Here is a 54,220-nt window from a genome sequence, read left to right as displayed (position 1 = left end):
GACGGCGCCGTGTGGAACGAGGACATGGTGCTGCAGCGCTACGAGCTGATGTTCGAGGCCGGGCTGGTGCCCGAGGCCGATCGCCATGGCCATGGCGGCGCACGCGCGGCGCGTGTGCCGGGCCAGGCCATGCGGCACGACCATCGCCGCATTCTTGCCACCGGCATCGCGCGCCTGCGCGCCAAGATCAAGTACCGTCCCGTGGTCTTCGAGCTGATGCCGCCCGAGTTCACCTTGTTGCAACTTCAGCTGGCCGTCGAGGCGCTGGCCGGCCGCGGCCTGCACAAGCAGAATTTCCGCAGGCTGATCGAGCAGCAGGAACTGGTGGAAGAGACCGGGGCCATGGCCGCGGGCGCGGCCGGCCGTCCGGCCAAGCTGTTCCGCTTTCGCCGCGACGTGCTGCTGGAGCGCGCGATATCGGGCAGCAAGCTGCCGCTGGCGCGGCAGGCCTGAGATCGACTGCATCCGTCAGGGCCGCAGGCCAGATTTTGCTCGTTTTCCCTATCTGCGCGCGTCCCTTGTTCGATGGCGTCTACACGCCGCCCGCCACTGCGCAATGACGTGCTGCCTAGCTCCGCATGCTGCGGTGCAGCTTGACAACGCTTTATGCTCAGAAATAGCATAACTCAACGTCGCCGACGCGGGCCAGGGGCCTGGCCATCTTCATCTACGCGTGCAGCGCTTTTTATTTGACCCTTAAATACTCGAAATGAGCATAACTAACCCTGCCGCATCCTTCTCCCATGGCCCCGTCGCGCCGCTGCCTGCCATCATGCTCGAACCTTTGGTGCGGGCCGCGCTGCTCGAAGACCTGGGCCGCGCCGGCGACATCACCACCGCCGCCATCGTGCCGGCCGATGCGGTTGCCGAAGTGAGGCTGCGCGCCAGGCAGGAGGGCGTGCTGGCGGGGTTGGACCTGGCCCGGCTGGCCTTCCAGGCCATGGACCCGGAGGTGCGGTTCGAGACCCGGCTGGCCGATGGCGCACGGCTGGAGGCGGGCAGCGAGATCGCCATCATCCGCGGCGCCGCGCGAGGCCTGCTGACCGCGGAACGTACGGCATTGAACTTCCTGTGCCACCTCAGCGGCGTGGCCTCCGCCACCGCCTCCATTGTGCAGGCGATCCAGGGCACGCGGTGCCGGATCACCTGCACCCGCAAGACCATGCCCGGCCTGCGCGCCGTGCAGAAGTACGCGGTGCGCGTGGGCGGCGGCAGCAATCACCGCCACGGCCTGGATGACGCGGTGCTCATCAAGGACAACCACATCGCCATCGCCGGCGGCATCGTGCCCGCCGTGGAACGGGCGCGTGCCGCCATCGGCCACCTGGTCAAGATCGAACTCGAGGTGGACACACTGCGGCAATTGGAAGAGGCCCTGGCGCTGGGCGTGGACGTGGTCCTCCTGGACAACATGGATCACGACACGCTGCGCGCGGCCGTGCGCATGGTGGACGGACGCGCCATCACCGAGGCGTCGGGGCGCATCACGCCAGAGACGGCGCCGCGGGTGGCCGCCACCGGTGTGGACCTGATGGCCATCGGCTGGCTGACCCACAGCGCGCGTGTGCTCGACATCGGGCTGGACGCGTAAGCGGCGCCGCGCTCGACGGTATCGCGACATGGCGAGCGGACGCCTGGAAGGATCTCATCCATGATCAATGCGAATGCACGCGCCTGGCGACTGGGCGGCGTGGCGGCAGTACTGACGGCGCTGGCCTGCGCCTACGCGGCGCCCCAGCCGCACAACGCGCCGCGGCCCTATCCCGATCGGCCCATCACCATCATCGTGACCTTTCCGCCCGGCGGCGGCACGGATCTGCTGGCGCGCAAGCTCGGGCAGCGCCTGCATCGCGAACTGGGCCAGCCTGTCGTGGTGGAGAACCGGCCCGGCGCCAGCGGCAACATCGGCGCGCGCGCCGTGGCCCGGGCCGCCCCGGACGGCTACACCCTGCTGATGGTGAATAGTTCTTTCGCCATCAACCCGGCCGTGTATGGCGACCTCGATTTCTCGCCCCGCCACGATTTCACGGCGGTGGCCAACGTGGCATACGTGCCTTCTGTGCTGGCCGTGCCCGCCGCCTCGCCCCTCGGCGCGCTGGCCGATGTGCTGCGGCAGGCCACCGTCGAGGCCGGCCCCTTGCCGTATGCCTCATGCGGCAACGGCACGCCTCAGCACCTGGCGGGCGAGATGCTGAGCGACGCGACCGGTGCGCGCCTGCAGCACGTGCCGTATCGCGGATGCGGACCAGCACTGACCGATATGTTGTCGGCGCAGGTGCCCATGGGCATCGTCACGGCGTCCAGCGCCCTGCCGCACATCCGCGCGGGAACGCTGCGCGCCCTGGCGGTCACCTCGCCCGACCGCTCGCCGTTGCTGCCGGAGGTGCCCACAGTGGCCGAGCAGGGCGTGCCGGGCTATCGACTCGACCAGTGGCATGGCCTGCTGGCGCCCGCCGGCACGCCGCCCGCGGTGACGCGACGCCTGCATGCCGCCGTGGCGGCCATCGTGGCGCAGCCCGGCATGCGCGACGAGCTGCTGGAACTGGGCTACAGCCCCGCGCAGGAAACGGCCGCGGAATTCCAGGCCTTGATCGAGGCAGACCTCGAGCGCTTTGGCGCGTTGGCGCAACGAATGGGCCTGCGTGTGGATTGACGGCGGATGCAGGCCTGCGGCAGGGGGGGCGGGGGATCGAACCGCCGGACCGCCGCCCGCCTGGCGATGGGCGAGGTCCGTGGTTGCGAGGCGTGTGGACGTCAGGGCACGGCCTGCTGCGCCTGCGCGGCCTGCGACTCCAGCTGTTCCTTCAGGCCGGCCGGCAGCTTCAGCTGCCGCGCCAGTTCGTCCAGATAGGCGCGCTCCATGTAGCTTTCCTCGTCCACCACCATCAGGCTGGCCAGGTACATCTCGGCGGCCATCTCCGGCGTGCGAGCCGCGCGCGCCACCATGGCGGGGTCCAGCGGACGGGCCAGTTCGGCTTCCAGCCACGCGCGGTCGGAAGCGTCGCCGGACAGCTTGACCAGGCCGTCTTCCAGCAGGCGGCGCTCTTCGTCGCCGATGTGGCCGTCGGCCTTGGCCGCGCCGATCATGGCCACCATCACGGCGTTGCTGTGCTGCTCGACCTGCTCGGGCAGCAGGCGGTCGAGCGTCTGCGGCTCGGACAGGGCCGGCGGCTGGCCGGTGATGGCGCCGGGAGCCTGCTGGCGCTGCCAATCGCCGTAGGCGCGATAGGCCAGGGCGCCCAGCGCCGCCAGCCCGCCGTACATGGCAATCTTGCCGCCCATCTTGCGGGCTTTCTTGTTGCTCAGCAGCAGCCCCAGCGCGCCGCCGCCCAGGGCGCCGCCACCCAGGCCGCCCAGGGCGCCGCCACCCAGGCCGCCCAGGGCGCCGCCACCCAGGCCGCCCAGGGCGCCGCCACCCAGGCCGCCCAGGGCGCCGCCACCCAGGCCGCCCAGGAAGCTGCCTGCTCCGCCGCCGCCTTGCGAGGCGCCCTGCAGACGCGATGAGGCATCCTTGACCAGACCCTGGCCGGACTGCAGCAGGTGATCGAGTAATTGACGGGCACTCAAGACAGACCTCCGGAAAAATAGGGGGAATCTGTTGGGACCGGCCCGTGCCGGGTTAGTTCAGCAATTCGTCAGTTTCAATCGGCAAGAAGTGATAAAACCGGCATTGAGCTGGGCTCACGTTACGTCACCTTCAATGGAGCACCCGATGACGATACACATCCATCCCGCCGGCGCCGTCGGCGGCATGCGCTATACCGCCACGGCCGAAGGGCACACCCTGCCGCTGGGACTGCCGGCGCCCAACGGCGAAGGCCCCGATCCGCACGATTACTTCGACACCGCCTTGGGCGGCTGCAAGGCCCTGACGCTGATGGTGTATGCGCAGCGCAAGCAATTGCCGCTGCATTCGGTGGATGTGGACGTGGTGCGGGATGACAGCGACGAACGCAAGGGCGTCTATCGCCTGACCGTGAAGCTGACGCTCAACGGTGACTTGAACGACGCGCAGCGCGACGAACTGCTGTCGGTGGCGGACCGTTGCCCGGTCCACAAGCTGATGACCGCGGTCGACGTGCAGGTGTCGACCGTGCTGACGGCCTGAGTGCCGTCCGCCCCTCCGCGCATCGCGCGGGTGGGGCGGGGCGCCGGGCATTTACTCCATGCCAGGCACGATGGTGGAGAAGCCGCTGTCGACGTGGGTGATCTCGCCGGTGATGCCGTTGGCCAGGTCGGACAGCAGGAAGGCGGCGGTGTTGCCGACGTCTTCGATGGTGACGTTGCGGCGCAGCGGCGCGTGGGACTCGACGAACTTCAGGATCGAGGAGAAATCCTTGATGCCGCTGGCGGCCAGCGTCTTGATGGGGCCGGCGGAGATGCCGTTGGCGCGGATGCCGCGCGGGCCCAGCGTCGACGCCAGGTAGCGGACCGAGGCCTCGAGCGAGGCCTTGGCCAGGCCCATGGTGTTGTAGTTGGGCACCACGCGTTCGGCGCCCAGGTACGTCAGCGTCAGCAGCGCGCCGTTGCGGCCTTCCATTAGCGGCAGCGCCGCCTTGGCCAGCGCCGGGAAGCTGTAGGCCGAGATGTCGTGAGCGATGCGGAATCCTTCGCGCGACAGGCCGTCGAGGAAGTCGCCGGCGATGGCTTCGCGCGGCGCGAAGCCGATGGAGTGCACCAGGCCGTCCAGGCCGTCCCAGCGCTTGCCCAGTTCGGTGAAGGTGTCGGCGATCTGCGCGTCTTCGGCGACGTCGCAGGGCAGCACGATGTCGCTGCCGAACTCGGCGGCGAATTCGCCGACGCGGTCCTTGAAGCGGTCACCGACGTAGGTGAAGGCCAGTTCGGCGCCCTGCTGATGGCAGGCGCGCGCGATGCCGTAGGCGATGGAACGGTTGGAAAGCACCCCGGTGACCAGGATGCGCTTGCCGGCGAGAAAGCCCATGGGTTCGTCCTTGAATGGCCGCGGCGCGCGATCAGGCTGCGCGCGGCTGTCGTTTCGTATGGCGTTGCGTACAGCCCGCCATTTTAAGGAGTTTGGCGCGTCCGCGTGGCGGACGCGCGATGGCGGGGCTTCAGCCGCGGGCGGCGGTGCCCGGGATGCGCAGTTGCGAACCCACCTTGAGGTTGTTGCCCTTCAGGTTGTTGAGGGCGCGCAGGGTGTTGACGCTGGTGCCGTACGCGCGTGCGATGGAGTACAGCGTGTCGCCCGAACGCACCTTGTGCGTGCGCACGTTGGGCTGGGGGCCGCGCCCGGGACGGGCCCGCGGCGCGGCGGTGGCGCCGCCGGCGGCGGGCGCGTCATCGAGTGCGTCATCCAGCGCGCCGGGCGAAGGCGACAGCGAGGCCAGCTGGATGCCGCCTTCGGAGCCCGCCGTCGGCACCAGCAGGTGCTGCCCGGCCACCAGCTTGCCGCGGCGCGACAGGTCGTTGATGTCGCGCAGGCGCGCCTCGGGCACGCCGAAGCGCTTGGCCACGGTGGCCAGCGTGTCGCCGCGGCGGGCCTCGTAGACCGACCAGGTGCTGAGCTTGCCCTTGTACTTGGCGAGGTTGGCGTTGAACACCGCGACGCGGTTGGCCGGCAGCAGCAGCGTGGCTGCGTGCTCGCCGCGGATCACGGGCCGGTTGAACGACGGGTTTAGCGCCTTGAATTCGTCCAGCGGCATTTCTGCCAGCTTGGCCGCGACTTCGAGGTCGATGTCGCGCTGCTTGCCCACCATGGCGAAGTACGGCGTGTTCTCGACGGGCGGCAGCGCCACGGCGTACTTCTGCGGATTCGCGATGATGTTCTTGATGGCCTGCAGCTTGGGCACGTAGTTGCGCGTCTCCTCGGGCATGTCCAGTGACAGGTAGTCGGTGGCCCGGCCGGCGCTCTCGTTCCTGGCCATGGCGCGCTGCACCGAGCCCTCGCCCCAGTTGTACGAGGCCAGCGCCAGGTACCAGTCGCCCTGCATCTCGAACAGGTATTCCAGGTAGTCCAGCGCCGCGTACGTCGAGGCGATGGGGTCGCGACGCTCGTCGCGCCACCAGTCCTGCTTCAGGTTGAAGTGCTGTCCGGTGGCGGGCACGAACTGCCACAGGCCCGAGGCCTGGGCGCGCGACAGCGCGGTGGGGTTGTAGGCGCTTTCGACGAAGGGCAGCAGCGCCAGCTCGGTGGGCAGGCCGCGGCGGTTGATCTCGTCGACGATGAAATACAGGTACTTGCCGGCACGCTGCGCCATGCGCTGGACCGCCTCGGGATGCGAGGCGTAGTACTCGGTCCATTGGCGCGCCAGGTCGGTGTCGAGATTGGGAACCGCGAAGCCGCGGCGGATGCGGTCCCAGGCGTCGCGCGGGGGATGGGTGAGGTCGACCGTGCGCGAGGTGTCGCGGGCGATGTAGCGGTCGGTGCGCGTTGCGGGAGTAGGGTCGGAAGCCTCGGCCGACGCGGCCTGTTGCGGCGTGGGCGTGGTGGCGGCGCAACCGGCCAGCGCCGCGAGAATCAGGGGGAGGAGGAGTCGGTAAAGGCTCATCGGCTTATTTGAATTCGTTCTTCCATCGTCGCAAGGCAGCGAAGACTTCGACCGGCCCGGAAAGGGGCTGGCCTGCCCTGGCTGCTGCGGCCTGGGCGATTTCAGGTTGGCGGGTACGCAGAAACGGATTGATCCGCAATTCCTGGCCGATGCTGGACGGCAGGGTGGGCAGATCGTTTTCGCGCAGTTGCCTGGCCCGCTGCGCGACCTGATGCAGATCGCTGTTGCCGGGTTCGACTTCCAAGGCCCATTTCAGGTTGGCAAGAGTGTACTCGTGAGCACAGCAAACCTGCGTGTTGGGCGACAAAGCCGCCAATTTTGCCAGAGATTCACTCATTTGCGCAGCCGTGCCCTCGAACAGCCTACCGCACCCGGCCATGAACAAAGTATCTCCGCAGAAAAGCACCGGGGCATCCGCCATATGGCCGAAGTAGGCAATATGGCCGGCCGTGTGGCCGGGCACGTCGAGCACGCGAAGGTCCAGCGCGAGTTCGGGCAGCGCTACGCCATCGCCTTCGACCAGCCGCACGTCGCAGTGGGGAAGCTCTTCATGCGCGGGGCCGTACACGGTGGCGCCGGTGGCCTGGCGCAGTTCCATCACACCCCCCACGTGGTCGCCGTGATAATGGGTGAGTAGAATGGCGCGCAGCGCGACATCGCGCTCTTGCAGCAGCCGCAGCACGGGCCCGGCCTCGCCGGGGTCCACCACGGCGGCCTGGCCATCGCGCAGCACGGCCCAGATATAGTTATCGGTGAAGGCGGGTATGGGCAGCAGCGCGGCATCTGGCGCGCGGCTGTCCGCGGGGGCGGAGGGGGCGGGCATCATAGACGAGGACCATGCGAAAGTGGCTGAAGAGACCCCGCCGATTGTAGAACTGGCCGAGTGGTTCCAGACTCCGCCAGGGCAATACGCCCTGGCCTGGGAGCGTGCGCAGGTCGACGCGCTGGTCGCTGACGTGTTCGGCTTCCAGGCCTGGCAGGTCGGCCTGGCCGAGCACGACCTGCTGCGCGCCAACCGCATGCCGTTCAAGGGCTATGTGGGCACCGAAATGCCCACGCCCGACGAGGCGCGCCTGCGGCAGGGCTGCGTAGTGGCCGAGCCCGAGGCGCTGCCGTTCGCGTCGCAGACCATCGACCTGCTGGTGCTGCCGCATGCCTTCGAGTGCACCGACGATCCGCACCGTGTGCTGCGCGAGGCCGAGCGCGTGCTGGTACCCGAGGGCCGCGTCATCATCTCGGGCTTCAATCCCTGGAGCCTCTGGGGCGCGCGCAACGCCATGCCCGGCATGGAGGCGTGGCTGCCGCAGCCGGTGTCGTCACAGGTTTCGCTGCCGCGCATGAAAGACTGGCTGAAACTCATGTCGCTCGAGGCCGAGCCCGGCCGCTTCGGATGCTATGCGCCGGCCTGCCGGACCGAGACATGGCTGCGCCGCTGGCGCTTCATGGACCGCTATGGCGCGCGCTGGTGGTCGCTGGGCGGCGCGGTGTACGTGATGGCGGCCACCAAGCGGGTCGCCGCCATGCGCCTGATCGGGCCCGCCTGGAAAACCAAGCCGCGGCGCGCCGCGGCGGCGTCGGCCGTGGTCAGCCGCAGCGTCGGATCGTCGAGCTAGATTTTTTTCTGTATTCACGCGCCCGCCGCGCGGCGGGCGTGCAACACGCAAGGAAACCATGCAAGCAACAGACAGCGGCGTCCAGCAGGTCGAGATGTGGACCGACGGCGCCTGCAAGGGCAATCCCGGACCGGGTGGGTGGGGCGTGCTGATGCGCGCCGGCGCGCACGAAAAAACTATGCACGGCGGCGAGGCCCGCACCACCAACAACCGCATGGAACTGCTGGCGGTCATCGAGGGCCTGCGCGCGTTGAAACGCCCCTGCGCGGTGACCATCCATACCGACTCGCAGTACGTGATGAAGGGCATGACCGAGTGGCTGGCCAACTGGAAGCGGCGCGGCTGGATGACCGCCGACAAGAAGCCCGTGAAGAACGCGGAGCTGTGGCAGGCCCTGGACGAACAGGTCGGACGGCACCAGGTCTCGTGGCGCTGGGTGCGCGGCCACGCGGGCGATCCGGGCAACGAACGCGCCGACGCGCTGGCCAATCAAGGCGTGGACAGCCTGCGCGCGCCGCGCTGACGCGATCCTGGGACATACCCTAGCGATCCCCCCGCGAGGGCCATAATTGTTCCAGGTTGTAAAGCCAGATGCTAAAGTGCTTGGCTCGCAGTATCCGTTCTCACACCGTCGCGCTGCGGCCTCGCCTTTAGTCCGTGCATGAACAAAGTCTACTTGGCCGCCGTCCTGGCGGCCGGGCTGGCCGCGGGAGCGGCCCTGGGCCTCTTTCTTCCCCGCCTGCTGCAATCCCATGATGCGGCGCCGGCCGCCGCTGCCGCCCCCGCCGCGCCGACCAGGGCGCAGGCCGTGCGGGTGGAAGTCATCCAGGTCGAGCAGGTGCCTTTCGCGCGAGGCATCGCCGCCGTGGGCAGCCTGCGTTCCGACGAGTCCGTGGTGTTGCGGCCCGAAGTGGCCGGCCGCGTGCAGCACATCGAGTTCCGTGAAGGCCAGGCCGTCGAGCGCGGCCAGGTGCTGGTGCGGCTCGACGATTCGGTGCCGCGCGCCGAGCTTGCTCAGGCCCGCGCCAATCTGTCCTTGGCCGAAAGCCGCCATCGCCGCGCCGTCGACCTGCATGGGCGCGGGTTCGTCAGCATGCAGGCGCGCGACGACGCGGCCAGCGAACTGAAGGTGCAGCAGGCCGCCACGGCGCTGGCCCAGGCGCGCCTGGACAAGATGACCATACGCGCGCCGTTCTCCGGCATCGTGGGCCTGCGCGACGTGTCGGTGGGCGATTACGTCAGCGAAGGCCAGAGCCTGGCGCCGCTCGAATCCATCGATCCGTTGAAGGTCGATTTCCGCGTGCCCGAGATGTATCTCAGCAAGGTCAGCGTGGGACAGCGCCTGACCATGCGGCTGGACGCCATGCCGGGCAAGGAACGTTCGGGCGAGGTCTATGCCGTCAGTCCGCTGGTGGACGCCGGCGGCCGTTCGCTGCTGCTGCGCGCCACCGTGCCCAACGGCGACGCCACACTGCGTCCCGGCATGTTCGCCCGCGTGCAGCTGATGTTCGGCCAGGACCAGGCGCTGGTGGCGCCCGAGGCGGCGCTGTCGCCCTCGGGCCAGAACCAGTACGTGTACCGCGTGCGCGATGGTCGCGCGGAACGTGTCGAGGTCACCATCGGCGAGCGCCGCGAGGGCAGGGTCGAGATCCTGACCGGCGTGGCCGCCGGCGACCAGCTGGTGGTGGCGGGCCTGCAGCGCCTGACCGACGGCGCGCCGGTCCAGGTGGCGGGCAAAACCTAACCAGAGAGGCAGCGCCATGGTCATTTCCGAGATCTGCATCCGGCGTCCTGTCTTCGCCTCGGTGCTGTCGCTGATCGTGGTGCTGGTCGGCCTGATTTCATACTCGCGCCTCACCGTGCGCGAGTACCCCCGCATCGACGAGCCCATCGTGTCGGTGGACACCACCTACAAGGGCGCGTCGCCGGAGGTCATCGAGTCGCAGGTCACCAAGCCGCTCGAAGACCAGCTGGCCGGCATCGAGGGCGTGGACGTCATGACCTCGCGCAGCCGCTCCGAGCGCAGCCTGATCAACATCAAGTTCCACCTGTCGCGCGATCCCGATTCGGCGGCCGCCGACGTGCGCGACAAGGTATCGCGCGCGCGCCGCTTCCTGCCCGACGAGATCGACGAGCCCATCATCGGCAAGGTCGAGGCCGACTCGCAGCCCATCATCTACATCGCGGTCGAGTCCGGCACCTACTCCAATGTGCAGACTTCCGACTACATCAACCGCTACGTCAAGACGCGCCTGTCGGTGCTGCCCGGCGCGGCCGAGGTGCGCGTGTTCGGCGAGCGGCTGCCGTCCATGCGCATCTATGTCGATCGCGACAAGCTGGCGGCCTACGGACTGACGGTGCAGGACGTCGAGTCGGCGCTGTTGTCGCAGAACGTCGAGATCCCGGCGGGGCGCATCGAGTCGCGCACCCGCGAGTTCACCGTGGTGTCGTCCACCGACCTGCAGACGCCCGCGCAGTTCGAGAACGTCATCGTGGCCAACGTGAAGGGCTATCCGGTACGGCTGCGCGACGTGTCCCAGGTCGAGATCGGCGCGGCGGATGATCGGGTCATCTCGCGCTTCAACGGCAAGTCGGCGCTGAACATCGGCATCACGCGCCAGTCCACCGCCAACCCGCTCGAGCTGTCGCAGGCGGCGCGCGCCGAGGTGGCACGCATCAACGAAAGCCTGCCGGCCGGCATGCGGCTGAACATCGCGTACGACACCTCCGTGTTCATCGAGGAGTCGATCGACTCCGTGTTCCACACCATCCTCGAGGCCGTGGTGCTGGTGGTGCTGGTCATCTTCTTCTTCCTGCGCAACCTGCGCGCCAGCATCATTCCCATCGTCACCATACCGGTGTCGCTGGTGGGGGCCTGCGCGCTGATGTACCTGTTCGGCTTCTCCATCAACACGCTGACGCTGCTGGCCATGGTGCTGGCCATCGGCCTGGTGGTGGACGACGCCATCGTGGTGCTGGAAAACGTCTTCCGCCACATCGAGGACGGCATGCCGCGCATGCAGGCGGCCATCCAGGGATCGCGCGAGATCGGCTTCGCGGTGGTGGCCATGACGCTGACGCTGGTCACCGTGTACGCGCCGCTGGCGTTCGCCACGGGCCGCACGGGCAAGCTTTTCGTCGAGTTCGCGCTGACGCTGGCCGGCTCGGTGCTGGTGTCCGGCTTCGTGGCGCTGACGCTGACGCCCATGATGTGCTCGCGCCTGCTGCGCCACCAGACCAGCCATGGCTACGTCTATCGCATGATCGAGGGCTGGCTGGAAGGCCTGGGCCGCGGCTATCGCCGCGCGCTGCGCGCCGCGCTGCGCTGGCGCTGGGGCGTCATCGCGCTGGGCGTGCTGGTCGCCTGCGCCAGCGGCGTGCTGTTCAAGGTGGTGAAGAGCGAACTGGCGCCGGTGGAAGACCGCGGCGTGATCCAGGGCCTCGTCACCGCTCCCGACGGCGCCACCGTGGCCTACACGCTGGCCAACATGCAGGACATCGAAAAGTTCTACGCCGACGTGCCCGAAGGCGCCATCAGCCAGGTCACCGTGGGCTTTCCCACCGTGATCGACGGCACCGCCATCCTGCGGCTGAAGCCCTGGGACGAGCGGGAGCGCAGCCAGCAGGAGATCGCGCGCGAGCTGCAGCCGCGCTTCGCCTCGCTGCCGGGCGTGCGGGCGTTTCCCAACAATCCGCCGTCGCTGGGGCAGTCGTCGCGCTCCAAGCCGGTGGAATTCATCATCATGAGCCAGGCCTCGTATCCCGAGCTGGCCAAGCTGGCGGGCGCCATGCAGGCGGCGCTGCGCGACTATCCCGGCCTGCTCAACCTGGACACCGACCTGCGCCTGAACACGCCCGAACTGCGCGTGCAGGTGGACCGCGACAAGATGGCCGACGTGGGCGCAGGCGTGGACGTGGTGGGCCGCACGCTGGAATCGATGCTGGGCGGCCGGCAGGTCACGCGCTACAAGGACGAGGGCGAGCAGTACGACGTGATCGTGCAGGTCACGCCGCGCGACCGCGCCAATCCCGGCGACATCTCCGACATCTACGTGCGCGCCCGCGACGGCAGCATGGTCCGGCTGGACAACCTGCTGGCCGTGCGCGAAGGCGTTTCGCCGCAGTCGCTGAACCACTTCAACCGCATGCGCGCCGTCAAGCTCGAGGCGGCCGTGGCGCCCGGCTATGCGCTGGGCGAGGTGCTCGATCACATGAACGAGGTGGCGCGCCAGGTGCTGCCCAACACCGTGGTGACGGACCTGGACGGCCAGTCGCGCGAATACCGCAATTCGTCGGGCAGCATCTACCTGGTCTTCGCGATGGCGCTGGCCTTCATCTACCTGGTGCTGGCCGCGCAGTTCGAAAGCTGGCGCAATCCGCTGGTCATCATGCTGTCGGTGCCGCTCTCCATGACGGGCGCGCTGGCCGCGCTGTATTTCACGGGCGGCACGCTGTCCATCTATAGCCAGATCGGCCTGATCACGCTGGTGGGCCTGATCACCAAGCACGGCATTCTCATCGTGGAATTCGCCAATCAGTTGCGCGACCAGGGCATGGACCTGGCCGAGGCCGTGGTCGAAGCCAGCGTGCTGCGCCTGCGCCCCATCCTGATGACGACCGGCGCCATGGTGCTGGGCACCGTGCCGCTGGCGCTGGCCACGGGCGCTGGCGCCGAATCGCGCCAGCAGATCGGCTGGGTGCTGGTGGGCGGTCTGTCGCTGGGTACACTACTGACTTTGTTCGTCGTGCCGGTGGCGTATTCGCTGATCGCGTCGTCGCGCCCGCAGGCGCATGGCGCCGCCGCCACGCACCCGCACGGCGCCGGCCATGCGCCGGCCGGATCAGACTGAGACCACAGATTCACCCATGCGCCAGATCGTCTTCGATACCGAAACCACGGGGCTGGACCCCGCCCAGGGCCACCGCATCATCGAGATCGGCTGCGTCGAGATCGTCAACCGCACCGTTACCGGACGGAACCTGCACATCTACCTGAACCCGGACCGCGACAGCGACCCCGAGGCGCTGGCGGTGCACGGCCTGACCACCGAGTTCCTGGCCGACAAGCCGCGCTTTCCCGAGGTGGCCGAGCAGTTCATCGAGTTCATCAAGGACGCCGAACTGATCGCGCACAACGCCTCGTTCGACGTGAAGTTCTTCAACGCCGAACTCGAGAAGGTCGGCCGCGGCCCCATCGCCGATCACTGCGCCGTCATCACCGACTCGCTGCTGCACGCCCGCTCGCTGTTCCCCGGCAAGCGGAATTCGCTGGACGCGCTGTGCGACCGCTTCGGCATCTCCAACGCCCACCGCACGCTGCACGGCGCCTTGCTCGACTCGCAACTGCTGGCCGAGGTGTGGCTGGCCATGACGCGCGGCCAGGACGCGCTGCTGATCGATACCGACGACGGCCAGCAGGGCGCCGGCGGCGGCCTGGTGCTCGGCAAGTTCGACGCTTCGGTGCTGACGGTAGTCGCCGCCAGCGCCGAAGAACTGGCCGAACATGCCGCCTACCTCGATGCGCTGGACAAGGCCGCGGGCGGTGCGTGCGTGTGGCGCAGGCTGGAACAACCCGCTGACGCCGCGGCCGAAGCCGCCTGAAAACGGCCCGCTTGCGCAAACCAAAAATCGCGTGCTAGAATTTCGCCTCTTTGGGTGGTTAGCTCAGTGGTAGAGCACTGCCTTCACACGGCAGGGGTCACAAGTTCGAAACTTGTACCACCCACCAGAATTCCCAGTGTGATCCCCAATCGAAAAAACGCCGGCAAATGCCGGCGTTTTTCGTTTTTCGTTGGCGTTTTTCGTTTCGGGCCCGCGGGCTTCCAGGCCTTCGAGGCGGCGCGGGCTTTATCGATATGGCCCTTCATTGCGCACGGCTTGCGGTCAAGCTGCTGCGACACTCTCCGTGACGAAGTTGGCATAGGTACGCAAGGGGCGCCCCAGAATGGTTTGCAGCCGCTCGATCGCGTCCGCCTCGCCGTGCATTCCGTACTCCTGGATGCCAGCCATCATCAGACGCATGTCGTAGGCCAGCCACGCGGGCGCAGACGAGGCCATCTGGCGTTCGAAAGCCACGACGTCGTCGCCGCCGTAGACCACATCACGGCCCAAGGCCTCACTCCAGGTCTTGGCGGCGGATGCGCCCGTCACGCGCTCGGGGCCCACCACGTCCAGCGTCACGCGCGGAAGCGGCGCGGGCGCTGCATCGCGGCGCAACAGTTCCGCCACGGCGACATCGGCGATGTCCCGGGTGTCCACCATCGCAACGCCGGCCGAACCGATCGGCATCGGGTAGACGCCGTAGCCCTGGATGACTTGCTGCACCGTGCGCTCGTTCTGCATGAAATACGCGGGCCTCAGGATGGTGGCCGGGAGGTTCAGACTGCCGATCATGCGCTCGACCGTATGCTTGCCGGTGAAGTGCGGCACGTTCGTGTACTTGTCGGCGTGGATGACCGACAGATAAACGATGCGCTCGATACCCGCTTCCCGCGCCAGGTTCAGGGTAATGAGAGCCTGGGTCACTTCGTCCGGCGTCACCGCGTTGAGCAGGAACAGGGTTCGCACAGAGGACAGTGCCGCCCGTATCGATGGCACGTCGGTCAGGTCGCCGACCGTCTGGGCCACGCCGGTCGGGAAGCTGCGCTTGCCGGGCCGGCGGACGAGCGCTTTGATTTCAGCGCCTGCCGCGGCGAGGCCATCAACGACGAGAGAGCCAATGGTGCCTGCCGCACCGGTAACGAGAATGCTCATGTGAATCTCCTGGGAATGAAATCAAACGGATGGATCGGCATAGGGAACGGATTACCGGAGAACTGCGCCACAACCTTGCTGAAGCGGGGTCCGTGCTATTGCCTTTGAAGTTGCGGTAAGGACATGATCAGCCGTTACGTGAGTAAAACGAAGACGATAAAATTCGAACGCACCATCTCAAATTTGAGACGAAATGGACTTGAATGCCCTCTCCGACTTCATTCTGGTCGCCGCGCACGGCAGCCTCGGCAAGGCAAGCCGTGCCAGCGGCCGCTCCAAGGCGACGCTCTCGCGGCGCGTCGCCGAGTTGGAAGAGAAGCTCGGCGCGCGGCTCATCGAGCGCAGCGCCAGGGGACTGAAACTCACCGAGGCCGGCCAGCAGCTGATGACGCGCGCCGACGGCCCGATGCAGGAAGTGGCGGAGGCCATGACAGCGGTGCGGGACGGTCTGTCAGCGCCCAGAGGCCAATTGCGCATCGCTGCGCCGGTGTTGTTCTCGCAATTGGCCATGGGCCGTATCGCGGCGGAGTTCTGCGCGCGATATCCGGACGTGGCGATGGACGTGGTGGCAGAGGACCGCGCCGTCGACTTGGTCGAGGAACAATTCGATGTGGCGATTCGCGTCAATCCCAGTCCGGACAGCAACTTGGTAGGACGATGCTTCGCCAAGGACCGGCTCGTCGTGGTCGCGGCGCCCGCCGTGCCCGTCCCTGACCCGGGCGAGCCCCGCTCTGTACCCGCCATCGTCTATTCCACCTTTCAGCCCACGCGGTGGAGCCTGGACGGCGGACGCCTGGTACTGGATCCCGAGCCCAGGATCAGACTCTCGTCTTTCCTGATGATTCGTGACGCGGCCGTGGCCGGCGCCGGCGTAGCGCTCATTCCGCAGTCGATCGCCAGGGAACAGTTGACGCGTGGGAAGCTGGTTCAATGGGGCGTGGTCACAGGCGTCGATGTCGGGCTCTGGGTCTTGCATACCTCGAGGCGGCTGCCAGCCCCCAAAGTGCGCGCGTTCGTGGACTTCCTGTGCGAGCGGTACGCGGAAGACTCGCTCGCCCTGACGGGGCTGCGAGCCCCGGATAGCCACGCTTCCCCATGAGTCACTCCTAAGGGCTTGGATGCGATCCGGCTCCTGCTCTTTTGCGCATGAGGCGCCGGCGCAACCGCTCTCGGGTAAGATTTTTCCCCATCCCGATCCCGATCCCAAGCAACCGCTCCGTCGATGACTTCGAAAGACACCAGGAAAGCTCCGGACCGCTGGCGTGACGCCATTCCAGATGACCGGCTTGCGCACGTCGTGAAGGATGCCACGCGCGCCTTCGCGCGCGGTCTGCAGATGCGCCTGGCCGAGCACAACGTCTCGTTCGGGCACTGGCCGTTCCTGCGCATCCTCTGGCAGCAGGATGGGCTTACCCAGCGCGAACTGAGCGAACGCGCCGGGGTGATGGAGCCGACGACCTATTCGGCCATGAAGGCGATGGAGTCTCTGGGCTACATCGAGCGCAGGCACCTGCCCGGCAACAACAAGAACGTGCACGTGTTCCTGACGCGGCAAGGCCGCGCGCTGAAGAAGACGCTTATCCCGCTGGCCGAAGAGGTCAACGCGGCCGGTACCCGCGGCCTGACCACGGCGGAGATCGAGACCGCCCGCAAGGTCCTGCTGACCATCGTCGCCAACATGGCCGAGGACGAAGCCGAAATGGAAAGCGCGCAGCGCAAGATACCTTCGACGCGCGAACTCTCGCGCCGCATCTCGTCCGCCGGCTGAGACCGGGCGATTTGCCTGATTCTTAGATCTCTAATAATATTCCCGGCAGCGGAAGTCCCTCCGCGACGATTCTCCGCGCGTACCGCGGAACCTGGACGAGACACCCCATGGAATTCCTGACGGCGCTGCCCTGGACCTACACGCAGGTCCCGGAATATGCGTTGTTCGCGTTCGCCGCGCTGGTCTTCGCGGGCGCCGGCATCGTGAAGGGCACCCTGGGCGTCGGCATGCCCTTGTTCGCGGTGCCGCTGCTCGTACTGGTGTTGCCGGCGCCCACGGCCATCAGCCTGCTGGCGGTGCCGGTGCTGTGCTCGAACCTGTGGCAGGCGGCGCGGGCCGCCGAACCCGTCCGGCAGTTCACGCGCTTCAGGTGGCTGTCGCTCGCCTTGCTGGTCAGCACGGTGCTGTCCGTCAGGCTGGCGCTCGCCTTGCCGCTGGACCTGCTCAACCTGCTGGTCGCGCTGTCGGTGATATGCGCGGTGATCCTCATGCTCTACCGCCCGGACAAGGCCATCCCGCGCAGCAAGGAAACGCCGCTCGGCATACTGGTGGGCGTGCTGGCCGGCGCGATGGGCGGATTGTCGTCGCTCACCGGCCCGTTCATCATCACGTATCTGCTGGCGTTGCGCCTGCCGCGCGAAGAGTTCGTCGGCAGCATCAGCATCATCTATCTGTTCGGGGTGATTCCGCTGTATGCCTCGCTGGCCTACCACGGCCGCCTGGGCTGGGCCGAGGCCGCCGTGTCGCTGCTGGCTGTCGCTCCCATGGCGATGGGGATGAGCCTGGGACGCCGATTGCGCACGCGTCTCAGCGAGGTCGCGTTCCGCCGGATCCTGCTTGCATTCCTCGCTTCCGTGGCCGTGCTGCTGATCGCCAAGAGCGCCTAGCACGAGGGCCCGGCCAGGTCAGCCCTGCGCCATGTTCACAAAGGCCTGCACCAGCGGCGTACGCACGCTGGATCTCAGCCACAGCGCGCCCACCGTGCGCGAAGGGCAGGGCGCGGGCAAGTCCCACTTTCTCAGATTGGCGGGAAACGAGCCCACCACCGGCCAGTCCGGCAGCACGGACACGCCCAATCCTTCGGACACGAGCTTGGCGATCGATTCGATGCCGTCCAGCTCGAATCGCACCTTGGGATGCACTCCCTGCGCGGCCAGGTATTCGTCGGCCAGCTTGCCGGCCACGACGTTGCGGTCGTAGCGAATGAAGGGCTCGCTGGCGGCGGTTTCCAACGGGTCGCGCACCATCGTGTCCGCCGGGGTCAGCAGGACCAGCCTCTCTTCGCGCAGCCCTTGCCAATCGCAGGTCTTGGGCAGGTCGAACAGCGGATGCACCAGCACGGCCGCGTCCAGATGGCCGTTCAGCACCCGCTCGTAAAGCAGCGTGGTCGAGGCCGGCTCGATGTAGATTTCGATGTGCGGATGGCGCGCCACCCAGCGCTTGAGCAGGGTGGGAAAGATGCCGGTTAGCGCGGTGGGCGTGGCGCCCATGCGCAGCGGCCCCGCGGGCAGGTCGGTGTCCGATGCCGCCGACTTCAGGTCGCGCACCTCGCGCAGCACGGCATGGGCATGGTCCAGCACGCGCAGGCCCGCCACGGTGGGCTTCACGGTGCGGCCCGCGCGCACGATCAGGCGGCTGCCCACGTCGGCTTCCAGGGCGCGCAGTCGTTGCGCGACCGAGGTGGGCGTCAGGTCCAGGTGCCTGGCCGCCTCGGCGATCGACCCGCGTTCGGCCACGACGATGAAGGTGTGCAGGAAGCGGGAATCCATGGCTGGAGGACCGGACGGAAGCAGGAAGAAGCCCCATTCTATGCACGGAAAGCGCTTTTGGCTCTTTCTGAATCCGCTGGAAAGCGATTGGAGCTTGGTCCGGGGGCGGGAAGAATGGCGGGGTTCGTGCCGGATTCCCGGCCTCATCCGCTGCAAGCACAGGAGTATCCATGCCCAAGATCGTTTCCGTCGAAGTCTGCGCCGCCGCCGTTCCGCTGGACAAGGTCACGTCGTTCTCCAACCGTACCGTCAGCACGCGCCACTACGGGCTGGTGAAGGTCCGCTCGGACGAGGGCGTGGAAGGCATCGGCTTCTGCTACGTGGGCAGCGCGGCCGGCAGCATCTTCGTGGCCGCGGTGCAGGACCTGCTGGCCCCGGTGCTGCTGGGGCGCGATCCGCATGCGGTCGAGGGACTGTGGCGCGACATGTACCAGGAGGCCCTGCTGCAAGGTCGCCAGGGCACGGTGATGCGCGCCATCAGCACGCTGGACACGGCGCTGTGGGACCTGAACGCGCGCGCGGCCGGTATGCCGCTGCACCGCTATCTTGGCGCGGTCGAGCTGGAAAGCGTGCCGGCCTATGCCAGCGGCGGCTACTACCTCGAGGGCAAGACGCCCGCCATGCTGGGCGAGGAAATGGCCAGCTATGCGGCCAAGGGCTTCAAGGCCGTCAAGATGAAGACGGGCAGGCTCTCGCCGCGCGAGGAAGAGGCGCGCCTGAAGGCGGCGCGCGAGGCGGTGGGTCCCGACGTCGAAGTCATGCTCGACTGCAACAACGCCTGGATCGACGTGACGCAGGCCATGCAGTATGTGCGCCGTTTCGAGCAGTACGAGCCGTACTTCATCGAAGAACCGTTCGGCCCCGACGACGTGGACAGCCACGCCAAGCTGGCGCGCCTGACGCACGTGCCCATCGCCACCGCCGAGATCGGCTACGGCCGCTGGTATCACAAGGAGCTGCTGGACAAGGGCGCCGCGGGCATCCTGCAGACCGACGCGGCCGTGTGCGGCGGCATCACCGAATGGAAGCGCATCGCCGCCACGGCGGCCAGCTACGGCGTGGTGGTGTGCCCGCACTGGTTCCACGATCTGCACGCGCCGCTGGTGGCGGCCACGCCCAACGCGCGCTACGTCGAGTTCTTCTGGGACGACCAGGTGCTCAACTTCCGCCGCCTGATCGACCGGCAGCTGGAGCACAAGAACGGCCGCGTGATCCTGCACCAGGAGCCGGGGCTGGGCTTTTCGTTCGACGAGCAGCAGGTGGGCCGCTACGGCAAGTGGGTGGCGGTGCGCTGAAGCCCGATGCCGGGCCCATGGCCCGGGCAGCGGCCGCTTTCGCGGCGGCCGTCCAGGATGCATAACGACAAACGCGCCCGCACGACGGGCGCACAGGAGACGACTCATGCAACGCAGACAGTTCCTTGCCACGGCCGTCGCGGCCGCTGCCGCCGCACGATGGCCCGCCGCGCGCGCGCAGCAGACCCTTCCGTCCGGACCGGTGCGCATCGTGGTGGGCTTTCCCGCCGGCGGCGGCACCGACGTGCTGGCGCGCCTCCTGGCGCAGAAGCTGGCCGCCGAGTGGGGCCTGGCGGTCATCGTCGAGAACCGCGCGGGCGCGGCGGGTGTGATCGCCGCAGACCACGTCGCCAAGCAGGCGGGCGACGGCAACACCCTGCTGATGTCGCACATCAACAGCCACGGCATCGCGCCGGGGCTGCAGCCCAAGCTGGCCTATACGGTGGAGAAGGACTTCACGCCCATCGCGCTGGTGGGCAAGACGCCGACCATCCTGGTGGGCAACGTGGACCAGCCGGCCAAGACGCTGCCCGAACTGGTGGCGTTGTGCCGCAGCCAGCCGGGCAAGATCATCTTCGGTTCGGCCGGCACCGGATCCGCGCAGCACCTGGCGCTGGAGATCTTCAAGGCCCGCGCCGGCATCGACGTACTGCACGTGCCCTACAAAGGATCCGCGCCGCTGATGACGGACCTGATGGGCGGCCACGTGCACTATGCCTTCGAGGGCATGACCACCGCCACGCCGTTGATCAAGTCCGGCAAGGCCAGTGCGCTGGCGCAGACGCTGTCGAAGCGTTCCGCCTCTCATCCGGACGTGCCCACCGTGGCCGAGCAAGGCTATGCAGGCTTCGAGGCCAGCATCTGGTTCGGTATGGACGGGCCGGCGGGCGTCCCGGCGCCGGTGGCGGACCGCATCAACGCCGACATCGCCAAGGTGCTGGCCATGCCGGACGTGGTCGAGCGGCTGGCCCAGGTCGGCGCCGAGGACGGCGGCGGCAGCCGCCAGCGCTACGCCGACTTCACGCGGGGCGAACGGCAGAAGTACGCGGAGGTGATCCGCCAGGCCAGGATCCAGCCCGAGGGCTGAGAAACAGGCATAGGCATGGCGCGGTCCCGCCAGGGCGGCCGGCAAGCCTGTAGCGGTGCGGCGCTCCCGCGTCGCCGCACCGCGCCTGCGTGCGTCGCGCGAATCCGGTATGGTTTCGGCTGCGTTCCGTATCGCGCATCGCGCACCGCGGCCGGCCTGACCGGCTTTCCACCGAATGAAGTCTCCCGACAAGTCGAAATCCCTCTCCGAGCGCTTCCTGCACGCGTTCTTCTTCGAGATCATCGCCATCGGCCTCAGCGCGCCCGCGGCCGCCTGGGCCATGCAGGAATCGATGCTCGACATGGGGCTGCTCACCGCGGCCATCGCCACGGTCGCGCTGCTGTGGAACATGGTCTACAACGCCGGCTTCGAACGGCTGGAGCGCCGCTGGGCGCTGCGCCGCACCCTGCCCGTGCGCGTGCTGCACGCCTGCGGATTCGAGGGAGGCCTGGTGCTGATCGTGGTGCCCCTGGCCGCGCTGTGGCTGGGCATCGGGCTGTGGCAGGCGCTGCTGCTGGACATCGGCCTGCTGGCTTTCTATCTGCCCTACGCGTTTTTCTACAACCTGGCCTACGACAAGCTGCGGGCGAGGTGGTGGGGGCGTCCCGCCGCGCAGCCGGGCCAGGCCTGAAGCGTGACGCGCCCGGCGTCGCCGGGCGCGCCGATCGCGCGTTGCTCGCTTCTCGTCTCCGCTTGGATTGCCGCGTCGTTCACTCCGCCGAAGCCTGGGCTCCGGCAGTGCCCACCGCGGGCGCCGCATAGGCGCCGCTGGCATCCCGAATAAAGCTGCGCACCGCTTCGTCGTACACCGTGCCGCTGCGTATGGCGTTCGAGTGCGAGGCGCCCTCGATCTTCACCAGGCGCTTCAGGTCCGCGGGCGCCTTCAGCGCGGCGGCATACAGTTCGTCGCTCATGGTGTGCGGCACCACGCTGTCCGCGGTGCCATGCAGGAACAGCATCGGCGTGGTCAGCGTGGCCAGTTTGTCGATCGATGCGAAGCGCTGCGTCACCAGCAGGCTTGCGCCCGGCAGCTTGCCCCACTTCAGCGTGCCCAGCATGGCGGCGATGCTGGTGAAGCTGGACTCGACGATCAGGCCCGCGAAGGCCGGCATGTCGGGCCGCGCGGCCAGGTCGATGGCGATGGCGCCGCCCAGGCTGTGGCCGTAGACGAAGCGGCGCGCGGGATCCGGCTGGCGCCGCGCCAGTTCGGCCAGCGCCGCCGAGGCGTCTTCGAACGCCGTGTCCTCGGAAGGCAGCAGCGGCGTCGATTGCCCAAAACCGCGATAGTCGATGGCCAGCACCGAATACCCCATGCGGGCCCAGGCGTCGATGCGGAACGCGCCGCCATTCAGGTTCCAGCGCGCGCCGTGCAGGTAGAGCACGGTGGGCGCATCGGCGCGGGACGCCTGCCAATACCAGGCATGTACCTTGTCGCCATTGGCCAGCACCAGGTCGTAGACCTCGGTGCCGTCGCGCGGCTCGCGCCACCAGCGTTGTTGCTCCGTCTGCGGCGAGAAGATGGCCGATCGCTGCCACGAGTCGAGCTGGGTGCAGCCCACCGCGCCCGCCGCGGCCAGGACGGCGGCAACGAGCAGGCGGCGCAGCGAAGGGCGGAGCAGGGAGGGCATGAGAATCATGGACCGCTCGAGCGGTCCCGGGTTCCCGGGCCGGCTTCGCCCGGCGTCACGCCGGCGCCGGCCTCGCCTGCCGAGTGAGCGCCAGCCATGCCTGCGCCGCCGGCGACAGATGGCCGCCGCGGCGCCAGATCAGGCCCATTTCCCAGTCCGTTCCCCGGTCCTCCAGCGGCACCACCCGCACGCCGCCGTGGCGGCGCGACTGCACCTCCATGCGCGGCAGGAACGCAACGCCGAGGCCGGCTGCCACCAGCGCGATGATGAAGTCGATCTGGCCGCTGCGCGCCGCGGTCGTGGGCGAGAACCCCGCGCGCCGGCAGGCCTGCTCCAGGATCCGGTTCAGCGCGAAGCCGCCTTCGAACAGGATGAAGGGCGAGTCGCGCAGGTCGCGCAGCCCTACGCGGCTGTCGCGCGCCCGCGGATGGTCGGGCGGCAGCAGCGCCATCAGCGGCTCGCGCGCCACCGGCTGCCATTCGCAGTCGGCGGGCACGGGCGTCAGCGAGGCGGCCAGTTCGAGTTCGCCTGCCATCACCATTTCTTCCAGCCGCCGGCTGCCGTGCTCGACCAGGCTGATGTCGATGGCCGGATAGCGGCTGCGAAAGCGCACGAACAGCGGGGCGAACAGCGACGCGCTGCCCAGCGGCGGCAGGCCCAGCCGCAGCGTGCCGCGCTTCAGGCCGCGCAGTTCGTCCAGTTCGGCCCGCAGGTCCTCGCGCTCGGCCAGCATGGACACGGCCCGGCGATAGACGATCTCGCCGGCCTGCGTCAGCCGCGGCGGCTGCGCCTGGCGGTCCAGCAGCGCCATGCCCAGTTCGTCCTCGAGCTGCCGCACGGCCTTGCTGACCGTGGGCTGGGTGGCGTGGACGGCGCGGGCAGCCTGCGAAAAGCCGCCCTGGCGCACGATTTCCACCAGGGCACGCAAGGGTCGTAGTTCCATGGGCGCCTCGATCCGTTATTCCAAGTTCGAATACTGCAGATTCAAAGAATTCATTTTATCTATGGGCCGCGCAGGCGTACAAAGGAATCGTGTTTCCGGTATCGCCATGTTTTCCCGCCGTCTTCTTTCGCTGCAGTTCCGTATCGCCCTGCGCCGCAGCCGTCTGCTGCAGATCGCCCTCATCGTCCTTTTCGCGCTGGCGGGCCAGCAGGTGGCCGCATGGTCGGGGCTGCCCGTGCCGGGCGGCATCGTGGGCCTGCTGATGCTGCTGGCATTTCTGGCCACCGGCCGGCTGCGCGTGCGCACGGTACATCGCGGCGCCAGTTGGCTGCTGGCCGAGATGCTGCTGTTCTTTGTGCCCGCGGTGATGTCCCTGCTGGAACACCGCGAGTTCGTCGGTGTGCTGGGCCTGAAGCTGCTGGCGGCCATCGCGCTGGGCACGCTGCTGGTCATGGCCGGCACGGCGCTTACCATCGACCTCTGCTATCGCTGGATGCATCGCCGTGCGGCCTGAAGCGGAACTGGTCTTCTGGCCTCTGGCCACGGTGGCCGCCTACGCGGCCTCGCGCTGGTCCTACCGCCGCCTGCCGGCGTGGTGGACGTCGACGCTGGTGATGGCGCCCGCGTTGCTGCTGGCCCTGGCGCTGCTTCTGCATGCGGGCTACGCGGGCTACATGTCCGGATCGCATTGGCTCATGGCCATGCTGGGGCCCGTGCTGGTGGCCTTTGCGCTGCCGCTGTACGAGCAGCGCGCCTTGATCCGGCGCTATTGGCCCTTGCTGGTGGCAGGCGTGGTGGTCGGCAGCGTCATCGCCGGCGCCAGCGCGTGGATGCTCGGCCTGATGCTGGACCTGCCCGATGACATGCGGCTCAGCCTGTTGCCGCGTTCCATCGCGACTCCCTTCGCGATGTCGGTCTCGCAGCATCTGGGCGGCAAGCCGGATTTGACCGCGGTGTTCGTCATCGTCACCGGCGTGCTGGGCACCATCATGGGGCAGTGGCTGCGCGCCTGGCTGCCGCTGCGTTCGCCGCTGGCGCGCGGCGCCCTGTTCGGCATGGGCGCGCATGGCGCGGGCACGGCCAAGGCCCGCGAGTTCGCCGCGGAAGAGGGTGCCGTGGCGGGCCTGGTGATGGTGCTGGCGGGCCTGTTCAACGTGTTCGTCACGCCCGCCGTGGTGTATTGGCTGATGGCCTGAAACGCGAAGGGAAAGGCTCAGCCGCCCAGCAGATTCTCGCGCACGTGCATCAGGTGCTTGCGCACCAGGGCCACGGCCAGTTCCGCGTCGCGGTCCTTCAGGGCGTCGACGATCTCACGGTGTTCGCTCTGATAGGCCTCGCGGCGCTCGAGCGTCAGGCTCTTGCGTTTCAAGGCGCCCCAGGACGCGTGCGATCGAGCTACCGTCATCAAGGCGAACACCTTCTCGATGAACCGGTTGTGCGTGGCCGTGGCCATGCGTTCATGCAGCCGCGTGTCCCAGCGTTCGAATTCCTCGAAGCTGTCCGCCGCCTCGGCACGGTCGCAGGCCTCCGCGAGCAGCGCGAAATCATTGGGCGTGGCGTACTGCACGACCAGCGTAGCGATGGCCGGCTCGAGTACCAGGCGTGCGGCCATCAATTCGGCAGGACTGGTGGTCATTGCGTCGGCGCGTATGGCATGCAGCGAAGCCGGCACGCCGTCGGAAGCCGTCACATAGGTGCCGCTGCCCACGCGCTGCGCGATCAGGCCCTGCTCCTTCAGGTCGGTCAGGGCGCGCCGCACGGTGGAGCGGCTGATGCTGAACTGCTCGCACAACGCGCGCTCGGTAGGCAATCGATGGCCGGGGGGCCATGCGCCGGAGTGCAGGTTCGCCAGAATCGCCGCACGCATGGCAGAGGCCTTGTCCATGACAGTCTCGTTGAGGAAGTCCTGTCGATGGTACCAAATTAGTCCAATGGCGCGGCACTTCCTTTGTTGTCGTTTACCCGAATTTCGCTGCTTTGTGCTGGGAATCGTTCGCGGCGTGGTATATCGTCCTCAATTGGACTGTAATCAATTCAATTGGTACGTTTTGGTACTCGATCGACGGGAGCAGCAATGAGGATCGCGGTTTTCAAGGTGCAAGGCGAACGCAAGGTCGGCCTGGTGTCGGGCGACGGCGCCACTGTCACGGCATTCGACATGACGCGCGAGGCGGCCGGCAGCGGCGCGCTGGCGGTGGTCGAACAATGGGCGGCGGACGGCACGGCGCCTCCCGCCACCGGCCAGGTCTATCGGCTGGACGAGGTCGAGCACGAGGCGCCGCTGCCTGCGCAGCGGCGCAACCTGTTCTGCGTGGGCCGCAACTATCACGCGCATGCCAAAGAGCTGCGCGACTCGGTCTTCAAGGACAACGACGCCAATCCCGAGTCCTGGCCCATCGTGTTCACCAAGGTGCCCCAGACCGTGGTCGGCCCGCGCGCCGACGTGATCCTGCCGGTGGGCATTTCCGACAAGGTGGATTACGAGGCCGAACTGGCGGTGGTCATCGGCAGGGGCGGACGCAACATCTCGCGCGCCGATGCGATGAACCACGTGTTCGGCTACACAGTGGTCAACGACGTGACGGCGCGCGACGTGCAGATGCGTCATCAGCAATGGGACCTGGGCAAGTCCTTCGACACCTTCTGCCCCATGGGCCCGTGGATCGTCACCGCCGACGAACTCGAAGGCCAGCGGACGCGCGTGCGCTGCTGGGTAAACGGCGAACTGCGCCAGGACGGCAACACCGAAGACCTGATCTTCGACCTGCCCACGCTCATCGAGACCTGTTCGCGCGGCATCACGCTTTATCCCGGCGACGTCATCGCGACCGGCACCCCGGCCGGCGTGGGGCAGGGCCTGAACCCGCCGCGTTTTCTCAAGGCGGGCGACGTGGTGCGCATCGAGATCGACGGCATAGGCGGCATCGAGAACCGCTTCGTGTAGCAAGTCGCTAACCGGCCACGGCCCGCTGCAACCGATGGCGGGCCGGCCACATCGGAGGAGACATGAAAATGCGTACGCTGTGTCTAGCGGCGGCCGCCGCCGCGTTGTGCCTGGGCACTTTCCAGGCCCTGGCGGCAGGCTATCCCGAACGGCCCATCACCATGGTCGTGCCCTTTCCGCCAGGCGGCGTGGCCGACACCATCGCGCGGCCCCTGGCCCAGGCCCTGGGCGACAAACTCGGCCAGCCCGTGGTCATCGAGAATAAGGGCGGCGCCGGCGGAGCCCTCGGCATCGGGCAGGTATCCCGCGCCCAGCCCGACGGCTACACCATATTGCTCAGCCTGTCGTCCATCTCCATCCTGCCCGAGGCCGACCGGGTGCTGAACCGCAAGCCCGCCTACCAGCTGGACCAGTTCGTGCCCATCGCGCGCATCACCGCCGATCCGACCGTGCTGGTGGTGCGCGCCGACCAGCCATGGAACACCGTGCAGGACTTCGTGGCGGCGGTGAAGAAGCAGCCCGGCCGCATCAGCTACGGCAGCTCCGGCATCTACGGCACCATGCACGTGCCCATGGCGATGCTGCAGAACGCCGCCGGCATCCGCATGCTGCACGTGCCGTTCACCGGCGCGGGACCCGCCGTGCAGGCACTGCTGGGCGGGCAGGTCGACGCGCTGGCCACAGGCCCCTCTTCAGTGGCCCAACTGGTGCAGGCCGGCCGCGTGAAGGCGCTGGCGCACTGGGGGGATGCGCCGCTGGAAAGCATGCCCAGCGTGCCCACGCTGAAGTCGCAGGGCTATGACGCGACCTTCGTGCAATGGTCGGGCGTCTTCGCGCTGGCGGGCACGCCGCAGCCCGTGCTGGACAAACTGCGCCAGGCCGTGGACGAGGTGGCGAACGACGCGAAGGTCAAGGCGCTGATCGCGGGCACCGGCAGTCCGGTGCAATACCTGGATGCGCCCGCTTTCGACGCGTACTGGCGCAAGGACTCGGCCTCGCTGGCCGACGCGGTACGCAAGATCGGCAAGGTGGAATAGCGCCCCGCGGCGCGGCGCGGGGAGGCCTTCAGCCGGCCACGCGCTGCGCCAGCTCCAGCGCCACGGGATACAACGAAGCCACCAGCAACACCGCCATGGTCACGTTGAATGCGCGTATCGCCGCGGGCCGGTGCAGCCAGCGGCGCAGCGCGCTGCCGCAGAGCACCCATATGCCGATGCTGGGCAGGTTGACCGCCCAGCACACGGCCGCGGCGATCATCAGGTTGCCGAAGAATCCCGTTTGCGGCGTATAGGTCGCGATCACGCCCACCGCCATCACCCATGCCTTGGGATTGACCCACTGGAACAGCGCGGCCTGGATGAAGGTGAACGGCTTGCCGCGCACCTCGCCGTTGTCCAGCGGACCCGACGAGGCGATCTTCCACGCCAGGTAGAGCAGGTACGCCGCGCCCACGTACTTCAGCACCTCGTACAACACCGGAGCCCGCTGGAAAGCGGCGCCCAGCCCCAGCCCCACCAGCACCAGCATCAGCGAGAAACCCACGCTCACGCCCAGCATGTGAGGCAACGTGCGGCGAAAGCCGAAGGTAAGGCCCGACGAGGCCAGCATCACGTTGTTGGGACCGGGCGTGATAGACGCCACCAGCGCGAACAGCGCCAGCGGACCGAGCAGGGACAGCGAAGCCAGCGGCAGCTGGCCCAGGGTATCGAGGCCGTTCATCCTCGGGCTCCCACCAGTGCGCGCCGCCCACCCGCGATGATCGCGATGACCGCGGCGGCGAAGACAAAGGTGCTGGCTTCGACCGCTTCGCCGAAGAGGGCGGCGGCGGCCAGTACGGTCAGGAAGGGCTGCAACAACTGTACCTGTCCGACACGCGCAATGCCACCCGCGGCCAGCCCGCGATACCAGGCGAAGAAGCCCAGGAACATCGAGCCGAATGCCAGGTAGGCGAAGGCCAGCGCGGCCGCCGAACTGGGCATGGGCGAGTTGGCCGCCAGCCAGCCCACCGGCAGCACCAGCACCGGCGCGCTGATGACCAGCGCCCAGCAGATGGTGCGCCACCCGCCCAGCGTACGCGAGGCGCGAGCGCCTTCCGCGTAGCCCAAGCCGCCCAGCAGCACGGCCAGCAGCAGCCACAGGTCGCCGGGCTGCAGCGCGCCGTGCCCCTGCCGCAGCGCATAGGCGGTCACCAGCGCGGCGCCCGCCAGCGCCCACAGCCAGAAGCCGCGCGACGGACTTTCGCCGCTGCGCCACGCCGCGAAGGCGGCGGTCGAAAGCGGCAGCAGGCCGTTGAAGACCGCGCCGTGCGAGGACGGCACAGTCTGCATGGCCAGTGTCGAGGCCAGCGGCCAGCCCGCCACGATGCCGATGGCGGCCAGGATCACGCCGGGCCACTCCCGGTGGTCGGGGCGGCGGCTGCGCGTGAACGCCAGCAGCAGCGCGGCGGGGATGGCGGCGACCAGCGCACGCCCCAGCCCGATGAGCCACGGCGACAGCTCGGCCACGGCCACGCGCGTCATCGGCAGCGTCAGGCTGAACACGATGACGCCCAACAGGCCGTAGCCATAGCCCTCCCATGGAGTGGCGGCCGGCGCCCGAGCGAGCGGCAGGGTGGAAGGGCGATTCATAAGTGGATTCCAAGTTGGGCGGGGGCTTGCCCGCGGTAGCGTTTGCTGTCACTCTACGCACAGTAAGCAGTACAGTACCGGTACACCTTTCCTATTCACCATGAACACTGGCCTGGTGGAACTTCCATGACAGTTACAAGCCCGCTCCCCGCGCAGCCGGGGTGGCAGCCCGTGCGGCAGGCCGACGCCACCCTGGTGGCGCAGTTGGCCGACGACCTGGCCCGGCGCATCGACGACCAGGGCCTGCGCCCCGGCACGCGGCTGCCCTCCATCCGCAAGATGGCCGAGCAGAGCGGCGTCAGCCGCTTCACCGTGGTCGAGGCCTATGATCGCCTGGTGGCGCGCGGGCTGGTGCAGTCGCGTCGCGGCGCGGGTTTCTTCGTGCGCGCCCGCAGCGAACCGCTGGCCCCCGCCGCCGCCTCGGGCGGCCTGCAGGCCCCCGCCCGCATCGACGTGGCGTGGCTGCTGCGCAGCATGTTCCGCGATACCTCCTCATCGGGCATGCCGGGCGGCGCGGGCCTGCTGCCGCCCGACTGGCTCGATCCCGAAATGGTGGCGGGCGCGGTGCGCGCGGTGGGCCGCTCGGTGCGCGGGCACCTGGTGGCCTATGGCCATCCGCAAGGCCATGCGCCGCTGCGCCAGCAATTGGCGTCCATGCTGCAAGAGCATGGCCTGCCGGCCCATCCCGAACGCAACCTGCTGACCACCAGCGGCGTCACGCACGGACTGGATCTCGTGGCCCGGCATCTGGTCCAGCCGGGCGATACCGTACTGGTCGAGGACCCTGCCTGGTTTCTCATCTTCGGCCGGCTGGCCACGTTCGGCGCGCGCGTGATCGGCGTGCCGCGCGGCCCGCAGGGCCCGGACATCGCCTTGCTCGAGAAATACGCCGCCGAGCATCGGCCCAAGCTGTTCATCGTCAACAGCGCCGTGCACAACCCCACCGGCCATACCTTGTCCGCAGGGGCGGCCTACGACATCCTGCGGGTGGCCGAGCGCCACGACTTCATGGTGGTCGAGGACGACACCTACGGCGAACTGCATCCGGGCGGGGCCATGAAGCTGGCGCAGCTCGACCGCTTCCGCCGCGTCATCCTGGTGGGCGGTTTTTCCAAGATGCTGGCGGCCAGCCTGCGCGTGGGTTATCTCGCCGCCGACGAGCAGGTGGTGCAGCGGCTTACCGACCTCAAGATGCTGGCCGGCCTGACGTCCTGCGAACTGGGCGAGCGCGTGGTGCATCGCGTGCTGGTCGAGGGGCAGTACCGCCGTCACATCGAACGGGTGCGCGCGCGGGTGGACGATGCGCGCGAGCGTTGCCTGAAGGGCTTGCTGAAGCTGGGCCTGACCGTTCCGCACGAACCGCATGCCGGCATGTTCCTGTGGGCAGATTGCGGCCGCGATTCCGAGGCGGTGGCGCGCGCCGCCGCCGACCGCGGCATGCTGCTGGCTCCCGGCACGCTGTTCTCGCCGAGCCAGGCGCCGTCGACCATGCTGCGCTTCTCGGTCACCATGGTCGAGAGCGCACCGATGTGGCGCGAGCTGGCCGCGCTGCTGCCGCCGCGGCTCGCCGTCCAGCCTGCCTGACGCGCCTATACTTGAGATATGTCCGTTGCGGCGTGTCGCCTCGCCGCATCATCCACGAACCGCTATCCAGGAATTCCCATGGCTGCTTCCATCCGCCCCCTGAGCCCCGACTTCGCCGTGGCGCCGCAACTCGCGCCCGAGGACATGGCCGAAGTGGCCGCCGCCGGCTACAAGAGCGTCATCATCAATCGTCCCGATTACGAAGGCGGGCCCGACCAGCCCACGGCCGCGGACGTCTCGCGCGCCGCGCTGGCCGCCGGCCTGCAGGTCGAGTATCAGCCCGTGGTCAGCGGCGCCATGACCATGCAGGACGTCGCCCGCTTCGCCGAACTGCTGCGCACGCTGCCCGGCCCCGTGCTGGCCTACTGCCGCACCGGCACGCGCTGCACCAACCTGTATGCCAACGCCATCCAGCAGGGTTGACCAGCATCAAGGTTTGTCACAGGTGTGATGTCGCCTGGCAGGCTTTTCCGGTAGCATGGACACGCCTCTACCCAGACAGGAGCCAATCATGTTCAAGAAAATCCTGATCCCCACCGACGGCTCTCCGCTGTCGTCGCAGGCGGCCAATGCGGGCGTGTGCTTTGCCCGCTCCGTCGGCGCCGAGGTCGTGGCCCTGCACGTCAGCCAACCGTTCGCCGCCACCATCGGCTTCGACGGCATGGCGGCCGCGTATGCCATTACCGACGAGGACTATGAAAAGGCCGCCGCCGAGCAGTCCGACAAGTACCTGCAGCACGTGCTCGACCGCGCCGACACGGCCGGCATTACTGCTCGCAAGTGCGCCGTGTCGAACTTCAACGTCGCCGACGGCATCGTGCAGGCGGCCGCCGACAACGGCTGCGACCTGATCTTCATCGGCAGCCATGGCCGCAGCGGCCTGTCGCGCCTGCTACTGGGCAGCGTCACCGCCAAGGTGCTGTCGCTGGCGTCCACAGCGGTGCTGGTCTATCGCGTCAAGGAAGACAAGTAGTCTTCCCTCGGGCCGCCGTCCGGCGGCCCGCCGCGGCCTCGCGCCAGGCTCCCCGCCCGTCTCGACCGCCACCCTATGCCGGCCTCTCGGGCAGGCCGCGGGTCAATCACCCTTTCGTGCTATCCGCCACATCCCCGCGTGCCGGCGCGCAGGCGTAATATCGACGAGTCAACCTTAGTAGCCACAGAGGCCGCCATGACTCGCAGAACGCGTATCGAACAATATCGGAACATCGGTATCAGCGCCCACATCGACGCGGGCAAGACCACCACGACCGAGCGCATTCTTTTCTATACCGGCATCACGCACAAGATAGGCGAGGTGCACAACGGCGCGGCCGTCATGGACTGGATGGAGCAGGAGCAGGAACGCGGCATCACCATCACGTCGGCCGCCACCACGGCGTTCTGGCGCGGCATGGCGGGCGACTATCCCGAACATCGCATCAACATCATCGACACGCCCGGACACGTCGACTTCACCATCGAGGTCGAGCGCTCCATGCGCGTGCTGGACGGCGCCTGCATGGTGTACGACGCCGTCGGGGGCGTGCAGCCGCAGTCCGAGACCGTCTGGCGCCAGGCCAACAAGTATGGCGTGCCGCGCATCGCGTTCGTCAACAAGATGGACCGCGTGGGCGCCGATTTCTTCCGCGTGCAGCGCCAGATCGCCGAGCGCCTGCGCGGCGACGCCGTTCCCGTGCAGATTCCGGTGGGCGCGGAGGACGGCTTCGAAGGCGTGATCGACCTGGTGAAGATGAAGGCCATCATCTGGGACGACGCCAGCCAGGGCGTGCGCTTCGAATACCGCGACGTGCCCGCGGCGCTGCAGGAGACCGCCCGCCAGTGGCGCGAGCATCTGGTCGAGAAGGCCGCCGAGGCCGACGAGGCGATGCTGGATAAGTACCTGTCGGGCGTCGAACTTACCGAGGCCGAGATCAAGGCGGCGCTGCGCAAGCGCACCATCGCCAACGAGATCGTGCCGATGCTCTGTGGCAGCGCGTTCAAGAACAAGGGCGTGCAGGCGATGCTGGACGCGGTCATCGACTATCTGCCCTCGCCGGCGGACGTGCCCGCCATCAAGGGCCACGACGAACACGACGGCGAGCTCGAGCGCCATCCCGCCGACGCCGAGCCTTTCTCGGCGCTGGCCTTCAAGATCATGACCGACCCTTTCGTCGGCCAGCTGGTGTTCTTCCGCGTCTACTCGGGCGTGGTCAAGTCCGGCGACACCGTCTTCAACCCCATCAAGGGCAAGAAGGAACGTATCGGCCGCATCCTGCAGATGCATGCGAACGAGCGGCACGAGATCCAGGAAGTCTATGCGGGCGACATCGCCGCCGCCGTGGGCCTGAAGGACGTCACCACGGGCGACACGCTCAGCGACCCGCAGCGGGTCATCATCCTGGAACGCATGGTGTTCCCCGAGCCCGTCATCTCGCAGGCCGTCGAACCCAAGACCAAGGCCGACCAGGAGAAAATGAGCCTGGCGCTCAATCGCCTAGCGCAGGAAGATCCGTCGTTCCGGGTGCGTACCGACGAAGAGTCGGGCCAGACCATCATCTCGGGCATGGGCGAGCTGCACCTCGAGATCATCGTCGACCGCATGAAGCGGGAATTCGGCGTCGAGGCCAGCGTGGGCAAGCCGCAGGTGGCCTACCGCGAGACCATCCGCACCGTCGCCGACGACGTCGAGGGCAAGTTCGTCAAGCAATCCGGCGGCCGCGGCCAGTACGGCCATGCCGTGCTCAAGCTCGAGCCGCAGACGCCCGGCGCCGGCTTCGAATTCGTGGACGCCATCAAGGGCGGCGTCGTGCCGCGCGAGTTCATTCCCGCGGTGGAACGCGGCGTGCGCGACAGCCTCAACGCGGGCGTGCTGGCGGGCTATCCGGTGGTCGACGTCAAGGTCACGCTGGTGTTCGGTTCATACCACGACGTGGACTCGAACGAGAACGCCTTCCGCATGGCGGGCTCGATGGCGTTCAAGGAAGGCATGCGGCGCGCCAAGCCGGTACTGCTCGAGCCCATGATGCACGTCGAGGTCGAGACGCCCGAGGACTACACCGGCTCGGTCATGGGCGACCTGTCGTCGCGGCGCGGCATGGTGCAGGGCATGGAGGACATCGCGGGCGGCGGCGGCAAGCTGGTGCGCGCCGAAGTGCCGCTGGCTGAGATGTTCGGCTATTCCACTTCGCTGCGTTCGCTAACGCAGGGCCGCGCCACCTACACCATGGAGTTCAAGCACTACGCCGAGGCGCCGCGCCAGGTGGCCGAGCAGGTCATGGCGGCGCACGCGGGCCGTTAGTCGCGGGGGGCATGCGGCCGGCAATGCCCGCCGCATGTCCGCGCCGGCTACCGTTCGTCGTCCTGCACGCTGCGGCGGCGCGTTCCTGCCGCGCGCTCTTCGGCCGGGCGCACCAGTTCGCTTTTGTGGTTGCGCGACTCGATGCGCCTTTCCAAGGTATGCAGCGCGCGCAGCACGAACAGCGCAAGCAGCGTGGCGAACACCGCCGTGGTTTCGCGGCCCATGCCCGCCGTCACGCCGATGGCGGCGGTCAGCCAGATGCCGGCCGACGTGGTCAGGCCGCGGATGCGGTGCTCCTCGCCCAGCTTCAGGATGGCGCCCGCGCCCAGGAAACCCACCCCCGCCACCACGCCCTGCAGCACGCGGCTGAGGTCATTGATGTGCATGCCCGCCTGCAGCGGTCCCAGGACGAACAGCGCGGCGCCCAGCGCAACCAGCATGTGCGTGCGCAGGCCCGCCGACTTGCCGCTGAGTTCGCGTTCATAGCCCAGCAGGCCGCCCAGCAGCGCGGCCATCAGCAGCCGCACGACCATGCGGGTCGCCTCGCCGGCGTCCGGTATGTCGGAAAACTCGGTGCGCAGTGTGGTCCAGATTTCCAGCCAGATGCCTTGCATGCGAGCGCTCTCCTTGGATCCGTCGAAGGGCTATTCTGCCCCACGGCCGCGCGGGCCGGTAGCCCGGCGCCGCGCGGCAGGCATGACGGACATATCGCGGCGGGCGCCAGCGCCGCGACTCAGGCCAGAAAGTCTTCGATGGCCCGGTTGAAGGCGCGCGGGTTGCCCAGGTTCATGCCGTGCGACGAGCCCGCGATGGTCTGCCGGTCGGTGCAGGGCAGGGTGCGCTCCAGCCAGTCCAGCACCGCGGGATAGGGTTGCGGACTGAGCGCGCCGCCGATCAGCAGCGTGGGCAGCCCCAGGACCTGCAACGCGCCTTCGTCGACCGGCGCCGGCGTTTCGCGCGCCTGGCCCAGCAGCGTCGCGGCGTTGTCGCGCACCATGTCCTTGAACCACGGCACCATGCGCCGCCAGGTGTCGGGGCCCGTGACCGCGTCGATGAACAGCGCCAGGCCCTCGTCCACCGCGCCGGCCTGGATGCGTTCGAGCGCCTGGCTGCGGAAGTCGCCGCGCTGGTCCGGTTGGCCCGGCACGGGCAGGCCCGGGTCGGCCAGTGTCAGCGTGCGCACCAGGTCGGGCCGATGCAGCGCGGCTTCCAGCGCGATGCGGCCGCCGCGCGAGTGGCCCACCAGATGGGCCGGCCCGCCCGCCACGCGCTCCACGAAGTCCTGCACCTGTTCGGCGTGCTCGGCCAGCGAAAAGCCGGCGCCCATGCCGTCCCACTGTTCCGGCCAATAGCGTCGCAGTGAAAGGGCCAGCACTCGCCAGCCGCGGCCCAGCTGCGCCATCTGGGGCGTCCAGTAGCGGCAGTCGCACAGCGAGCCGTGGATCAGCACGATAGGCGTGCCGGCGCCGTGGTCGATATAGGAAACGTCGCCGCCGGGCAGGGCGGCGTTGCGCAGGGGCAGTTCGGGAGCGGTACGCATGGGGGCTGTCGGGCTAGGCAAGCGCAGATTCTACCCTCGGGGAAGAGGCGCATCGGCTGAGATACACTCGATAGCCTTGTCCCACGGCGCCGTGCGCCGGCTACGCTCGTTCAAGGCCGATCTCCCCATGTCCGCAGACCCCTCTGTCTCCTTGCCCGAATCCGCCCGACGCGTGGCGTCGCTGTTGCAGCAGCTGGGGCACGACAGGCCCGTGGTGATGCTGCCCGACACCGGCAAGACCTCCGCCGAGGCCGCCGCCGGCCTGGGCTGCCAGGTGGCCCAGATCGCCAAGTCCATCATCTTCCGCCGCGCCGCCGACGACGCGCCCGTGCTGGTGGTCGCCAGCGGCATCAACCGCGTCGACGAGGCCAAGGTGGCGGCGCAGGTCGGCGCGCTGGCCAAGGCGGATGCCAGGTTCGTGCGCGCGGCCACGGGCTACGCCATCGGAGGCGTCTGCCCCATCGGCCACGTGGTGCCCCCGGTCATGCTGCTGGACCAGGACCTGTTCCAATACGACAGCCTGTGGGCGGCAGCCGGCCATCCGCATGCCGTGTTCAATCTGACGCCGCGGCAGCTGGCTGCAATGACGGGCGCGCCCGTTGCCGACGTCGCGCTGCGCGCGTAAGGGCGCGCATGGACTACACCTGGCTCTGGATTCCCGCGACGCTGGTCGCTGCCGCCGCGCAGGCGGGCCGCAATGCCGTGCAGCGCGGCCTGACCGCCACGCTGGGCACCCTGGGGGCCACGCAGGTCCGCTTCCTGTTCGGCTTTCCGTTCGCCTTGCTGTACCTGCTGGCCATGTGCCTGCTGGCGGGCGAGGTGCCCCCCTCCATCAACGCGCCGTTCCTGGCGTTCGTGGTCGCGGGCGCGTTGCTGCAGATCGCCGCCACCGCCCTGATGCTGGCGGCCATGCGCGAACGGTCCTTCGTGGTGGTCACGGCCTGGACCAAGACCGAGCCGGTGCAGGTGGCCGTGTTCGGCTTTGCCGTGCTGGGTGATCCGCTGTCGCCCGTCGGCATGCTGGCAGTGGTGCTGGCCACGTTGGGCGTGGTGCTGATGTCCGGCCGTCCCGTGGGCGCGACGCAGGCGTCCAACTGGCGGCCCGCGCTGTTGGGGCTGTTGTCGGGCGGCGGCTTCGCGCTGTCGTCGGTGTGCTTCCGCGGCGCCATCCTCGAACTCGACGGCGGCATGTTCGCGGTGCAGGCGACCTGGACGCTGTGCTGGTCGCTGGGCATCCAGGTGTTGATTCTGCTGGGCTGGATGGCGCTGTTCGATCGCGCGCTGCTGCGCGCCTGCGCGGCGGCGTGGCGCGCCTCGATCTGGGGCGGACTGCTGGGCGCGACCGCGTCGCAGGCCTGGTTCATCGGTTTCGCGCTGACCTCGGCCGCCAACGTGCGCACGCTGGGTCTGGTCGAGGTACTGTTCGCGCAGGCGCTGTCGCACCGGCTGTTCTCGCAGGCGCCCAGCCGCCGCGAGCTGTCCGGCATCGCGCTGATCCTGGTCGGGGTAGTACTGCTGATGTTGGCGGCCGGCACCGCCTGACGGGCGCGGCGACACGGCGCCATAACGTCGCGATAAACGAAAAGCCGGCACGCGGCCGGCTTGTCCTGGGTATGGCCGGCGCCGCATGGCGGCGCGCTTGCCGTGGTGCGATATCGGGATTACTGCAGCAGCTGCAGGCGGCTCTTGGCCGTGCTGGCAGCCGGCGTGGAGGGATATTCCGACACGATGCGCTGCAGCGTGGCCTTGGCACCCGCGCGGTTGTTCAGTTCGATCTGGCTGCCCGCGATCACCAGCAGCGCATCCGGGGCCCGCGCATCGTTGGGGGCGTTCTGCACCAGCAGGTTCAACTGCTCGATGGCGCCCTTGAAGTCCTTCACCGCATAGCGGCTGCTGCCCAGGTAGAACTGCGCGGAGGGAGCCAGCGCACTGTTCGGGTACAGGGCCGTGAAGGCCGCGAAGGATTCGGCCGCTTCCTTGTACTGCGCCTTGCGGAACAGGTCGATCGCGCCGTCGTAGGCGGCCTGTTCCTGCGCGTCGGCGGCGGACACCCCGGGCGGGTTGCCGGGATGGTTGTTCTGCTGCTGGCCTGCCTTGCCCTGCTGCGTGGTGGAGGTTTGCTGCCGCGACACCAGTTCCAGCTGATTGCGCAACTGGGCGATCTCCTGCTGCAGCGACTGGATCTGGTCGGCCAACTGCAGCCGCGCCCGCATGTTCTGTTCGTTCTGCTGCTGGACCTGCTGGCGCAGGTCGAGAATGGCCCGGCGCGCTTCGTCATCGGCGAAAGCGCTGGCGGGCGCCGCCATGGCGGTCAGGGCAAGGCTCGCGGCGATGGCGAGGTAGCGCAAGGTAGGAACTCGGTCTCGCATGGAATTTCCAGGGAGTCAAAAGACAAACGTCGGGACGGTCGGCCGACCGTCCCGACGCAGAAGTGGTGGGGCACTTTAAACGTGATGGTACTGCTTAGCGCTGATAAGCGATATCGGCGCGGCGGTTTTCCGCATAGTCGGCTTCCGAGGTACCGGTAGCCTTCGGCTTTTCCTTGCCGAAGCTGATGGTCTCGATCTGGCTGTCGCTGACGCCCAGCAGGGTCATCATGCGACGGACGGCGTCGGCGCGACGCTGGCCCAGGGCGAGGTTGTACTCGGCGCCGCCGCGTTCGTCGGTGTTGCCTTCGATGCGGATGCGTTGCTGCTGGTTGGAAGCCAGGTAGCGGGCGTGGGTTTCGACCAGGCCACGATACTGGTCCGACACGGTATAGCTGTCGAAATCAAAGTAGACCGAGCGCTGTTGCGCCAGAATGCTTTGAGGGTTGAAGGGATCCAGGATCTGGCCGCCGGCGGTGCCGCCGGTCGTGCCACCCTGGCCGGTGCCAGTTCCTTGACCGGCCGTATCGTCGAGAGGGACGGAGCTGCAAGCCGCCAGAACGGCAGCCATTGCGGCAATGGTAAGGCTCTTGGCAATGCGCGACTTCATGATAGTTCCTTTGTAAAGAGAGTCACACGTGTTATCGGGTAAATGGGCCCCACGTCGGTTCACGTATTTCCCCGTTCAGGACAGACAGTGTCTGCCGCACGCGGCCATCGCTCGATACTCCAGCCAATACGCTGCGTCCACCTTGGACAGTAGCGTAAAGCACCTGCATACCATTCGGAGCGAAGCTTGGAGACTGATCGTCTTGACCATCAGTCAGCAAGTTTTCGGCGCCTGAGGACAGGTTCAACGAGGCGATACGAAACGCGCCATCTCGTCTTGCAACGTACAGCAGCGTCGATCCATCGGGGGAAATTCGGGGTGAGATGTTGTAACTACCATTTAGCGTCAGGCGGCGCGCGTCGCCGCCATCGAGGCTGGTCTGGTAAATCTGCGGACCGCCGCTGCGGTCGCTGGTGAAGATGATGGAGCGGCCGTCGGGCGTGAACACCGGTTCGGTATCGATGCCGGGCGAACGCGTGACGCGGCGCATGTTGGAGCCGCCGGCCGCACTGACCACATAGATCTGCGACAGGCCGTCGCGGGTCAGCGCCACCGCCAGTTGCGAACCATCGGGCGACCATGCCGGAGCGCTGTTGTTGCCCTTGAAGTTGGCCACGGGCGATTGGGCGCTGGTGGCGAGGTTCTGCACATACACCACCGGCTTGCCGGTATGGAAGCTGACGTAGGCAAGGCGCGAACCATCGGGCGACCAGGTCGGCGAGATGATGGGTTCGCGCGAGCGCAGGGCTACTTGCGGGTTCTGGCCGTCAGCATCTGCAACTTGCAACTCATAGGTATTACCTTGTTTCAGTACATAGGCAATGCGTGTGGAGAAAACGCCACGCACACCAGTGATCTTTTCGTAGATGCGATCGGCGATCTGGTGCGCGACGCGGCGCAGTTCCTGCTCGGTGCCCGAGAACGCCACGCCGTCCAGCTGGTTCTTCTGGATCGTGTCGGCCAGTCGATAGCGGATGTCGTAGCGTCCGTCGGCGCCGCGCGTGATGCTGCCGTAGGCCAGGAAGTCGGCGCCGCGGCCGCGCCAGTCGTCATGCGCGATGGCGCTGTCGACGTTCAGGCCGGCGCCCGACGCGTTGACCAGGCGGAACTGGCCGGTGCGGGTCAGGTCGGCGCGGATCACGTCGGCCAGCGCGCGGCCGCGCACGTCATCGACAGCGAAGTCGGCGATGGCTACCGGGTACTGCGTGGCGCCCGTGCCGGAGATGTCCACGCGCAGTTGGGCGCGGGCAGGGTGCCAGGCCAGCAGCGCGGCCAGCAGCATGATCAGCGCAAGGCCATGCTTACGCAGGATCCCTGCCAAGGGGATGCGGAAGGCGGATGTCATGGTCGGCAATCTCCTGTCAGTCATACATTCGGTATTCGATATCGATAACGGACTCGTAGGAGCCCCTGTCTGGCTTCGGGAAGGGGTTGCAACGCCGGATGCCGCTTTCGACCGCGCGGTCGAAGCCACCGATTCCGGACGAGCGCAGCAGCCTGACGCCTGTTACGTTCCCGCTGGAACTCAACTGTACCCGGTATTCAGCGGTCGGATTGGACGATCCGCTGCGGGGGGGAGTGGGGAACGACACGCCGGGCTGCACGCATGCGCGCACCTTCGCGCCATAGCCGGTATCGCGGCCGCCGCCCGCCTGGTTGCGGTCGGCCGTGCCGCTGGGCAGGCCGGCGGCGCCCATGGCGTCGTTGCGGAACGCGTCACGCAGAGCCTGGTCGGCGGCAGCCTTCTTGGCAGCCTCTTCCTTGGCCTTCTTCTCGGCGGCCGCCTTCTCTGCCGCGGCCTTTTCGGCGGCGGCCTTCTTGGCGGACTCTTCCTTGGCCTTCTTCTCGGCGGCCAGCTTCTCGGCCGCTGCCTTTTCGGCAGCAGCCTTCTCGGCGGCGGCTTTCTCGGCCGCTGCCTTTTCCGCGGCCGCCTTCTGCGCCGCGGCCTTTTCCGCCGCAGCCTTCTCCGCTGCCACCTTTTCAGCCGCCGCTTTCTCTGCCGCCGCCTTCTCGGCGGCAGCCTTTTCCGCGGCGGCCTTCTCGGCGGCCAGGCGCTGCTTCTCTTTCAGCTCGGCCTGCTTGCGCTCTTCCTCGAGGCGGGCCTTTTCCTTGGCGGCTTCGGCCGCCTGGCGCTCTTTCTCTTCCTGTTCGCGCTTCTTGCGAGCCTCTTCCAGCGCGATCTCGGGATCGGGCTGTTCAGGCGGACGCACCTCGGGCTTGGGCGGCGCCGGAGGAGGCGGGGGAGGGGGCGGCGGAGGCGGCGCGGGCTCGGGTTCGGGCTGCGGCTCGGGCGGCTTGGGCTGGGGATCCGGCGGCGGCTGCGTCGGCGTGGGAGGCGGTGCGTTGGGGCTGTCGCCCTTGGCCCACAGCTCGACCTGCACCGGTCCGGGGTTCTCGGTCGGCCAGTCCAGGCCGAGGACCAGGGCGAGTACCAGCAGCAGGTGCGCCAGGATCGCCAGGCCGAAGCCTTTGGCGTTGTCCTTCGGTGCGCCGTCCTGCGAGCCGGAGTTGCGTTGGAAGCGGGGTGGGGTCATGGGCGGGCGGGGGAACTGGGTACCAATGCAGCGCGCATCAGCGCTGGCGGACGGGCTTCTGCTGGGCGGCCGAGCCGGCCTGGTCCACCAGCAGGCCGAGTCGCGTGATGCCGCTGTTGCGCAGCTCGTCCATCACCTGCACCACGGATTCGTAGGGCACCTTGCCATCGGCCGCGATCACGACGGGCGTGTCGGCGGTGATGCGTGAGCGCACCTGCGCCACCAGTTCGGCGCGGTTGATGTCCTGCGGCGTGGCGCCCGGCTCGCGCATGCGCAGCGCGAGCTTGCCGTCGGGCCCGACCTGCACCTCGAGCGGTTTGGCCGGCACCTGCGCCGCCTGGCCCACCGAGGGCAGTTCGATCAACCCCGGAGTGATCAGCGGGGCCGTCACCATGAAGATCACCAGCAGCACCAGCATGACGTCGATGTACGGCACCACGTTGATGTCGGCTTTCATGCGGCGACCGTGGCGGCCGCCCGAGCGTACGGAAGGCATCAGCGCACCTGGCGTTGCAGAATATTCAGGAATTCATCGACGAAGCTGTCGAAACGGATCGAGAGCCGGTCGATGTCGTTGGTGAAGCGGTTGTAGGCTACCACCGCCGGAATGGCGGCGAACAGGCCGATGGCCGTGGCGATCAGCGCCTCGGCGATGCCGGGAGCCACCGAGGCCAGCGTGGCCTGCTGCATGTTGGACAGGCCGATGAACGCGTGCATGATGCCCCACACCGTGCCCAGCAGCCCGATGTAGGGGCTGACCGAACCGGCCGACGCCAGGAAGTTCAGGTGCGATTCGAGCGAGTCCATCTCGCGCTGGTAGGCCGCGCGCATGGCGCGGCGCGGGCCGTCCAGCGCCGCGTTCACGTCGGTGACCGGGCCGCCGCGGCGCGTCTTCATGAACTCGGTCATGCCGGCATCGAAGATGCGGGCCAGCGCGCCCTGTTCGTCGCGACGGCTGGCCACGGCCTGCTGCAGCACGGACAGGTCGCCGCCCGACCAGAAGTCGTCCTCGAAGCGCAGCGTCTGGCGATGCGCGCGGCGGATGGCCAGGCGCTTGGCGAAGATATAGGTCCAGGACATGATCGAGATCACCAGCAGCATCAGCATGATCAGCTGGACGGGCAGGCTGGCGTGCGAGATCAGCGAGATCAACGACATGTCGGTCGAGGGTTGCATGGATATCTATCCCTGGATGGATTTCAGTGTGTTATGGACGCTGGCGGGCAGCTCGGCTGGCCGCAACTGAGTCGTGTCTACGCAGCAGACTTGGATGCTGCCCTCGGCAAGCAGTTCCCCGTCGCGCTCGGCGCGCTGCGCGAAGTGTATCGAAGCGCGGCCAAGCCGGGTGATCCGGCTGCGGATGGTAAGCAGGTCGTCCAGCCGCGCCGGCTTGCGGTAGTTCATGTCGAGCGAATGCACGACGAACGCCCGCCCTTGCTGGCCCACCAGTTCGGATTGATTGAAGCCCAGGCTGCGCAGCCATTCGGTGCGCGCGCGCTCGAAGAACTTCAGGTAGTTCGCATAGAAGACGATTCCCGCGGCGTCCGTGTCTTCATAGTAGACGCGGACGCGCAGCAGGAATTCGTCGGCTGACGTCGGTTCGATCACGATAACGATAGGCGTACTGGCATTGCGGGCGCTGGCGTCGAGCGCCGAGGCGCGATATTACAGCGAGTCCAGCCGGGCGAGCGTCTGTTCCAACGCCGCCTCGGCGGGGATGCGGCTGGCTTCGCTGTCCCGACGAGCCTGCAATTCGACCACGCCTTCCTTCAGTCCGCGCTCTCCAACTGTTACGCGCAGCGGCACGCCGATGAGTTCCCATTCGGCGAACATCACGCCCGGCCGCGCATCGCGGTCGTCCAGGATGACGTCTACGCCGCGTGCCCGCAAGTCTTCGTACAGGCGGGTGGCCGTGTCACGGACAGTTTCACTCTTGCCCCAGCCCACCGGGCAGATCACCACCTCGAACGGGGCGATGGCGCGCGGCCAGATGATGCCGCGCTCGTCGTGGTTCTGCTCGATGGCGGCGCCCGCGATGCGCGTGATGCCGATGCCGTAGCAGCCCATCTGCAGAACGGCGGGCTTGCCGTTGTCGTCCAGGAAGGTTGCCTTCAGGGCCTCGGAATACTTGGTGCCCAGGTAGAAGACGTGGCCGACCTCGATGCCGCGCTGGATGGCCAGGGTGCCCTTGCCGTCCGGCGCCGGGTCGCCCTCGACCACGTTGCGCAGGTCCGCGACGAGTTCGGGCTCGGGCAGGTCGCGGCCCCAGTTCACGCCTTGTATGTGGAAGTCTTCACGGTTGGCGCCGCACACGAAGTCGGCCATGTTGGCGACCGTACGGTCGGCCACCACGCGAACCGGGCGGGCCGTCTTGACCGGGCCCAGGTAGCCCGGCTGGCAGCCGAAGTGCTCGACGATCTCGGCCTCGGTGGCGAAGCGGTAATCCTTCAGTCCTTCGAGCTTGCCGACCTTGATCTCGTTCATCTCGTGGTCGCCGCGCAGCAGCAGCAGCCAGATCTGCACGGGTTCGCCGTCGGCCTCGGTGGCCAGCACGATGGACTTGATGGTGCGGGCCAGCGGCAGGTTCAGCAGCTTGGCCACGTCTTCGCACTTGGCGGCGCCGGGGGTGGGCACTTCCTGCATCGGCTCGGCCGGCGCGGCGCGTTCGGCCAGCAGCGACGCCGCTTCGGCCAGCTCGATGTTGGCCGCGTACGAGGATTCGGGGTTGTAGGCGATGAGATCCTCGCCGGTGTCCGCGATCACCTGGAATTCGTGGCTGCGCGTGCCGCCGATGGAGCCGGTATCGGCCGCCACGGCGCGGAACTCGAGGCCCAGGCGCTTGAAGATGCGCAGGTAGGCGTCGAACATGATGTCGTAGCTTTTCTGCGCGCCGGCTTCGTCCCGGTCGAACGAATAGGCGTCCTTCATGGTGAACTCGCGCCCGCGCATCAGGCCGAAGCGCGGACGGCGCTCGTCGCGGAACTTGGTCTGTATGTGATAGAAGTTCACCGGCAGCTGGCGGTAGCTGTGGATCTCGTTGCGCGCGATGTCGGTGATGACTTCTTCCGACGTGGGCTGCAGCACGAAGTCGCGATCGTGGCGGTCCTTGATGCGCAGCAGCTCGGGGCCGTACTGCTGCCAGCGGCCCGATTCCTGCCACAGCTCGGCCGGCTGGACCACCGGCATCAGCAGTTCCAGCGCGCCGGCGGCGTTCATCTCTTCGCGCACGATGGCCTCGATTTTGCGGATGACGCGCAGGCCCGTGGGCATGTAGCTATAGATGCCCCCGGCCAGCTTGCGGATCATCCCGGCGCGCGTCATCAGCTGGTGGCTGACGACCTCGGCCTCGGCGGGGGCTTCTTTCAGGGTGTTCAGATGGTAGTGGGAAGCGCGCATGGATGCAGTGGGTACCAGTACGTATAATCGACCGTAATTGTATTGAATTCGGTGGGGGTGGCCCATGCTTGACCGCGAAGGCTACCGTCCCAATGTCGGCATCATTCTCGTCAACGGCAAAAACGAGGTCTTCTGGGGCAAGCGAATCCGGGAACACGCCTGGCAATTCCCGCAGGGTGGCATCAAGCACGGGGAAAGCCCGGTGCAGGCCATGTACCGCGAACTCCATGAAGAGGTGGGTCTCAAGCCCGAGCATGTGCGCATTCTGGGACGTACACGTGATTGGCTGCGTTACAATGTGCCGGACCATTTTGTCCGGCGCGAGTGGCGCGGCCACTATAAAGGACAAAAGCAGATCTGGTTCCTGCTGCGCATGGTAGGCCGCGATTGCGACGTCTGCCTGCGCGCCACGCAGCATCCGGAATTCGACGCCTGGCGCTGGAGCCAATACTGGGTGCCGCTCGATGCGGTCATCGAGTTCAAGCGCGAAGTCTACACGCAGGCGCTGAACGAGCTGTCCTCCATCCTGTTCCGGCGCCACCACGAAACCCGCTATCTACGCCAGCGCGTGCACGGCCCGCGTACTCCCGACCTTCCTTCCGCCGAAGCCGACGGCCATGCGCATATTGCTGGTTGAAGACGAGCGCGACATGGCCTCGTGGCTGGTTCGCGCTCTCACCCAAAGCGGGTTCCTGCCCGAACACGCGCCCGATGCGCGCACTGCCGAAGCCCTGATGGACAGCAACGAGTACGACATCATCGTGCTCGACCTGCGCCTTCCCGACAAGCACGGCCTGGCGCTGCTGCGCGAAATGCGCAATCGCGACGATCGCACGCCGGTGCTGCTGCTTACCGCGCAAGGCGGCCTGCAAGACCGCGTGCGCGGCCTGAACCTGGGCGCCGACGACTTTCTCACCAAGCCGTTCGCGCTCGAGGAACTCGAGGCGCGCATCACCGCGCTGGTGCGGCGCAGCCGGGGGCGGCAGCAACCGCGCCTGCAGTGCGGCTCGCTGTCCTACGATAGCGAAAGCCGCGCCTTCACGCTCGACGGCACGCTGTTGTTTCTCACGCCGCGCGAGCACGCCGCGCTGGCCGCGCTGCTCAGCCGCAGCGGCTATCCGGTCGACAAGACGCACCTGTTCGGCAAGGTGTTCACGCAGGATAGCGAGGCCAACCTCGACGCCATCGAGGTCGTGCTGCACAGGCTGCGCAAGAAGCTCGCCGGCAGCGACGTGCGCATCGTCACCGTGCGCGGCCTGGGCTACATGCTCGAAAGCGTCGCCCGCGAACCGTCCGAATCGTGAGTCTCTTCAAGGCCTGGCGGCCGTGGCTGCCCATGCCCGGCGTGCGCGCTGTGCTCATCACCCTGCTGATGCCCGGCGTCATCCTGCTGCTGGTCATCGACAGCTGGAACGACTATCGCACACTGGCCAGCATCACCAACGAGGCCTACGACTCCGCGCTGCTCGAGCCCGCGCGCGTGCTGGAAAGCAGCGTCGAGTTCGCGCCCGACGGCACGCTGCATGTGGCCACTCCGCTGTACGCGCAGGTGATGCTGGAATCGCGGGCCGGCCTGCGCAAGTACTTCCGCATCGAGGAAATCGATCCGCCCGTCGAGGGCGGCAAGGGCGGCGCGCCGCCGGGCCCCGGCCGCACGCTGGGCGGCATGCCCGAGATGCCGCGCCTGCCTTACTGGCCCAAGGGCGATGGCGAACCGCTGTTCTTCGATGCCGTCTACCGCAACGATCCGGTGCGCGCGGTGGCCGTGCTGCGCGACCTGTACTATCGTGGCCAGCACCGGCAGGTGCTGGTGGTGGTGGCCGAGAGCATCGGCAAGCGCCAGTATGCGGAAGAAAGCGCGCAGCGCCAGGAGATCCTGCGCGATGCGCGCATGCTGGCTCTGGTCGCGATCCTGGTGTGGTGGGGCGTCATCTGGGCGCTGCGTCCGCTGGTGCGGCTGCGCAACGACGTGCGCGCGCGCCGTCCGGACGACCTCACGCCGCTCGACTCGTCGCGCGTGCCCAGCGAAGTGGCGCCGCTCGTGGAAGCGGTCAACCATCACATCGCCCGCTATCGTCGCATCCTCGATGAGCAGTCGCAGTTCCTGGCGGACGCCTCGCACCAGCTGCGCACGCCGCTGGCCATCATGCTGACGCAGGCGCAGTACGCGCTGCGCGAGCCGGATCCGGTCCGCGCACAAGAGGGCTTGCGCGCCATCGTTGACCAGCTGGGCCGCACGCGCCGGCTTACCGAGCAACTGCTGTCGCTCGCCCATGCCAGCCAGGCCGAGTCCACGCCACGCCAACGGCTGGATCTCAACGACGCGGCGCGCGAGGTCGTGCTGCAGCATCTGCCCCTGGCTCACGAGCGCCAGCAGGACCTGGGATGGGTCGATGCGCGCGGCGATCACCCGGATGCTTCCGATGACGAGAACGATGCCGTGCCGGTATGGGGCAACCAGGAAGAGCTGCACGAGGCCGTGTCCAACCTCGTCCACAACGCCATCCGGTATGCGCCGGCCGGCGCCAGCATCACGGTCTCGGTGGTGCGTGACGCGGACCGCGCCGAGGTCATCGTGTCCGACAATGGCCCCGGCATCGCGCCCGCGCTGCGCAAGCGCGCCTTCGCCCGCTTCGATCGCGTGGGGGCCGATCGCTCGTCGTCCGTCAGCGGATCCGGGCTGGGCCTGTCCATCGCGCGCGCCTACGCGCGGCGCAACGACGGCGACATCGTGCTGCGCGATGGCGAGCCCAACGCGGCAGGCGGCTGCGGATTGGCCGCCGTGCTGTGGATGCCCCTGCTGAAGGACGCACCGAGCGCTCCGGAACTCGCCAATTCCTAGAGCGCATTATCCGCGCCGACGCATGGGCTGACCCCGCCCGAGCCGCCGGTCGCGGGCATGGCAGGCCGGAATGCTCAGCCGGCCTGCGACGGATCCGGGGGCGATTCGACCTGGCGATATGCCGGCGGCAGCCGCTCGGACAGGAAGTCGACCAGCGCGCGCACGGCCGGCATCATGCCGCGCCGCGACGGATAGATGCAATGCACGATGCCTTCGGGCGAACGCCAGTCGGGCAGCACCCGCACCAGCTGACCGCGGCGCATCTGTTCGCGAGTGGCTTCGGAAGGCAGCAGCGAGATGCCGCGGCCGCGCACGGCGGCCTCCGTCAGCACGATGAAGTCGTTGCAGCACAGCTGCGGACGCAGCAGTACCTCGGTTTCCTCGTTGTTCGAGTCGTACAGGGTCCAGCGCACCTCGGCCTGCGGTTCGCTGAAGCTCAGCGTGGCGTGCGCCGCCAGGTCCTGCGGCGTCTCGGGCGTGCCGTGGCGCTGCAGATAGGCCGGGCTGGCCACCAGCGTGCCGCTTGCCGTGCCCAGGCGCCGCACGACCAGCTCTGCGTCGGTGTCCAGCCGCGTACGAACCCGCAGCGCCAGGTCCACGCCCTCGCGTATCAGGTCGACGCGCCTGTTGGTGACCAGCATCTGCACCGACACCGACGGCCACGTGTCCAGGAACTCTGGCAGCAATGGCGCCAGCAGGATCTGCGCCAGCGACACGGGGCAACTGACGACCACCGGGCCCGACGGCTCTGCCTGCAGCTGCCGCATCGCGTCTTCGGCCGCGCGTGCCGAAGCCGTCATTTCCAGGCAATAGCGCAGGTAGCGTTCGCCGGCCGTGGTCAGCCGCAGCCTGCGCGTCGTACGTTGCAGCAGCCGCACGCCCAGCCGCTCTTCCAGTTGCGAGATGCGGCGCGAGAGACGCGATTTGGGTATGTCGAGGGCGCGCGCGGCGGCGCTGAACCCGCCTTGCTCCACCACCTGCGCAAAGTAATAGAGATCGTTCAGGTCTTGCATCATGACGGCTCCGCCGCACTACTGTTCTATCATTGGAACGCGACGTTCATCTTACCTGGCTTTATGCGAATAATTAAGTCCTATACAGTCTCTTCATGGCTACGGCGGACAAGATCCGCCTTCACACCCGGAGATCATTCATGAAGACCCTGTTGATCCAGTCGTCCATCCTCGGCGACCACTCGCATTCCAAGGAACTGGCCGATCATTTCGTGGCGCGGCTGCGGCAGGCCGATCCGGAAGGCGCGATCGTCGTGCGCGACCTGGGCCGGCAGCCGGTTCCGTACTTCGATGGCAATACCGTCGGCGCACTGTTCACGCCCGCCGAGGCCCGCACGCCGGAACAGCGCGATGTGGTCGCGCTCAGCGATGCGCTGGTGGCCGAGCTGATGGATGCCGACCGCATCGTGTTCGCAGTGCCCGTCTACAACTTCAATCTGCCCGCGCAGCTCAAGAGCTACCTCGATTACGTCGCCCGCGCCGGCGTCACGTTCCGGTATAGCGCCGAAGGCGTGCCTGAAGGGCTGGTGAAGGGCAAGCAGGTCTATGTATTGATCGCGCGAGGCGGCAAGGCGGAAGGCACGCCCGATGACAACGTGGCGCCGTACTTGCGCCAGATGCTGGGCTTCCTGGGCATGTCCGCCACGTTCGTGGCCGCCGAGGGTATGGCGATGGGCGAACAGCTGGCCGCGCAAGGCGTGGCGCTGGCCAAGCAGCGCATCGATGCGCTGGACCTGGCCGGCGAGGCGATCGAAGCCTGAACGAGGCGGCCGTGATGCAGGCAGGGACGGGCGGCTCCCGTCCCGTCACGCTTACGAACGCAGGCGCTTGATCAGGCTGGACGTATCCCAACGGCCGCCGCCCAGCTTCTGCACGTCGCCATAGAACTGGTCCACCAGGGCGGTCAACGGCAGGCGAGCGCCGTTGTGGCGCGCCTCGTCCAGCACCAGACCCAGGTCTTTGCGCATCCAGTCGACGGCGAAGCCGAAGTCGAATTTGTCGTCGACCATCGTGCCGCCGCGGTTCTCCATCTGCCAGCTCTGCGCCGCGCCTTTGCTGATCACGTCCAGCACCAGCTTCATGTCCAGACCGGCCGCCTGCCCGAAGGCGATGCCTTCGGACAGGCCCTGCACCACCCCGGCGATGCAGATCTGATTGACCATCTTGGCCAGTTGGCCCGCGCCCGGCTGGCCCACCAGCGTGACGGCGCGCCCGAAGGCCTGGGCGACCGGCTTGATGGATGCGAACACGTCGGCCTCGCCGCCGCACATGACGGTCAGCACGCCGTTGACGGCGCCGGCCTGGCCGCCCGACACGGGCGCGTCCACGAAGTTCAGGCCCAGCTCCTTCGCCCTGGCATACAGTTCGCGCGCCACGTCGGCCGACGCCGTGGTGTGGTCGACGAACACCGAGCCCTTGCTCATGCCGGCGAATGCGCCATCCGGGCCGAGCACCACGCTGCGCAGGTCGTCGTCGTTGCCCACGCAGGCAAACACGATCTGCGCGCCGGCCGCGGCTTCGCGCGGCGTGGCGGCCGTGCGGCCGCCGAACTCCTGGCTCCAGGCCTGCGCCTTGGCCGGGGAGCGGTTGTACACCGTCACGTCGTGGCCCGCGCGGACCAGGTGTCCGGCCATGGGCAGGCCCATGACGCCGAGTCCGAGAAAGGCGACCTTGTGGGGCGCGGCCGAGTCGTAGCTCTTGGAACCGATGGATGCCATGGGGAAGTCTCCAGTAGTGGCGCGCGTGGCGCCCGATGTCGGATAGCGGTGGGGTGCCGCAACGCGCGGCGGCGGGCGTCTAGTATAAACAGCGGGTCACAGTCCGGCGGCCAGGCCGTCGCGGCGGCCGTCACTGGCGCCCACATAGCCTTGCACCGCCGGATCGCCCAGGCGCCACACGAACTGCCCCGAGCCGAAGTCGGCGTGCGGATCGCGAGTGCGTTCGACCGCGTGGCCACGCGCGCGCAGCGCGTCGATGAGGCCCGTCGACATCGAAGGCTCTGCGTCCACCGACATGCCGTGCGTCCAACGCCAGCGAGGCGCATCGCAGGCCGCCTGCGGCTGCTGGCCGTGGTCTACCATGCGCACCAGCGTCTGCACGTGGCCTTGCGGCTGCATGTTGCCGCCCATCACACCGAAGCTGGCCTGCGGCGCCCCGGCGCGAGTCAGCAGCAGCGGCGTGCTGGCATGCCCCGGCCGCCTGCCGCCCGCCACGGCGTTGGGATGCGAGGCATCGGCCGAGAAGGCGTAGCCCCTGTTGTGCAGGCTGACGCCCGTGCCCGGCACGACCACGCCCGAGCCGAAGCCGATGTGGTTGGACTGCACCAGGCTGACCATCATGCCGTTGCGGTCGGCCGCGCTGACCTGCACCGTGCCGCCTTGCGGCGCCCTGCCGAAGGAGAAGGGCTGCGCGCGTCGCGGATCGATGGCGCGTGCGCACTTGGCCAGCCTGTCCGGATCGAGCAGCGTGGCGGCCTCGCGCGGCGTCTCGGCCAGCGCCAGCTTCACGGCTTCGATCATCAGGTGCTGCGCGTCCGGGTGGTCCGCCGCATGGGCCGCCAGATCGAAATGCTGCAGGATGCCCGCCGCGACCAGGGTCGCCATGCCGTGCGCATGATTCTCGGATGGCAGCTGATGCAGCATGTGCCCGTGATACGGCTGGGCGATGGGCTCGACCCAGCGCGGCGCATAGCCCCGCAGGTCGTTCAGCGTCAGGGCGGCTTCGTGGGCCTGGGCGTGGGCCACCAGCTTGTGCGCCGTCTCGCCTTCATAGAAATCGCGGCCGGTGGTGTCGGCCACGCGGCGCAGGGTCTCGGCCGCGCAGCGCAGCGTGAAGTGTTCCCCCACCAGCGGCGCGCGTCCCCTGGGCATGAAGTGGTCGGCGAATCCGGGCATGGATTGCAGCAGGTCCACCTGTGCTTCCCATTTGCGCTGTACCGCCGGCGTGATCGCATAGCCGCGTTCGGCATACTCGATGGCCGGCTCGAGCAACGTGGCGAAAGACAGGCTGCCCAGGCGCTCGTGCAGGTGCGCCCATCCGGCGATCGCGCCGGGCACGGTCACGCTGTCCCATCCGCGCGGCGGAATGCGGCCCTGGTGCCGCGCCTTGAAGTAGCCGGGATTCCATGCGGCCGGCGCCGTGCCCGAGGCGTCCAGTCCATGCAGCCGCGCGCCGTCCCACACCAGCACGTAGCAGTCCGAACCCAGGCCGTTGCCCACGGGCTCGGTAACGGCCAGTGCGGCGGCCGCCGCGATGGCGGCGTCCACGGCATTGCCGCCCAGGGCCAGCATGCGAAGGCCGGCCTGCGCCGCCAGCGGTTGCGAGGTGGCGACCAGGTTGCGGGCAAATACAGGAGCCCGCGATGAAGGATAGGGGTTGCTCCAGTCGAACGTCATGAAGATCAACGCGTCGGGTAAACCCCTAGCTTACTCGACTACCAGAAACGCCTTGTATTGCTTTTACATATTTTCTGGCATTTCGGGAAAAAACAGACCGATGGAAAGCAGCAAGCCCCGGACGGGCCGGGGCTTGCTGGGATGGCACGCGCATGCATGCCTATACCTATATAGAAGGCCTTGCTCAGTCTTCTTCGACGAAGGTCTCTTCGCGCTTCTTCCTGATAGACGGCAGCGCCACCAGAATCACCAGGATCACGGCGAAGGCCAGCAGGGAGGCCGACAGCGGGCGCGTGACGAACGTGCCGTAGTCCCCGCGGGACAGCAGCAGGGCGCGACGGAAGTTTTCTTCCATCATCGGACCCAGCACCAGGCCCAGCAGCAGCGGGGCGCCTTCGCACTTCAGCTTGGCCCACACATAGCCGATGATGCCGAAGATCGCCGTCGTGAGAATGTCGAAGGTGTTGTAGTTCAACGAATACACGCCGATCGTGCAGAACACCAGGATGGCGGGGAACAGCACACGATAGGGCACCTTCAGCAGCTTGATCCACAGGCCGATCAGCGGCAGGTTCAGCACCACCAGCATCAGGTTGCCGATCCACATCGAGGCGATCAGGCCCCAGAACAGCTCGGGGTGGCTGGTCATGACCTGCGGGCCCGGCTGGATGTTGTGGATGGTCATCGCGCCCACCATCAGCGCCATCACGGCGTTGCCCGGGATGCCCAGCGTCAGCAGCGGAATGAACGAGGTCTGCGCCGCCGCGTTGTTGGCCGACTCGGGGCCGGCCAGGCCGGCCGGGTGGCCCTTGCCGAAGCGCTCGGGATTCTTCGACAGCTTCTTCTCGAGCGTGTAGGACGCGAACGAGGACAGCACCGCGCCGCCGCCCGGCAGGATGCCCAGGGCCGAGCCGAGGGCGGTGCCGCGCAGAACGGCCGGGGCCGCCTCGCGGAATTCCTTCTTGTTGGGATACAGCGTGCCGATCTTGTCGGTGATGTCGACGCGGTTTTCCTTCTGCTCGAGGTTGGTCATGATCTCGGCGAAGCCGAACACACCCATTGCCACGATGGCGAAGTCGATGCCGTCCTGCAGCTCCGGGATGCCGAAGTCATAGCGGGCCACGCCCGAGTTCACGTCGGTGCCCACCATGCCCAGCAGCAGGCCGAGGATGATCATGCAGATGGCCTTGGGCAGCGAGCCCGAGGCCAGCACCACGGCGCCCACCAGACCGAGCACCATCAGCGAGAAGTACTCGGCGGGCCCGAACTGGAAGGCCACTTCGGCCAGCGGGGGCGCGAAGGCGGCCAGCAGGATGGTGGCCACGCAGCCGGCGAAGAACGAGCCCAGCGCGGCGATGGCCAGTGCGGCGCCCGCCCGGCCATTGCGGGCCATCTGGTGCCCGTCCAGCACGGTCACCACCGCCGATGTCTCGCCGGGTAGCGCCACCAGGATGGCGGTGGTCGAACCGCCGTACTGCGCGCCGTAATAGATGCCGGCCAGCATGATCAGGCCCGCCACGGGCGGCAGCACGTAGGTGATGGGCAGCAGCATGGCGATGGTCGGCACGGGGCCGATGCCAGGCAGCACGCCGATCAGCGTACCGAGGATGCAGCCCAGCAGGGCGTACAGCAGGTTCTCGGGCGTGAACGCAACCGAGAAACCCAACATCAGGTTGTCAAACAATTCCATTTGGGGTGTCTCCTCAGTTTGCGCCCAGGAACGTCGGCCACAGCGGGAAGATCAGTCCCAGGCCCTTGATGAAGGCGAGGTAAGAAAACACCACCAGGAAGATGCCGTTGGCCACTGCCACTTTCCAGCTGAACTCGTGGCTGGCCAGGCTGCTCAGGACCACCAGGATGAACACCGACAGGTACACACCCAGGGGCCGCAGGATCACGGCGTACAGGACGACGGAGCCGATCACCAGAAAGACGATGCGCCAGTCGAATCCGTCGACCTTGGTCTCGGTCGCCTTCTTGGAAAGCGAGCCCAGCAGGACGATGGCGCCCAACAGCGCCAGGACGAGACCCAGCCAGAACGGGAAGTAGCCCGGACCCATGCGGGCCGCGGTTCCCATTTGATAGCTGGTGGCTTGCCAGGAGAATCCCAGTCCGAGGGCGATGAACATCACCCCGGACCAGAAGTCCTGTTTGTTGCGTAGCTGCATGATTGATTGGCTCCTGATTTACAGCATGTCGTGAAAATTCGCCCGTGCGCATCGTTGGCGGCGGGCAGACACAAGGCATTTGGAGATGCCGCTTCTTGTTGGTGTCCGGCCTTTTTTGGAAGCGCGAATGGTAAAGGAGGGGCCCCCGAGTGCAAACCCTGGAGCTTGTGGGATTTGTCAGGGTTTTCCCTGGAAATAGGGAACTCCCGGGTCGATTTCGCGCATCGGAAACGTAACCGACCGCGAAATGAAAGCTGAGTGAAAGCGAATGGAAAGCTGAAGGAAAGCCCGGAGCGTGCCTTTGCCAGGCGGCTTTCAACACAGAATCCTACCGGATATTGCGCTTGATCTCGGTCTTTTCGCGCGCCCCGATCGGGGCTGGGATGGTATACGATAGCGGCCATGCTGCAAGACCTCGATCAACTCGCCGCCCGTCTTGGGCAACTGGTGCAGCGCACTCGTCAGCTGCATGCCGAGCGCGATGCATTGCGCGCGCGTCTCAACGACAGCGAAGCGCAGCAGCGCGCGCTCCAGCAGCGCTGCGCCGAGCGCGATGCCG

The 54,220-nt window shown here is 67.8% G+C and carries 56 protein-coding genes and 1 tRNA gene (2 of these 57 only partly in view); 31 read left to right on the top strand and 26 right to left on the bottom strand.

Features of this window, described 5'->3' with window-relative positions:
• The 3 genes from CAL15_RS20425 to CAL15_RS20415 form a co-directional block, all read left to right on the top strand.
• Positions 1-453 carry the end of an NUDIX hydrolase gene (locus tag CAL15_RS20425; RefSeq protein WP_086080160.1) on the top strand. It extends 486 nt beyond the left edge of the window, so only the last 453 of its 939 coding nucleotides appear in the window; its start codon lies beyond the left edge, outside the window; it ends in the stop codon at positions 451-453.
• Between the two features lie 256 nt (positions 454-709).
• On the top strand, positions 710-1,591 hold the full coding sequence (gene nadC, locus CAL15_RS20420) for a carboxylating nicotinate-nucleotide diphosphorylase (protein WP_086080159.1): 882 nt from the start codon (positions 710-712) through the stop codon (positions 1,589-1,591).
• 60 nt (positions 1,592-1,651) lie between these two features.
• Positions 1,652-2,653, top strand: coding sequence for a tripartite tricarboxylate transporter substrate binding protein (locus tag CAL15_RS20415; RefSeq protein ID WP_086080158.1), 1,002 nt, complete (start codon positions 1,652-1,654; stop codon positions 2,651-2,653).
• A 101-nt stretch (positions 2,654-2,754) separates the two neighbouring features.
• Here the strand turns inward: CAL15_RS20415 and CAL15_RS20410 are convergent, their stop codons facing one another.
• Positions 2,755-3,567, bottom strand: a complete 813-nt coding sequence (locus CAL15_RS20410) for a tellurite resistance TerB family protein (protein WP_420042515.1) — start codon at positions 3,565-3,567, stop codon at positions 2,755-2,757.
• A gap of 145 nt (positions 3,568-3,712) precedes the next feature.
• Between CAL15_RS20410 and CAL15_RS20405 the strand changes: the two genes are divergently transcribed.
• The gene (locus CAL15_RS20405; protein ID WP_086080157.1) at positions 3,713-4,108 is read left to right on the top strand and encodes an OsmC family protein; all 396 of its coding nucleotides are present in this window, start codon (positions 3,713-3,715) and stop codon (positions 4,106-4,108) included.
• 51 nt (positions 4,109-4,159) lie between these two features.
• Here CAL15_RS20405 and fabI read toward each other — a convergent pair whose 3' ends face one another.
• The 3 genes from fabI to gloB all read right to left on the bottom strand — a co-directional run bounded on the left by fabI (position 4,160) and on the right by gloB (position 7,332).
• Positions 4,160-4,942 carry an enoyl-ACP reductase FabI gene (gene fabI / locus CAL15_RS20400; protein WP_086080156.1) on the bottom strand — a complete coding sequence of 261 codons (783 nt, stop codon included), beginning with the start codon at positions 4,940-4,942 and terminating at the stop codon, positions 4,160-4,162.
• A 130-nt stretch (positions 4,943-5,072) separates the two neighbouring features.
• Positions 5,073-6,509 carry a LysM peptidoglycan-binding domain-containing protein gene (locus CAL15_RS20395; protein WP_086080155.1) on the bottom strand — a complete coding sequence of 479 codons (1,437 nt, stop codon included), beginning with the start codon at positions 6,507-6,509 and terminating at the stop codon, positions 5,073-5,075.
• A 4-nt stretch (positions 6,510-6,513) separates the two neighbouring features.
• Entirely contained in the window at positions 6,514-7,332 is an 819-nt protein-coding gene (gene gloB / locus CAL15_RS20390; protein WP_086081213.1) for a hydroxyacylglutathione hydrolase, read from the bottom strand.
• Between the two features lie 22 nt (positions 7,333-7,354).
• On the opposite strand from gloB, the gene CAL15_RS20385 reads away from it, so the two are divergent.
• The 6 genes from CAL15_RS20385 to CAL15_RS20360 all read left to right on the top strand — a co-directional run bounded on the left by CAL15_RS20385 (position 7,355) and on the right by CAL15_RS20360 (position 13,850).
• Positions 7,355-8,122 (top strand): class I SAM-dependent methyltransferase, encoded by a 768-nt coding sequence (locus CAL15_RS20385; RefSeq protein WP_086080154.1) that lies wholly within the window; start codon positions 7,355-7,357, stop codon positions 8,120-8,122.
• A gap of 58 nt (positions 8,123-8,180) precedes the next feature.
• Positions 8,181-8,645, top strand: coding sequence for a ribonuclease HI (rnhA, locus tag CAL15_RS20380; RefSeq protein WP_086080153.1), 465 nt, complete (start codon positions 8,181-8,183; stop codon positions 8,643-8,645).
• A 138-nt stretch (positions 8,646-8,783) separates the two neighbouring features.
• Complete coding sequence (locus CAL15_RS20375) at positions 8,784-9,866, top strand: efflux RND transporter periplasmic adaptor subunit (RefSeq protein WP_086080152.1); 1,083 nt, start codon at positions 8,784-8,786, stop codon at positions 9,864-9,866.
• A 16-nt stretch (positions 9,867-9,882) separates the two neighbouring features.
• On the top strand, positions 9,883-12,972 hold the full coding sequence (locus CAL15_RS20370; RefSeq protein WP_086080151.1) for an efflux RND transporter permease subunit: 3,090 nt from the start codon (positions 9,883-9,885) through the stop codon (positions 12,970-12,972).
• A 16-nt stretch (positions 12,973-12,988) separates the two neighbouring features.
• A complete protein-coding gene (gene dnaQ / locus CAL15_RS20365; protein ID WP_086081212.1) occupies positions 12,989-13,723 on the top strand; it encodes a DNA polymerase III subunit epsilon in 735 nt (244 codons plus the stop codon).
• 52 nt (positions 13,724-13,775) lie between these two features.
• Positions 13,776-13,850 (top strand) — tRNA-Val (locus tag CAL15_RS20360).
• Between the two features lie 155 nt (positions 13,851-14,005).
• Here CAL15_RS20360 and CAL15_RS20355 read toward each other — a convergent pair.
• On the bottom strand, positions 14,006-14,875 hold the full coding sequence (locus CAL15_RS20355; protein ID WP_086080150.1) for an NmrA family NAD(P)-binding protein: 870 nt from the start codon (positions 14,873-14,875) through the stop codon (positions 14,006-14,008).
• A 193-nt stretch (positions 14,876-15,068) separates the two neighbouring features.
• Between CAL15_RS20355 and CAL15_RS20350 the strand changes: the two genes are divergently transcribed.
• From CAL15_RS20350 to CAL15_RS20340, 3 genes are all read left to right on the top strand, one after another.
• Positions 15,069-15,974 (top strand): LysR family transcriptional regulator, encoded by a 906-nt coding sequence (locus CAL15_RS20350; RefSeq protein WP_086080149.1) that lies wholly within the window; start codon positions 15,069-15,071, stop codon positions 15,972-15,974.
• A gap of 123 nt (positions 15,975-16,097) precedes the next feature.
• Positions 16,098-16,643, top strand: a complete 546-nt coding sequence (locus tag CAL15_RS20345) for a MarR family winged helix-turn-helix transcriptional regulator (protein ID WP_086080148.1) — start codon at positions 16,098-16,100, stop codon at positions 16,641-16,643.
• 107 nt (positions 16,644-16,750) lie between these two features.
• Entirely contained in the window at positions 16,751-17,530 is a 780-nt protein-coding gene (locus tag CAL15_RS20340; protein ID WP_086080147.1) for a sulfite exporter TauE/SafE family protein, read from the top strand.
• Between the two features lie 18 nt (positions 17,531-17,548).
• Here CAL15_RS20340 and CAL15_RS20335 read toward each other — a convergent pair whose 3' ends face one another.
• The gene (locus CAL15_RS20335) at positions 17,549-18,412 is read right to left on the bottom strand and encodes a LysR family transcriptional regulator (protein ID WP_086080146.1); all 864 of its coding nucleotides are present in this window, start codon (positions 18,410-18,412) and stop codon (positions 17,549-17,551) included.
• Positions 18,413-18,582: 170 nt separating this feature from the next.
• Between CAL15_RS20335 and CAL15_RS20330 the strand changes: the two genes are divergently transcribed.
• From CAL15_RS20330 to CAL15_RS20320, 3 genes are all read left to right on the top strand, one after another.
• Positions 18,583-19,707, top strand: coding sequence for a mandelate racemase/muconate lactonizing enzyme family protein (locus tag CAL15_RS20330; protein WP_086080145.1), 1,125 nt, complete (start codon positions 18,583-18,585; stop codon positions 19,705-19,707).
• 106 nt (positions 19,708-19,813) lie between these two features.
• A complete protein-coding gene (locus tag CAL15_RS20325; RefSeq protein WP_086080144.1) occupies positions 19,814-20,794 on the top strand; it encodes a Bug family tripartite tricarboxylate transporter substrate binding protein in 981 nt (326 codons plus the stop codon).
• Between the two features lie 175 nt (positions 20,795-20,969).
• Entirely contained in the window at positions 20,970-21,425 is a 456-nt protein-coding gene (locus CAL15_RS20320; protein ID WP_086080143.1) for a multidrug/biocide efflux PACE transporter, read from the top strand.
• A gap of 79 nt (positions 21,426-21,504) precedes the next feature.
• Here the strand turns inward: CAL15_RS20320 and CAL15_RS20315 are convergent, their stop codons facing one another.
• The gene (locus CAL15_RS20315; protein ID WP_086080142.1) at positions 21,505-22,431 is read right to left on the bottom strand and encodes an alpha/beta hydrolase; all 927 of its coding nucleotides are present in this window, start codon (positions 22,429-22,431) and stop codon (positions 21,505-21,507) included.
• A gap of 46 nt (positions 22,432-22,477) precedes the next feature.
• Positions 22,478-23,365 carry a LysR family transcriptional regulator gene (locus CAL15_RS20310; RefSeq protein WP_086080141.1) on the bottom strand — a complete coding sequence of 296 codons (888 nt, stop codon included), beginning with the start codon at positions 23,363-23,365 and terminating at the stop codon, positions 22,478-22,480.
• A 106-nt stretch (positions 23,366-23,471) separates the two neighbouring features.
• On the opposite strand from CAL15_RS20310, the gene CAL15_RS20305 reads away from it, so the two are divergent.
• Positions 23,472-23,879, top strand: coding sequence for a CidA/LrgA family protein (locus tag CAL15_RS20305; protein ID WP_086080140.1), 408 nt, complete (start codon positions 23,472-23,474; stop codon positions 23,877-23,879).
• On the top strand, positions 23,869-24,561 hold the full coding sequence (locus CAL15_RS20300) for an LrgB family protein (RefSeq protein WP_086080139.1): 693 nt from the start codon (positions 23,869-23,871) through the stop codon (positions 24,559-24,561). Before CAL15_RS20305 ends, CAL15_RS20300 begins: the two co-directional genes overlap by 11 nt.
• 17 nt (positions 24,562-24,578) lie before the next feature.
• Here CAL15_RS20300 and CAL15_RS20295 read toward each other — a convergent pair whose 3' ends face one another.
• Positions 24,579-25,250: a FadR/GntR family transcriptional regulator gene (locus tag CAL15_RS20295; protein WP_086080138.1), complete on the bottom strand. Its 672-nt coding sequence runs from the start codon at positions 25,248-25,250 to the stop codon at positions 24,579-24,581.
• A 189-nt stretch (positions 25,251-25,439) separates the two neighbouring features.
• On the opposite strand from CAL15_RS20295, the gene CAL15_RS20290 reads away from it, so the two are divergent.
• Both CAL15_RS20290 and CAL15_RS20285 read left to right on the top strand, forming a co-directional pair.
• Positions 25,440-26,309, top strand: coding sequence for a fumarylacetoacetate hydrolase family protein (locus tag CAL15_RS20290; RefSeq protein ID WP_086080137.1), 870 nt, complete (start codon positions 25,440-25,442; stop codon positions 26,307-26,309).
• 62 nt (positions 26,310-26,371) lie between these two features.
• Positions 26,372-27,346, top strand: coding sequence for a tripartite tricarboxylate transporter substrate binding protein (locus CAL15_RS20285; protein ID WP_086080136.1), 975 nt, complete (start codon positions 26,372-26,374; stop codon positions 27,344-27,346).
• A 28-nt stretch (positions 27,347-27,374) separates the two neighbouring features.
• Here the strand turns inward: CAL15_RS20285 and CAL15_RS20280 are convergent, their stop codons facing one another.
• Both CAL15_RS20280 and CAL15_RS20275 read right to left on the bottom strand, forming a co-directional pair.
• Positions 27,375-28,028 carry a LysE family translocator gene (locus CAL15_RS20280; RefSeq protein ID WP_086080135.1) on the bottom strand — a complete coding sequence of 218 codons (654 nt, stop codon included), beginning with the start codon at positions 28,026-28,028 and terminating at the stop codon, positions 27,375-27,377.
• Positions 28,025-28,936, bottom strand: a complete 912-nt coding sequence (locus CAL15_RS20275) for a DMT family transporter (protein ID WP_086080134.1) — start codon at positions 28,934-28,936, stop codon at positions 28,025-28,027. Before CAL15_RS20275 ends, CAL15_RS20280 begins: the two co-directional genes overlap by 4 nt.
• 171 nt (positions 28,937-29,107) lie before the next feature.
• Between CAL15_RS20275 and CAL15_RS20270 the strand changes: the two genes are divergently transcribed.
• From CAL15_RS20270 to fusA, 4 genes are all read left to right on the top strand, one after another.
• On the top strand, positions 29,108-30,520 hold the full coding sequence (locus CAL15_RS20270) for an aminotransferase-like domain-containing protein (protein ID WP_086080133.1): 1,413 nt from the start codon (positions 29,108-29,110) through the stop codon (positions 30,518-30,520).
• A gap of 78 nt (positions 30,521-30,598) precedes the next feature.
• The gene (locus CAL15_RS20265) at positions 30,599-30,943 is read left to right on the top strand and encodes a TIGR01244 family sulfur transferase (RefSeq protein ID WP_086080132.1); all 345 of its coding nucleotides are present in this window, start codon (positions 30,599-30,601) and stop codon (positions 30,941-30,943) included.
• Between the two features lie 88 nt (positions 30,944-31,031).
• The gene (locus CAL15_RS20260; protein ID WP_086080131.1) at positions 31,032-31,493 is read left to right on the top strand and encodes a universal stress protein; all 462 of its coding nucleotides are present in this window, start codon (positions 31,032-31,034) and stop codon (positions 31,491-31,493) included.
• A 195-nt stretch (positions 31,494-31,688) separates the two neighbouring features.
• Positions 31,689-33,797: an elongation factor G gene (gene fusA / locus CAL15_RS20255; protein ID WP_086080130.1), complete on the top strand. Its 2,109-nt coding sequence runs from the start codon at positions 31,689-31,691 to the stop codon at positions 33,795-33,797.
• A gap of 47 nt (positions 33,798-33,844) precedes the next feature.
• On the opposite strand, the gene CAL15_RS20250 is transcribed toward fusA, so the two are convergent.
• Entirely contained in the window at positions 33,845-34,411 is a 567-nt protein-coding gene (locus CAL15_RS20250) for an MgtC/SapB family protein (protein ID WP_086080129.1), read from the bottom strand.
• 119 nt (positions 34,412-34,530) lie between these two features.
• On the bottom strand, positions 34,531-35,337 hold the full coding sequence (locus CAL15_RS20245) for an alpha/beta fold hydrolase (RefSeq protein ID WP_086080128.1): 807 nt from the start codon (positions 35,335-35,337) through the stop codon (positions 34,531-34,533).
• A 127-nt stretch (positions 35,338-35,464) separates the two neighbouring features.
• On the opposite strand from CAL15_RS20245, the gene CAL15_RS20240 reads away from it, so the two are divergent.
• Both CAL15_RS20240 and CAL15_RS20235 read left to right on the top strand, forming a co-directional pair.
• On the top strand, positions 35,465-35,962 hold the full coding sequence (locus CAL15_RS20240; protein WP_086080127.1) for a YbaK/EbsC family protein: 498 nt from the start codon (positions 35,465-35,467) through the stop codon (positions 35,960-35,962).
• 8 nt (positions 35,963-35,970) lie between these two features.
• Positions 35,971-36,879, top strand: coding sequence for a DMT family transporter (locus CAL15_RS20235; RefSeq protein ID WP_086080126.1), 909 nt, complete (start codon positions 35,971-35,973; stop codon positions 36,877-36,879).
• Positions 36,880-36,998: 119 nt separating this feature from the next.
• Here the strand turns inward: CAL15_RS20235 and ybgF are convergent, their stop codons facing one another.
• From ybgF to CAL15_RS20195, 8 genes are all read right to left on the bottom strand, one after another.
• Positions 36,999-37,706, bottom strand: a complete 708-nt coding sequence (gene ybgF, locus CAL15_RS20230; RefSeq protein ID WP_086080125.1) for a tol-pal system protein YbgF — start codon at positions 37,704-37,706, stop codon at positions 36,999-37,001.
• Between the two features lie 94 nt (positions 37,707-37,800).
• On the bottom strand, positions 37,801-38,313 hold the full coding sequence (gene pal / locus CAL15_RS20225) for a peptidoglycan-associated lipoprotein Pal (protein ID WP_086080124.1): 513 nt from the start codon (positions 38,311-38,313) through the stop codon (positions 37,801-37,803).
• A gap of 31 nt (positions 38,314-38,344) precedes the next feature.
• On the bottom strand, positions 38,345-39,658 hold the full coding sequence (gene tolB / locus CAL15_RS20220) for a Tol-Pal system beta propeller repeat protein TolB (RefSeq protein WP_086080123.1): 1,314 nt from the start codon (positions 39,656-39,658) through the stop codon (positions 38,345-38,347).
• A gap of 16 nt (positions 39,659-39,674) precedes the next feature.
• A complete protein-coding gene (gene tolA, locus CAL15_RS20215; RefSeq protein WP_086080122.1) occupies positions 39,675-40,847 on the bottom strand; it encodes a cell envelope integrity protein TolA in 1,173 nt (390 codons plus the stop codon).
• A 37-nt stretch (positions 40,848-40,884) separates the two neighbouring features.
• The gene (gene tolR / locus CAL15_RS20210) at positions 40,885-41,343 is read right to left on the bottom strand and encodes a protein TolR (RefSeq protein ID WP_086080121.1); all 459 of its coding nucleotides are present in this window, start codon (positions 41,341-41,343) and stop codon (positions 40,885-40,887) included.
• Positions 41,343-42,023, bottom strand: coding sequence for a protein TolQ (tolQ, locus tag CAL15_RS20205; RefSeq protein ID WP_086080120.1), 681 nt, complete (start codon positions 42,021-42,023; stop codon positions 41,343-41,345). Before tolQ ends, tolR begins: the two co-directional genes overlap by 1 nt.
• A 6-nt stretch (positions 42,024-42,029) precedes the next feature.
• Positions 42,030-42,455: a tol-pal system-associated acyl-CoA thioesterase gene (gene ybgC / locus CAL15_RS20200; RefSeq protein WP_086080119.1), complete on the bottom strand. Its 426-nt coding sequence runs from the start codon at positions 42,453-42,455 to the stop codon at positions 42,030-42,032.
• A gap of 57 nt (positions 42,456-42,512) precedes the next feature.
• A complete protein-coding gene (locus CAL15_RS20195; RefSeq protein WP_086080118.1) occupies positions 42,513-44,243 on the bottom strand; it encodes a proline--tRNA ligase in 1,731 nt (576 codons plus the stop codon).
• A 64-nt stretch (positions 44,244-44,307) separates the two neighbouring features.
• On the opposite strand from CAL15_RS20195, the gene CAL15_RS20190 reads away from it, so the two are divergent.
• From CAL15_RS20190 to CAL15_RS20180, 3 genes are read left to right on the top strand one after another with little or no spacing between them, the layout of a single operon-like run.
• On the top strand, positions 44,308-44,880 hold the full coding sequence (locus CAL15_RS20190) for an RNA pyrophosphohydrolase (protein ID WP_086080117.1): 573 nt from the start codon (positions 44,308-44,310) through the stop codon (positions 44,878-44,880).
• Positions 44,861-45,547: a response regulator gene (locus tag CAL15_RS20185; protein WP_086080116.1), complete on the top strand. Its 687-nt coding sequence runs from the start codon at positions 44,861-44,863 to the stop codon at positions 45,545-45,547. The genes CAL15_RS20190 and CAL15_RS20185 overlap by 20 nt, the downstream gene beginning before the upstream one ends.
• 32 nt (positions 45,548-45,579) lie before the next feature.
• Positions 45,580-47,085, top strand: coding sequence for a sensor histidine kinase (locus CAL15_RS20180; protein ID WP_086081211.1), 1,506 nt, complete (start codon positions 45,580-45,582; stop codon positions 47,083-47,085).
• Between the two features lie 74 nt (positions 47,086-47,159).
• Here CAL15_RS20180 and CAL15_RS20175 read toward each other — a convergent pair whose 3' ends face one another.
• Entirely contained in the window at positions 47,160-48,098 is a 939-nt protein-coding gene (locus tag CAL15_RS20175; protein ID WP_086081210.1) for a LysR family transcriptional regulator, read from the bottom strand.
• A gap of 140 nt (positions 48,099-48,238) precedes the next feature.
• Here CAL15_RS20175 and CAL15_RS20170 point away from each other — a divergent pair, with 140 nt between their 5' ends.
• Entirely contained in the window at positions 48,239-48,859 is a 621-nt protein-coding gene (locus CAL15_RS20170; protein ID WP_086080115.1) for an FMN-dependent NADH-azoreductase, read from the top strand.
• Between the two features lie 51 nt (positions 48,860-48,910).
• Here CAL15_RS20170 and CAL15_RS20165 read toward each other — a convergent pair whose 3' ends face one another.
• The 4 genes from CAL15_RS20165 to CAL15_RS20150 all read right to left on the bottom strand — a co-directional run bounded on the left by CAL15_RS20165 (position 48,911) and on the right by CAL15_RS20150 (position 53,661).
• The gene (locus tag CAL15_RS20165; protein WP_086080114.1) at positions 48,911-49,816 is read right to left on the bottom strand and encodes an NAD(P)-dependent oxidoreductase; all 906 of its coding nucleotides are present in this window, start codon (positions 49,814-49,816) and stop codon (positions 48,911-48,913) included.
• Between the two features lie 96 nt (positions 49,817-49,912).
• Positions 49,913-51,493 carry a gamma-glutamyltransferase family protein gene (locus CAL15_RS20160; protein WP_086081209.1) on the bottom strand — a complete coding sequence of 527 codons (1,581 nt, stop codon included), beginning with the start codon at positions 51,491-51,493 and terminating at the stop codon, positions 49,913-49,915.
• Between the two features lie 184 nt (positions 51,494-51,677).
• On the bottom strand, positions 51,678-53,183 hold the full coding sequence (locus tag CAL15_RS20155; RefSeq protein WP_086080113.1) for a tripartite tricarboxylate transporter permease: 1,506 nt from the start codon (positions 53,181-53,183) through the stop codon (positions 51,678-51,680).
• A 13-nt stretch (positions 53,184-53,196) separates the two neighbouring features.
• Positions 53,197-53,661, bottom strand: a complete 465-nt coding sequence (locus tag CAL15_RS20150) for a tripartite tricarboxylate transporter TctB family protein (RefSeq protein WP_086080112.1) — start codon at positions 53,659-53,661, stop codon at positions 53,197-53,199.
• Positions 53,662-54,063: 402 nt separating this feature from the next.
• Here CAL15_RS20150 and CAL15_RS20145 point away from each other — a divergent pair, with 402 nt between their 5' ends.
• Positions 54,064-54,220, top strand: partial view of a hypothetical protein gene (locus CAL15_RS20145; RefSeq protein ID WP_198299094.1) — the 5' portion only. It continues 290 nt past the right edge of the window; 157 of the gene's 447 nt are visible here — the first part of the coding sequence; the start codon lies at positions 54,064-54,066; its stop codon lies beyond the right edge, outside the window.

This window comes from Bordetella genomosp. 13 (assembly GCF_002119665.1).
GTDB lineage: Bacteria > Pseudomonadota > Gammaproteobacteria > Burkholderiales > Burkholderiaceae_B > Bordetella.
Note: the sequence above shows the minus strand (reverse complement) of the source record. Positions and strands in the feature narration are given on the sequence as shown.

Excerpts from the sequence above, each read along its gene's own strand:
- CAL15_RS20305 (WP_086080140.1), top strand. The coding sequence starts at position 23,472 with ATGTTTTCCCGCCGTCTTCTTTCGCTGCAGTTCCGTATCGCCCTGCGC.
- tolA (WP_086080122.1), bottom strand. The coding sequence starts at position 40,847 with ATGACCCCACCCCGCTTCCAACGCAACTCCGGCTCGCAGGACGGCGCA.
- nadC (WP_086080159.1), top strand. The coding sequence starts at position 710 with ATGAGCATAACTAACCCTGCCGCATCCTTCTCCCATGGCCCCGTCGCG.
- CAL15_RS20275 (WP_086080134.1), bottom strand. The coding sequence starts at position 28,936 with ATGAATCGCCCTTCCACCCTGCCGCTCGCTCGGGCGCCGGCCGCCACT.
- CAL15_RS20260 (WP_086080131.1), top strand. The coding sequence starts at position 31,032 with ATGTTCAAGAAAATCCTGATCCCCACCGACGGCTCTCCGCTGTCGTCG.
- CAL15_RS20165 (WP_086080114.1), bottom strand. The coding sequence starts at position 49,816 with ATGGCATCCATCGGTTCCAAGAGCTACGACTCGGCCGCGCCCCACAAG.
- CAL15_RS20280 (WP_086080135.1), bottom strand. The coding sequence starts at position 28,028 with ATGAACGGCCTCGATACCCTGGGCCAGCTGCCGCTGGCTTCGCTGTCC.
- ybgF (WP_086080125.1), bottom strand. The coding sequence starts at position 37,706 with ATGCGAGACCGAGTTCCTACCTTGCGCTACCTCGCCATCGCCGCGAGC.
- CAL15_RS20170 (WP_086080115.1), top strand. The coding sequence starts at position 48,239 with ATGAAGACCCTGTTGATCCAGTCGTCCATCCTCGGCGACCACTCGCAT.
- CAL15_RS20160 (WP_086081209.1), bottom strand. The coding sequence starts at position 51,493 with ATGACGTTCGACTGGAGCAACCCCTATCCTTCATCGCGGGCTCCTGTA.
- CAL15_RS20320 (WP_086080143.1), top strand. The coding sequence starts at position 20,970 with ATGAAGTCTCCCGACAAGTCGAAATCCCTCTCCGAGCGCTTCCTGCAC.
- fusA (WP_086080130.1), top strand. The coding sequence starts at position 31,689 with ATGACTCGCAGAACGCGTATCGAACAATATCGGAACATCGGTATCAGC.
- tolB (WP_086080123.1), bottom strand. The coding sequence starts at position 39,658 with ATGACATCCGCCTTCCGCATCCCCTTGGCAGGGATCCTGCGTAAGCAT.
- CAL15_RS20330 (WP_086080145.1), top strand. The coding sequence starts at position 18,583 with ATGCCCAAGATCGTTTCCGTCGAAGTCTGCGCCGCCGCCGTTCCGCTG.
- CAL15_RS20375 (WP_086080152.1), top strand. The coding sequence starts at position 8,784 with ATGAACAAAGTCTACTTGGCCGCCGTCCTGGCGGCCGGGCTGGCCGCG.
- CAL15_RS20295 (WP_086080138.1), bottom strand. The coding sequence starts at position 25,250 with ATGGACAAGGCCTCTGCCATGCGTGCGGCGATTCTGGCGAACCTGCAC.
- CAL15_RS20370 (WP_086080151.1), top strand. The coding sequence starts at position 9,883 with ATGGTCATTTCCGAGATCTGCATCCGGCGTCCTGTCTTCGCCTCGGTG.
- CAL15_RS20395 (WP_086080155.1), bottom strand. The coding sequence starts at position 6,509 with ATGAGCCTTTACCGACTCCTCCTCCCCCTGATTCTCGCGGCGCTGGCC.
- CAL15_RS20155 (WP_086080113.1), bottom strand. The coding sequence starts at position 53,183 with ATGGAATTGTTTGACAACCTGATGTTGGGTTTCTCGGTTGCGTTCACG.
- CAL15_RS20240 (WP_086080127.1), top strand. The coding sequence starts at position 35,465 with ATGTCCGCAGACCCCTCTGTCTCCTTGCCCGAATCCGCCCGACGCGTG.
- CAL15_RS20405 (WP_086080157.1), top strand. The coding sequence starts at position 3,713 with ATGACGATACACATCCATCCCGCCGGCGCCGTCGGCGGCATGCGCTAT.
- CAL15_RS20180 (WP_086081211.1), top strand. The coding sequence starts at position 45,580 with ATGCCCGGCGTGCGCGCTGTGCTCATCACCCTGCTGATGCCCGGCGTC.
- CAL15_RS20235 (WP_086080126.1), top strand. The coding sequence starts at position 35,971 with ATGGACTACACCTGGCTCTGGATTCCCGCGACGCTGGTCGCTGCCGCC.
- CAL15_RS20290 (WP_086080137.1), top strand. The coding sequence starts at position 25,440 with ATGAGGATCGCGGTTTTCAAGGTGCAAGGCGAACGCAAGGTCGGCCTG.
- CAL15_RS20175 (WP_086081210.1), bottom strand. The coding sequence starts at position 48,098 with ATGCAAGACCTGAACGATCTCTATTACTTTGCGCAGGTGGTGGAGCAA.
- pal (WP_086080124.1), bottom strand. The coding sequence starts at position 38,313 with ATGAAGTCGCGCATTGCCAAGAGCCTTACCATTGCCGCAATGGCTGCC.
- CAL15_RS20325 (WP_086080144.1), top strand. The coding sequence starts at position 19,814 with ATGCAACGCAGACAGTTCCTTGCCACGGCCGTCGCGGCCGCTGCCGCC.
- fabI (WP_086080156.1), bottom strand. The coding sequence starts at position 4,942 with ATGGGCTTTCTCGCCGGCAAGCGCATCCTGGTCACCGGGGTGCTTTCC.
- tolR (WP_086080121.1), bottom strand. The coding sequence starts at position 41,343 with ATGCCTTCCGTACGCTCGGGCGGCCGCCACGGTCGCCGCATGAAAGCC.
- CAL15_RS20190 (WP_086080117.1), top strand. The coding sequence starts at position 44,308 with ATGCTTGACCGCGAAGGCTACCGTCCCAATGTCGGCATCATTCTCGTC.
- rnhA (WP_086080153.1), top strand. The coding sequence starts at position 8,181 with ATGCAAGCAACAGACAGCGGCGTCCAGCAGGTCGAGATGTGGACCGAC.
- CAL15_RS20195 (WP_086080118.1), bottom strand. The coding sequence starts at position 44,243 with ATGCGCGCTTCCCACTACCATCTGAACACCCTGAAAGAAGCCCCCGCC.
- CAL15_RS20335 (WP_086080146.1), bottom strand. The coding sequence starts at position 18,412 with ATGGATTCCCGCTTCCTGCACACCTTCATCGTCGTGGCCGAACGCGGG.
- CAL15_RS20315 (WP_086080142.1), bottom strand. The coding sequence starts at position 22,431 with ATGATTCTCATGCCCTCCCTGCTCCGCCCTTCGCTGCGCCGCCTGCTC.
- CAL15_RS20345 (WP_086080148.1), top strand. The coding sequence starts at position 16,098 with ATGACTTCGAAAGACACCAGGAAAGCTCCGGACCGCTGGCGTGACGCC.
- CAL15_RS20285 (WP_086080136.1), top strand. The coding sequence starts at position 26,372 with ATGAAAATGCGTACGCTGTGTCTAGCGGCGGCCGCCGCCGCGTTGTGC.
- CAL15_RS20355 (WP_086080150.1), bottom strand. The coding sequence starts at position 14,875 with ATGAGCATTCTCGTTACCGGTGCGGCAGGCACCATTGGCTCTCTCGTC.
- CAL15_RS20350 (WP_086080149.1), top strand. The coding sequence starts at position 15,069 with ATGGACTTGAATGCCCTCTCCGACTTCATTCTGGTCGCCGCGCACGGC.
- CAL15_RS20150 (WP_086080112.1), bottom strand. The coding sequence starts at position 53,661 with ATGCAGCTACGCAACAAACAGGACTTCTGGTCCGGGGTGATGTTCATC.
- CAL15_RS20250 (WP_086080129.1), bottom strand. The coding sequence starts at position 34,411 with ATGCAAGGCATCTGGCTGGAAATCTGGACCACACTGCGCACCGAGTTT.
- CAL15_RS20415 (WP_086080158.1), top strand. The coding sequence starts at position 1,652 with ATGATCAATGCGAATGCACGCGCCTGGCGACTGGGCGGCGTGGCGGCA.
- gloB (WP_086081213.1), bottom strand. The coding sequence starts at position 7,332 with ATGCCCGCCCCCTCCGCCCCCGCGGACAGCCGCGCGCCAGATGCCGCG.
- tolQ (WP_086080120.1), bottom strand. The coding sequence starts at position 42,023 with ATGCAACCCTCGACCGACATGTCGTTGATCTCGCTGATCTCGCACGCC.
- CAL15_RS20340 (WP_086080147.1), top strand. The coding sequence starts at position 16,751 with ATGGAATTCCTGACGGCGCTGCCCTGGACCTACACGCAGGTCCCGGAA.
- CAL15_RS20185 (WP_086080116.1), top strand. The coding sequence starts at position 44,861 with ATGCGCATATTGCTGGTTGAAGACGAGCGCGACATGGCCTCGTGGCTG.
- CAL15_RS20265 (WP_086080132.1), top strand. The coding sequence starts at position 30,599 with ATGGCTGCTTCCATCCGCCCCCTGAGCCCCGACTTCGCCGTGGCGCCG.
- CAL15_RS20310 (WP_086080141.1), bottom strand. The coding sequence starts at position 23,365 with ATGGAACTACGACCCTTGCGTGCCCTGGTGGAAATCGTGCGCCAGGGC.
- dnaQ (WP_086081212.1), top strand. The coding sequence starts at position 12,989 with ATGCGCCAGATCGTCTTCGATACCGAAACCACGGGGCTGGACCCCGCC.
- CAL15_RS20245 (WP_086080128.1), bottom strand. The coding sequence starts at position 35,337 with ATGCGTACCGCTCCCGAACTGCCCCTGCGCAACGCCGCCCTGCCCGGC.